Origin of the sequence: Streptosporangium sp. DT93 (assembly GCF_049844535.1) — a bacterium.
Lineage (GTDB): Bacteria > Actinomycetota > Actinomycetes > Streptosporangiales > Streptosporangiaceae > Streptosporangium.
On sequence record NZ_JBNCLF010000007.1, the window covers coordinates 118200 to 166846 of the forward strand.

The 48647-nt window shown below is 71.6% G+C and carries 91 protein-coding genes (1 of these 91 only partly in view); 4 read left to right on the top strand and 87 right to left on the bottom strand.

The window, feature by feature from the left end; genetic code table 11:
* The 24 genes from ACLQ2R_RS17275 to ACLQ2R_RS17390 form a co-directional block, all read right to left on the bottom strand.
* Positions 1–92: the start of a hypothetical protein gene (locus ACLQ2R_RS17275; RefSeq protein WP_425960704.1), read on the bottom strand. The gene continues 328 nt to the left of window position 1, outside the view; 92 of the gene's 420 nt are visible here — the first part of the coding sequence; it begins with the start codon at positions 90–92; its stop codon lies beyond the left edge, outside the window.
* 1 nt (position 93) lies between these two features.
* Complete coding sequence (locus tag ACLQ2R_RS17280; protein ID WP_425960706.1) at positions 94–549, bottom strand: hypothetical protein; 456 nt, start codon at positions 547–549, stop codon at positions 94–96.
* Positions 550–558: 9 nt separating this feature from the next.
* Complete coding sequence (locus tag ACLQ2R_RS17285; RefSeq protein ID WP_425960708.1) at positions 559–1014, bottom strand: hypothetical protein; 456 nt, start codon at positions 1012–1014, stop codon at positions 559–561.
* A gap of 77 nt (positions 1015–1091) precedes the next feature.
* Positions 1092–1460, bottom strand: coding sequence for a hypothetical protein (locus tag ACLQ2R_RS17290; RefSeq protein WP_425960710.1), 369 nt, complete (start codon positions 1458–1460; stop codon positions 1092–1094).
* 9 nt (positions 1461–1469) lie between these two features.
* Complete coding sequence (locus tag ACLQ2R_RS17295; RefSeq protein ID WP_425960711.1) at positions 1470–2405, bottom strand: hypothetical protein; 936 nt, start codon at positions 2403–2405, stop codon at positions 1470–1472.
* A 21-nt stretch (positions 2406–2426) separates the two neighbouring features.
* Positions 2427–2819: a hypothetical protein gene (locus ACLQ2R_RS17300; RefSeq protein ID WP_425960713.1), complete on the bottom strand. Its 393-nt coding sequence runs from the start codon at positions 2817–2819 to the stop codon at positions 2427–2429.
* A 6-nt stretch (positions 2820–2825) separates the two neighbouring features.
* Positions 2826–4367 (bottom strand): phage protease, encoded by a 1542-nt coding sequence (locus tag ACLQ2R_RS17305; RefSeq protein ID WP_425960715.1) that lies wholly within the window; start codon positions 4365–4367, stop codon positions 2826–2828.
* A gap of 22 nt (positions 4368–4389) precedes the next feature.
* Positions 4390–6414 (bottom strand): phage portal protein family protein, encoded by a 2025-nt coding sequence (locus ACLQ2R_RS17310; protein WP_425960716.1) that lies wholly within the window; start codon positions 6412–6414, stop codon positions 4390–4392.
* 14 nt (positions 6415–6428) lie between these two features.
* Complete coding sequence (terL, locus tag ACLQ2R_RS17315) at positions 6429–7973, bottom strand: phage terminase large subunit (protein ID WP_425960718.1); 1545 nt, start codon at positions 7971–7973, stop codon at positions 6429–6431.
* A 12-nt stretch (positions 7974–7985) separates the two neighbouring features.
* Positions 7986–8567 (bottom strand): hypothetical protein, encoded by a 582-nt coding sequence (locus ACLQ2R_RS17320; protein ID WP_425960719.1) that lies wholly within the window; start codon positions 8565–8567, stop codon positions 7986–7988.
* Positions 8567–9145 carry a hypothetical protein gene (locus ACLQ2R_RS17325; protein ID WP_425960720.1) on the bottom strand — a complete coding sequence of 193 codons (579 nt, stop codon included), beginning with the start codon at positions 9143–9145 and terminating at the stop codon, positions 8567–8569. The genes ACLQ2R_RS17320 and ACLQ2R_RS17325 overlap by 1 nt, the downstream gene beginning before the upstream one ends.
* Complete coding sequence (locus ACLQ2R_RS17330; RefSeq protein ID WP_425960722.1) at positions 9145–10140, bottom strand: hypothetical protein; 996 nt, start codon at positions 10138–10140, stop codon at positions 9145–9147. Before ACLQ2R_RS17330 ends, ACLQ2R_RS17325 begins: the two co-directional genes overlap by 1 nt.
* Positions 10141–10148: 8 nt before the next feature.
* Positions 10149–10526, bottom strand: coding sequence for a hypothetical protein (locus tag ACLQ2R_RS17335; RefSeq protein WP_425960723.1), 378 nt, complete (start codon positions 10524–10526; stop codon positions 10149–10151).
* On the bottom strand, positions 10523–10867 hold the full coding sequence (locus ACLQ2R_RS17340; RefSeq protein ID WP_425960724.1) for a hypothetical protein: 345 nt from the start codon (positions 10865–10867) through the stop codon (positions 10523–10525). Before ACLQ2R_RS17340 ends, ACLQ2R_RS17335 begins: the two co-directional genes overlap by 4 nt.
* 27 nt (positions 10868–10894) lie before the next feature.
* Positions 10895–11200, bottom strand: coding sequence for a hypothetical protein (locus tag ACLQ2R_RS17345; protein WP_425960725.1), 306 nt, complete (start codon positions 11198–11200; stop codon positions 10895–10897).
* A 17-nt stretch (positions 11201–11217) separates the two neighbouring features.
* The gene (locus ACLQ2R_RS17350) at positions 11218–11715 is read right to left on the bottom strand and encodes a hypothetical protein (protein ID WP_425960727.1); all 498 of its coding nucleotides are present in this window, start codon (positions 11713–11715) and stop codon (positions 11218–11220) included.
* Positions 11715–12056: a hypothetical protein gene (locus tag ACLQ2R_RS17355; RefSeq protein WP_425960728.1), complete on the bottom strand. Its 342-nt coding sequence runs from the start codon at positions 12054–12056 to the stop codon at positions 11715–11717. Before ACLQ2R_RS17355 ends, ACLQ2R_RS17350 begins: the two co-directional genes overlap by 1 nt.
* A 10-nt stretch (positions 12057–12066) precedes the next feature.
* Entirely contained in the window at positions 12067–12870 is an 804-nt protein-coding gene (locus ACLQ2R_RS17360; protein WP_425960730.1) for a hypothetical protein, read from the bottom strand.
* 6 nt (positions 12871–12876) lie between these two features.
* Positions 12877–13455, bottom strand: a complete 579-nt coding sequence (locus tag ACLQ2R_RS17365) for a hypothetical protein (protein WP_425960731.1) — start codon at positions 13453–13455, stop codon at positions 12877–12879.
* Positions 13456–13492: 37 nt separating this feature from the next.
* Complete coding sequence (locus ACLQ2R_RS17370) at positions 13493–13648, bottom strand: hypothetical protein (RefSeq protein WP_425960733.1); 156 nt, start codon at positions 13646–13648, stop codon at positions 13493–13495.
* A complete protein-coding gene (locus ACLQ2R_RS17375) occupies positions 13645–13893 on the bottom strand; it encodes a hypothetical protein (protein ID WP_425960735.1) in 249 nt (82 codons plus the stop codon). Before ACLQ2R_RS17375 ends, ACLQ2R_RS17370 begins: the two co-directional genes overlap by 4 nt.
* 101 nt (positions 13894–13994) lie before the next feature.
* Positions 13995–14162 carry a hypothetical protein gene (locus ACLQ2R_RS17380; RefSeq protein WP_425960737.1) on the bottom strand — a complete coding sequence of 56 codons (168 nt, stop codon included), beginning with the start codon at positions 14160–14162 and terminating at the stop codon, positions 13995–13997.
* A 182-nt stretch (positions 14163–14344) separates the two neighbouring features.
* Positions 14345–14800, bottom strand: a complete 456-nt coding sequence (locus ACLQ2R_RS17385) for a hypothetical protein (RefSeq protein ID WP_425960738.1) — start codon at positions 14798–14800, stop codon at positions 14345–14347.
* A gap of 80 nt (positions 14801–14880) precedes the next feature.
* Positions 14881–15453 carry a hypothetical protein gene (locus ACLQ2R_RS17390; protein ID WP_425960740.1) on the bottom strand — a complete coding sequence of 191 codons (573 nt, stop codon included), beginning with the start codon at positions 15451–15453 and terminating at the stop codon, positions 14881–14883.
* A 650-nt stretch (positions 15454–16103) separates the two neighbouring features.
* Here ACLQ2R_RS17390 and ACLQ2R_RS17395 point away from each other — a divergent pair.
* From ACLQ2R_RS17395 to ACLQ2R_RS17405, 3 genes are all read left to right on the top strand, one after another.
* On the top strand, positions 16104–16481 hold the full coding sequence (locus ACLQ2R_RS17395) for a helix-turn-helix domain-containing protein (RefSeq protein WP_425960742.1): 378 nt from the start codon (positions 16104–16106) through the stop codon (positions 16479–16481).
* A gap of 32 nt (positions 16482–16513) precedes the next feature.
* Positions 16514–16903, top strand: coding sequence for a hypothetical protein (locus tag ACLQ2R_RS17400; RefSeq protein WP_425960744.1), 390 nt, complete (start codon positions 16514–16516; stop codon positions 16901–16903).
* A gap of 86 nt (positions 16904–16989) precedes the next feature.
* A complete protein-coding gene (locus ACLQ2R_RS17405) occupies positions 16990–17199 on the top strand; it encodes a hypothetical protein (protein WP_425960745.1) in 210 nt (69 codons plus the stop codon).
* Between the two features lie 53 nt (positions 17200–17252).
* On the opposite strand, the gene ACLQ2R_RS17410 is transcribed toward ACLQ2R_RS17405, so the two are convergent.
* The 59 genes from ACLQ2R_RS17410 to ACLQ2R_RS17700 all read right to left on the bottom strand — a co-directional run bounded on the left by ACLQ2R_RS17410 (position 17253) and on the right by ACLQ2R_RS17700 (position 42598).
* The gene (locus ACLQ2R_RS17410) at positions 17253–17453 is read right to left on the bottom strand and encodes a hypothetical protein (protein WP_425960747.1); all 201 of its coding nucleotides are present in this window, start codon (positions 17451–17453) and stop codon (positions 17253–17255) included.
* Entirely contained in the window at positions 17450–17881 is a 432-nt protein-coding gene (locus ACLQ2R_RS17415; protein ID WP_425960749.1) for a DUF6221 family protein, read from the bottom strand. The genes ACLQ2R_RS17410 and ACLQ2R_RS17415 overlap by 4 nt, the downstream gene beginning before the upstream one ends.
* Positions 17857–18243: a hypothetical protein gene (locus tag ACLQ2R_RS17420; protein WP_425960751.1), complete on the bottom strand. Its 387-nt coding sequence runs from the start codon at positions 18241–18243 to the stop codon at positions 17857–17859. The genes ACLQ2R_RS17415 and ACLQ2R_RS17420 overlap by 25 nt, the downstream gene beginning before the upstream one ends.
* Complete coding sequence (locus tag ACLQ2R_RS17425) at positions 18240–18767, bottom strand: hypothetical protein (protein ID WP_425960752.1); 528 nt, start codon at positions 18765–18767, stop codon at positions 18240–18242. The genes ACLQ2R_RS17420 and ACLQ2R_RS17425 overlap by 4 nt, the downstream gene beginning before the upstream one ends.
* Positions 18757–19044, bottom strand: coding sequence for a hypothetical protein (locus ACLQ2R_RS17430; RefSeq protein ID WP_425960753.1), 288 nt, complete (start codon positions 19042–19044; stop codon positions 18757–18759). Before ACLQ2R_RS17430 ends, ACLQ2R_RS17425 begins: the two co-directional genes overlap by 11 nt.
* Positions 19034–19282 carry a hypothetical protein gene (locus tag ACLQ2R_RS17435; RefSeq protein WP_425960755.1) on the bottom strand — a complete coding sequence of 83 codons (249 nt, stop codon included), beginning with the start codon at positions 19280–19282 and terminating at the stop codon, positions 19034–19036. Before ACLQ2R_RS17435 ends, ACLQ2R_RS17430 begins: the two co-directional genes overlap by 11 nt.
* Positions 19279–19509 carry a hypothetical protein gene (locus ACLQ2R_RS17440; RefSeq protein ID WP_425960757.1) on the bottom strand — a complete coding sequence of 77 codons (231 nt, stop codon included), beginning with the start codon at positions 19507–19509 and terminating at the stop codon, positions 19279–19281. Before ACLQ2R_RS17440 ends, ACLQ2R_RS17435 begins: the two co-directional genes overlap by 4 nt.
* A complete protein-coding gene (locus ACLQ2R_RS17445; protein WP_344888456.1) occupies positions 19506–19679 on the bottom strand; it encodes a hypothetical protein in 174 nt (57 codons plus the stop codon). Before ACLQ2R_RS17445 ends, ACLQ2R_RS17440 begins: the two co-directional genes overlap by 4 nt.
* A complete protein-coding gene (locus tag ACLQ2R_RS17450; protein ID WP_425960759.1) occupies positions 19676–20431 on the bottom strand; it encodes a hypothetical protein in 756 nt (251 codons plus the stop codon). The genes ACLQ2R_RS17445 and ACLQ2R_RS17450 overlap by 4 nt, the downstream gene beginning before the upstream one ends.
* A gap of 73 nt (positions 20432–20504) precedes the next feature.
* Positions 20505–21134 (bottom strand): hypothetical protein, encoded by a 630-nt coding sequence (locus ACLQ2R_RS17455; protein ID WP_425960760.1) that lies wholly within the window; start codon positions 21132–21134, stop codon positions 20505–20507.
* Positions 21127–21693, bottom strand: a complete 567-nt coding sequence (locus tag ACLQ2R_RS17460) for a hypothetical protein (protein WP_425960762.1) — start codon at positions 21691–21693, stop codon at positions 21127–21129. Before ACLQ2R_RS17460 ends, ACLQ2R_RS17455 begins: the two co-directional genes overlap by 8 nt.
* On the bottom strand, positions 21690–22061 hold the full coding sequence (locus ACLQ2R_RS17465) for a hypothetical protein (protein WP_425960764.1): 372 nt from the start codon (positions 22059–22061) through the stop codon (positions 21690–21692). Before ACLQ2R_RS17465 ends, ACLQ2R_RS17460 begins: the two co-directional genes overlap by 4 nt.
* The gene (locus tag ACLQ2R_RS17470) at positions 22051–22245 is read right to left on the bottom strand and encodes a hypothetical protein (RefSeq protein WP_425960765.1); all 195 of its coding nucleotides are present in this window, start codon (positions 22243–22245) and stop codon (positions 22051–22053) included. Before ACLQ2R_RS17470 ends, ACLQ2R_RS17465 begins: the two co-directional genes overlap by 11 nt.
* Complete coding sequence (locus ACLQ2R_RS17475; protein ID WP_425960767.1) at positions 22245–22478, bottom strand: helix-turn-helix domain-containing protein; 234 nt, start codon at positions 22476–22478, stop codon at positions 22245–22247. Before ACLQ2R_RS17475 ends, ACLQ2R_RS17470 begins: the two co-directional genes overlap by 1 nt.
* Positions 22471–22836 (bottom strand): hypothetical protein, encoded by a 366-nt coding sequence (locus ACLQ2R_RS17480; protein ID WP_425960769.1) that lies wholly within the window; start codon positions 22834–22836, stop codon positions 22471–22473. The genes ACLQ2R_RS17475 and ACLQ2R_RS17480 overlap by 8 nt, the downstream gene beginning before the upstream one ends.
* Positions 22837–22859: 23 nt before the next feature.
* Entirely contained in the window at positions 22860–23291 is a 432-nt protein-coding gene (locus ACLQ2R_RS17485) for a hypothetical protein (protein WP_425960771.1), read from the bottom strand.
* A complete protein-coding gene (locus tag ACLQ2R_RS17490; protein ID WP_425960773.1) occupies positions 23284–23997 on the bottom strand; it encodes a hypothetical protein in 714 nt (237 codons plus the stop codon). Before ACLQ2R_RS17490 ends, ACLQ2R_RS17485 begins: the two co-directional genes overlap by 8 nt.
* Positions 23998–24023: 26 nt before the next feature.
* Positions 24024–24527, bottom strand: coding sequence for a hypothetical protein (locus ACLQ2R_RS17495; RefSeq protein WP_425960774.1), 504 nt, complete (start codon positions 24525–24527; stop codon positions 24024–24026).
* Complete coding sequence (locus tag ACLQ2R_RS17500) at positions 24524–25087, bottom strand: hypothetical protein (RefSeq protein WP_425960776.1); 564 nt, start codon at positions 25085–25087, stop codon at positions 24524–24526. Before ACLQ2R_RS17500 ends, ACLQ2R_RS17495 begins: the two co-directional genes overlap by 4 nt.
* Positions 25084–25311 (bottom strand): hypothetical protein, encoded by a 228-nt coding sequence (locus ACLQ2R_RS17505; protein ID WP_425960778.1) that lies wholly within the window; start codon positions 25309–25311, stop codon positions 25084–25086. The genes ACLQ2R_RS17500 and ACLQ2R_RS17505 overlap by 4 nt, the downstream gene beginning before the upstream one ends.
* A complete protein-coding gene (locus ACLQ2R_RS17510) occupies positions 25308–25517 on the bottom strand; it encodes a hypothetical protein (protein ID WP_425960780.1) in 210 nt (69 codons plus the stop codon). The genes ACLQ2R_RS17505 and ACLQ2R_RS17510 overlap by 4 nt, the downstream gene beginning before the upstream one ends.
* 14 nt (positions 25518–25531) lie before the next feature.
* The gene (locus ACLQ2R_RS17515; RefSeq protein ID WP_425960782.1) at positions 25532–25870 is read right to left on the bottom strand and encodes a hypothetical protein; all 339 of its coding nucleotides are present in this window, start codon (positions 25868–25870) and stop codon (positions 25532–25534) included.
* Entirely contained in the window at positions 25867–26091 is a 225-nt protein-coding gene (locus ACLQ2R_RS17520; RefSeq protein ID WP_425960783.1) for a hypothetical protein, read from the bottom strand. Before ACLQ2R_RS17520 ends, ACLQ2R_RS17515 begins: the two co-directional genes overlap by 4 nt.
* The gene (locus tag ACLQ2R_RS17525) at positions 26088–27032 is read right to left on the bottom strand and encodes a hypothetical protein (RefSeq protein ID WP_425960785.1); all 945 of its coding nucleotides are present in this window, start codon (positions 27030–27032) and stop codon (positions 26088–26090) included. The genes ACLQ2R_RS17520 and ACLQ2R_RS17525 overlap by 4 nt, the downstream gene beginning before the upstream one ends.
* A 361-nt stretch (positions 27033–27393) precedes the next feature.
* A complete protein-coding gene (locus tag ACLQ2R_RS17530; RefSeq protein ID WP_425960786.1) occupies positions 27394–27609 on the bottom strand; it encodes a hypothetical protein in 216 nt (71 codons plus the stop codon).
* Complete coding sequence (locus tag ACLQ2R_RS17535; protein WP_425960787.1) at positions 27602–27898, bottom strand: hypothetical protein; 297 nt, start codon at positions 27896–27898, stop codon at positions 27602–27604. The genes ACLQ2R_RS17530 and ACLQ2R_RS17535 overlap by 8 nt, the downstream gene beginning before the upstream one ends.
* Positions 27898–28302: a hypothetical protein gene (locus tag ACLQ2R_RS17540; RefSeq protein ID WP_425960789.1), complete on the bottom strand. Its 405-nt coding sequence runs from the start codon at positions 28300–28302 to the stop codon at positions 27898–27900. Before ACLQ2R_RS17540 ends, ACLQ2R_RS17535 begins: the two co-directional genes overlap by 1 nt.
* The gene (locus ACLQ2R_RS17545; protein WP_425960790.1) at positions 28299–28838 is read right to left on the bottom strand and encodes a hypothetical protein; all 540 of its coding nucleotides are present in this window, start codon (positions 28836–28838) and stop codon (positions 28299–28301) included. The genes ACLQ2R_RS17540 and ACLQ2R_RS17545 overlap by 4 nt, the downstream gene beginning before the upstream one ends.
* Entirely contained in the window at positions 28838–29644 is an 807-nt protein-coding gene (locus tag ACLQ2R_RS17550) for a hypothetical protein (protein ID WP_425960791.1), read from the bottom strand. The genes ACLQ2R_RS17545 and ACLQ2R_RS17550 overlap by 1 nt, the downstream gene beginning before the upstream one ends.
* Before the next feature lie 54 nt (positions 29645–29698).
* Positions 29699–30829: a DNA polymerase III subunit beta gene (gene dnaN, locus ACLQ2R_RS17555; protein WP_425960793.1), complete on the bottom strand. Its 1131-nt coding sequence runs from the start codon at positions 30827–30829 to the stop codon at positions 29699–29701.
* Positions 30826–31194 carry a hypothetical protein gene (locus tag ACLQ2R_RS17560; protein WP_425960795.1) on the bottom strand — a complete coding sequence of 123 codons (369 nt, stop codon included), beginning with the start codon at positions 31192–31194 and terminating at the stop codon, positions 30826–30828. Before ACLQ2R_RS17560 ends, dnaN begins: the two co-directional genes overlap by 4 nt.
* Complete coding sequence (locus ACLQ2R_RS17565; protein ID WP_425960797.1) at positions 31191–31442, bottom strand: WhiB family transcriptional regulator; 252 nt, start codon at positions 31440–31442, stop codon at positions 31191–31193. The genes ACLQ2R_RS17560 and ACLQ2R_RS17565 overlap by 4 nt, the downstream gene beginning before the upstream one ends.
* A complete protein-coding gene (locus ACLQ2R_RS17570; protein ID WP_425960799.1) occupies positions 31439–31948 on the bottom strand; it encodes an HNH endonuclease signature motif containing protein in 510 nt (169 codons plus the stop codon). The genes ACLQ2R_RS17565 and ACLQ2R_RS17570 overlap by 4 nt, the downstream gene beginning before the upstream one ends.
* Before the next feature lie 19 nt (positions 31949–31967).
* A complete protein-coding gene (locus ACLQ2R_RS17575) occupies positions 31968–32285 on the bottom strand; it encodes a hypothetical protein (RefSeq protein ID WP_425960801.1) in 318 nt (105 codons plus the stop codon).
* Positions 32285–32722: a DUF6248 family natural product biosynthesis protein gene (locus ACLQ2R_RS17580; RefSeq protein ID WP_425960802.1), complete on the bottom strand. Its 438-nt coding sequence runs from the start codon at positions 32720–32722 to the stop codon at positions 32285–32287. The genes ACLQ2R_RS17575 and ACLQ2R_RS17580 overlap by 1 nt, the downstream gene beginning before the upstream one ends.
* Complete coding sequence (locus tag ACLQ2R_RS17585) at positions 32719–33159, bottom strand: helix-turn-helix domain-containing protein (RefSeq protein ID WP_425960804.1); 441 nt, start codon at positions 33157–33159, stop codon at positions 32719–32721. Before ACLQ2R_RS17585 ends, ACLQ2R_RS17580 begins: the two co-directional genes overlap by 4 nt.
* Complete coding sequence (locus ACLQ2R_RS17590) at positions 33153–33677, bottom strand: hypothetical protein (RefSeq protein ID WP_425960806.1); 525 nt, start codon at positions 33675–33677, stop codon at positions 33153–33155. Before ACLQ2R_RS17590 ends, ACLQ2R_RS17585 begins: the two co-directional genes overlap by 7 nt.
* Before the next feature lies 1 nt (position 33678).
* The gene (locus tag ACLQ2R_RS17595; protein ID WP_425960807.1) at positions 33679–33879 is read right to left on the bottom strand and encodes a hypothetical protein; all 201 of its coding nucleotides are present in this window, start codon (positions 33877–33879) and stop codon (positions 33679–33681) included.
* The gene (locus ACLQ2R_RS17600; RefSeq protein ID WP_425960809.1) at positions 33870–34085 is read right to left on the bottom strand and encodes a hypothetical protein; all 216 of its coding nucleotides are present in this window, start codon (positions 34083–34085) and stop codon (positions 33870–33872) included. Before ACLQ2R_RS17600 ends, ACLQ2R_RS17595 begins: the two co-directional genes overlap by 10 nt.
* Positions 34082–34273: a hypothetical protein gene (locus tag ACLQ2R_RS17605; protein WP_425960810.1), complete on the bottom strand. Its 192-nt coding sequence runs from the start codon at positions 34271–34273 to the stop codon at positions 34082–34084. Before ACLQ2R_RS17605 ends, ACLQ2R_RS17600 begins: the two co-directional genes overlap by 4 nt.
* Positions 34266–34652, bottom strand: coding sequence for a hypothetical protein (locus ACLQ2R_RS17610; RefSeq protein ID WP_425960811.1), 387 nt, complete (start codon positions 34650–34652; stop codon positions 34266–34268). The genes ACLQ2R_RS17605 and ACLQ2R_RS17610 overlap by 8 nt, the downstream gene beginning before the upstream one ends.
* Before the next feature lie 63 nt (positions 34653–34715).
* Complete coding sequence (locus ACLQ2R_RS17615; protein ID WP_425960813.1) at positions 34716–34895, bottom strand: hypothetical protein; 180 nt, start codon at positions 34893–34895, stop codon at positions 34716–34718.
* The gene (locus ACLQ2R_RS17620) at positions 34895–35650 is read right to left on the bottom strand and encodes a hypothetical protein (protein ID WP_425960815.1); all 756 of its coding nucleotides are present in this window, start codon (positions 35648–35650) and stop codon (positions 34895–34897) included. Before ACLQ2R_RS17620 ends, ACLQ2R_RS17615 begins: the two co-directional genes overlap by 1 nt.
* A complete protein-coding gene (locus ACLQ2R_RS17625; protein ID WP_425960817.1) occupies positions 35647–35850 on the bottom strand; it encodes a hypothetical protein in 204 nt (67 codons plus the stop codon). Before ACLQ2R_RS17625 ends, ACLQ2R_RS17620 begins: the two co-directional genes overlap by 4 nt.
* Positions 35847–35996 carry a hypothetical protein gene (locus ACLQ2R_RS17630; RefSeq protein WP_425960819.1) on the bottom strand — a complete coding sequence of 50 codons (150 nt, stop codon included), beginning with the start codon at positions 35994–35996 and terminating at the stop codon, positions 35847–35849. The genes ACLQ2R_RS17625 and ACLQ2R_RS17630 overlap by 4 nt, the downstream gene beginning before the upstream one ends.
* Positions 35993–36520, bottom strand: a complete 528-nt coding sequence (locus ACLQ2R_RS17635) for a hypothetical protein (protein ID WP_425960821.1) — start codon at positions 36518–36520, stop codon at positions 35993–35995. Before ACLQ2R_RS17635 ends, ACLQ2R_RS17630 begins: the two co-directional genes overlap by 4 nt.
* Positions 36517–36846: a hypothetical protein gene (locus tag ACLQ2R_RS17640; RefSeq protein ID WP_425960823.1), complete on the bottom strand. Its 330-nt coding sequence runs from the start codon at positions 36844–36846 to the stop codon at positions 36517–36519. The genes ACLQ2R_RS17635 and ACLQ2R_RS17640 overlap by 4 nt, the downstream gene beginning before the upstream one ends.
* Positions 36847–36908: 62 nt before the next feature.
* On the bottom strand, positions 36909–37643 hold the full coding sequence (locus ACLQ2R_RS17645) for an exonuclease domain-containing protein (RefSeq protein ID WP_425960825.1): 735 nt from the start codon (positions 37641–37643) through the stop codon (positions 36909–36911).
* The gene (locus tag ACLQ2R_RS17650; RefSeq protein WP_425960827.1) at positions 37640–38575 is read right to left on the bottom strand and encodes a recombinase RecT; all 936 of its coding nucleotides are present in this window, start codon (positions 38573–38575) and stop codon (positions 37640–37642) included. Before ACLQ2R_RS17650 ends, ACLQ2R_RS17645 begins: the two co-directional genes overlap by 4 nt.
* Positions 38572–39504 (bottom strand): lambda-exonuclease family protein, encoded by a 933-nt coding sequence (locus tag ACLQ2R_RS17655; protein ID WP_425960829.1) that lies wholly within the window; start codon positions 39502–39504, stop codon positions 38572–38574. The genes ACLQ2R_RS17650 and ACLQ2R_RS17655 overlap by 4 nt, the downstream gene beginning before the upstream one ends.
* The gene (locus ACLQ2R_RS17660; protein ID WP_425960831.1) at positions 39501–39623 is read right to left on the bottom strand and encodes a hypothetical protein; all 123 of its coding nucleotides are present in this window, start codon (positions 39621–39623) and stop codon (positions 39501–39503) included. Before ACLQ2R_RS17660 ends, ACLQ2R_RS17655 begins: the two co-directional genes overlap by 4 nt.
* Positions 39620–39775, bottom strand: coding sequence for a hypothetical protein (locus ACLQ2R_RS17665; RefSeq protein WP_425960832.1), 156 nt, complete (start codon positions 39773–39775; stop codon positions 39620–39622). The genes ACLQ2R_RS17660 and ACLQ2R_RS17665 overlap by 4 nt, the downstream gene beginning before the upstream one ends.
* Complete coding sequence (locus ACLQ2R_RS17670) at positions 39772–40047, bottom strand: hypothetical protein (protein WP_425960834.1); 276 nt, start codon at positions 40045–40047, stop codon at positions 39772–39774. The genes ACLQ2R_RS17665 and ACLQ2R_RS17670 overlap by 4 nt, the downstream gene beginning before the upstream one ends.
* A gap of 112 nt (positions 40048–40159) precedes the next feature.
* A complete protein-coding gene (locus ACLQ2R_RS17675) occupies positions 40160–40384 on the bottom strand; it encodes a BldC family transcriptional regulator (RefSeq protein WP_425960836.1) in 225 nt (74 codons plus the stop codon).
* Positions 40381–41133: a hypothetical protein gene (locus ACLQ2R_RS17680; protein WP_425960837.1), complete on the bottom strand. Its 753-nt coding sequence runs from the start codon at positions 41131–41133 to the stop codon at positions 40381–40383. Before ACLQ2R_RS17680 ends, ACLQ2R_RS17675 begins: the two co-directional genes overlap by 4 nt.
* Positions 41130–41714, bottom strand: coding sequence for a hypothetical protein (locus tag ACLQ2R_RS17685; protein ID WP_425960839.1), 585 nt, complete (start codon positions 41712–41714; stop codon positions 41130–41132). The genes ACLQ2R_RS17680 and ACLQ2R_RS17685 overlap by 4 nt, the downstream gene beginning before the upstream one ends.
* The gene (locus ACLQ2R_RS17690; RefSeq protein ID WP_425960841.1) at positions 41707–42039 is read right to left on the bottom strand and encodes a hypothetical protein; all 333 of its coding nucleotides are present in this window, start codon (positions 42037–42039) and stop codon (positions 41707–41709) included. Before ACLQ2R_RS17690 ends, ACLQ2R_RS17685 begins: the two co-directional genes overlap by 8 nt.
* 113 nt (positions 42040–42152) lie before the next feature.
* The gene (locus ACLQ2R_RS17695) at positions 42153–42350 is read right to left on the bottom strand and encodes a hypothetical protein (protein ID WP_425960843.1); all 198 of its coding nucleotides are present in this window, start codon (positions 42348–42350) and stop codon (positions 42153–42155) included.
* Complete coding sequence (locus tag ACLQ2R_RS17700) at positions 42350–42598, bottom strand: hypothetical protein (RefSeq protein ID WP_425960845.1); 249 nt, start codon at positions 42596–42598, stop codon at positions 42350–42352. Before ACLQ2R_RS17700 ends, ACLQ2R_RS17695 begins: the two co-directional genes overlap by 1 nt.
* A 169-nt stretch (positions 42599–42767) precedes the next feature.
* On the opposite strand from ACLQ2R_RS17700, the gene ACLQ2R_RS17705 reads away from it, so the two are divergent.
* Positions 42768–43352 (top strand): helix-turn-helix domain-containing protein, encoded by a 585-nt coding sequence (locus ACLQ2R_RS17705; RefSeq protein ID WP_425960847.1) that lies wholly within the window; start codon positions 42768–42770, stop codon positions 43350–43352.
* 32 nt (positions 43353–43384) lie between these two features.
* On the opposite strand, the gene ACLQ2R_RS17710 is transcribed toward ACLQ2R_RS17705, so the two are convergent.
* The 4 genes from ACLQ2R_RS17710 to ACLQ2R_RS17725 form a co-directional block, all read right to left on the bottom strand.
* On the bottom strand, positions 43385–43780 hold the full coding sequence (locus ACLQ2R_RS17710) for a hypothetical protein (protein WP_425960848.1): 396 nt from the start codon (positions 43778–43780) through the stop codon (positions 43385–43387).
* A 284-nt stretch (positions 43781–44064) separates the two neighbouring features.
* On the bottom strand, positions 44065–46455 hold the full coding sequence (locus ACLQ2R_RS17715; RefSeq protein WP_425960850.1) for a recombinase family protein: 2391 nt from the start codon (positions 46453–46455) through the stop codon (positions 44065–44067).
* Entirely contained in the window at positions 46452–48131 is a 1680-nt protein-coding gene (locus ACLQ2R_RS17720; protein WP_425960851.1) for a YifB family Mg chelatase-like AAA ATPase, read from the bottom strand. The genes ACLQ2R_RS17715 and ACLQ2R_RS17720 overlap by 4 nt, the downstream gene beginning before the upstream one ends.
* Before the next feature lie 50 nt (positions 48132–48181).
* Complete coding sequence (locus ACLQ2R_RS17725; RefSeq protein ID WP_425960853.1) at positions 48182–48535, bottom strand: YraN family protein; 354 nt, start codon at positions 48533–48535, stop codon at positions 48182–48184.
* Positions 48536–48647: the final 112 nt, after the last annotated feature.

Sequence of the window (48647 nt, forward strand, 5' to 3'; positions counted from 1 at the left end):
CCGAGGGCCAGCGGGCGGCCCGGGCCGACGAGCGTGCCGGTGAGGCTGTTGACCCAGCCGCGGACGGCGGTGACGGCGACGACGTAGCCCATGTCAGGCCCCGCGGATGTCGTCGAGCGCTGGCCGTAGGTGCGGCTGGGCGCTGGTGCCGGGGTGGTTGACCTTGCGGGCGAACCGCACCTTGCCGTCGCTCCCCACCCAGCGCAGCCAGCCGCCGGGCTTCTTGGGCCGGATCACATGTGGCCGAGTGCCGACCTCGACGAAAAGCCCATAGCTCTCGCCCTGCGGGGTGCGGGCTGGGGAGGCGATGTCGACGTACAGGCCGAGTTCGTCCCGCCCCATCTGCCAGCCGATCTTGCTGCGGAGGTAGCCGGACGGGCGGCCGCCGGACCCGCGCGGTGAGACCGGTGCCCGGCGCTTGGCGCCCTGGGTGACGATCTCCCCGTACCGGGCCATCTTGCGGGCGACCGGCCCGTCCCGGCCGTGCAGGAGCTTGTCGAGCTCGGCCTCGTTGAATCGGATGTCGAACCCGCGCCCGCCAGCGGCCACGATCGCCTCCTACAGCAGGTAGTCGCCCGGCCAGACCGGGGCCGCAGGCATGGACCAGACGGGCAGCAGGGACCCCTCGGAGCCCGGGGAGGCGGCGTCGCTGGCCGCTTCCACCAGGCGCAGCAGCGCGTCTTTCGCGCGCTGGTCGAGGCGAACGAACACGTCGACGTCGGCGTCCCGGTCGGGGTAGGCGAGTTCGATGGCGGCGGCGGCGCGCAGCGCGGCGGCCGTCTGCGCCAGCGTCGACAGGTAGGTCGGGGTGGCGGGGATCCGGCCGGCGACTGCGCCGAGCACCTCCGACACCGCGCTGTCGATGAACCGCTGCGCCTGCTCCCCGGTGGGCGTGGTGGTCCCGTCGAACGTCATCGTCATGGTGTCGTCGCCGGGGGTTGCGGCGGAGGAGCGGGTTCGGGTGGGGATGTGGTCGGCCACCTGCTCCAGTGACGGCGCCCATGGTTCAGCCACGATCCCCTCCCTGTTCTGTTGTGGTGGGTGGCCCGGCCCCGAGGCCACGGAGGCGAACCCCGGGGCCGGGCCACGTCCTACTGCTGCTGGCCGCTGCTCTTGAGGTAGCGGGTCTGCAGCTCCTTGAGGGTCAGCGCGTCCAGCTCGTCTCGGCGGCCGCCCTGGGCGACGCCGTGGTCGACGAGCTCGGCCTTGGACGAGCGCGCGTTGACGGTCTTCGCCTCGCCCGTCTGCCCGGAGTCCGGGGCCGCGGGCTGCTCGGCCGTCTTCGCCGATCCGCCGACCTCCTTGATCAGGCCGACCGACAGCAGGTGCTTGATCCGGTCGTCGGGCACGCCCGGCGGCAGGATCGCGTGCTGGTGGAACATGCCCAGCGTGGCCCCGTTGGGGGTGTCGATCGGCACGTTCGTGACGAGCGCCCCGATGACCTGGTACTGCTTCGACATGCGGGTCTCCTAGTCGATCGTGTCGACGATGCGGATGGCAGCGCCCGGTTCCATGACGACGGGCACGGTGATGCGGCGTCCCCACACGTCCCACGCGTCCGCCTCGGCGATGCGCTTGGACTGCACCTGGACGGCCATCTCGTCGACGGTGTAGCCGGGGTCGACGTTCGCCTCGTCGGCCATGCCGCCGAGCTGCTTGCTGTCGAGGATCCACACGTCGTTGGTGGGCAGCCGCGCCGCGGGCGCCTCCACCACGACCAGGCCGGCGATGGTCTCGATCTGGCCGCCGTAGATGGGGTTGTCGTTGGTCTCCCGGCGGCGCAGCGACGCGACCTTGTCGTCGGATGCCACGATCGCGTAGGTGCTGCTGGACATCAGGATGGTGTCCGGCTCGTAGCCCATGTCGAGGTCGGAGATGGCGGCCTTGGCCACCTCGATCGCGCGCAGGATCTGCGGGGTGGTGCTGTTCCAGGCGCCGCCGTAGGTGTCGGCGTCGATGGTCGCGGTGACCGCGGAGGCGACCGCGGCGAGCGTCACGGCGTCGACCTTGGAGACGATCGTGTTGACGACCTTGCGCAGGACCCGGTCGAGCTCGTCGCCGGGCATGCGCTGCCGCTTGATCTTCTCGTCGGTCAGCCGGGTCGACTGGCCCCACTTGGTGACGGCCGCCAGGGCGGCGACGCCTTCGGCGGTGACCGCCCGCGGGTACTCGCTGCCGGGCGGGACGGCCTCGACCGGGCGGGAGTTGACGATCGGCTCGGAGACGTCGTACAGGACGGCGCCGCCGGCGGACCTCAGGCGCTGGGTGAGGATCCGGTCGGCGACGAACCGCATGTCGGCGATGGTGCGCAGGCGCCGGCGGATCAGGGTCGGGGATTCGAGCATCCGGTGAATGGTGAGCAGGTCACCGGACAGGGTCGGGGCCCCCGGGGGGTTGACGGGCATCTTGTTCGTTCCTCTCGGGGGTTACCAGGCCATCCAGCGGACGGGGGTGCCGTCCGTGGCGGTCGTCAGGGCGACGCCGATGACGGCGCGGGCGGCGGTGATGTCGGCGGAGGTGGCGGCGCCGGCGGCGGCGAGCGCCTTGACCTTGCCGGTGGCACCCGCCTGCAGCTGGTCGGCGGCGGTGATCGCGCCGTCGGCGGTGCCCTCGTGGAGGGTGCCGCGCGGGTAGACGGTGACGCGGCCGCCGGAGCCGGCGTCGCCGGCGGCGACGCCGATGAAGGAGGCGCTGCCCGCGGCGGCCGGGCCGACCGTGCCGTTGCCGGTGACCGCGAGGAGCTGGCCGCCGGTGATGGTGGCCGACGCGGTCAGGGCGATGGTGTTGCCGGGCAGGAAGATCGGGAGGTAGTCAGCCACGGCGGATCAGACCTTTCCGGGGGTGGAGAAGAACTGGTCGAACTCGTCGTCGCTGGGTCCGGTCGGCTCGCCGCCGGGCTCGCCGATGTCGGCCAGGGGGACCAGGCCGGGCGCCAGGGACGCGAGCAGCTGCTTGGTGCCCTCGGGGTCGGCCTTCCACGACGTCTGCCAGTGCTCGCGGCGCGCCGGCGGCGTCTTGCCCGCGCGGATGGCGTCCTCGATGGCGCGGTCGCGGTCCTCGGTGAGCTGCCGGGCGCGGGCGGCGACGCCCTGCTCGGCGCGCTCACGCAGCTCGGCCAGCATGGTCTCGTCGATGGCGACGGTGCCCGGCGGCAGCGCGGCGGGCGCCGCGGCAACCGGCTCGGTGGTGGGCTCGGCGCGCTCGTTGAGCGCCTCGTCCACAGCGGCGAGGATGGTGGCCTCGTCAGCGTCGGCGCTCAGGCCGAGCCGCGTACGCAGGCCCTCGTCCAGAGCAGGCATGGTGACCTCTCCTTCGGTTGGGGTGGGCCCCGCGGCCGGCTCGACCGGGGGAGTCTGGGGTGCCGGGCTGGGGTCCGGCTCCGGCGGCACCACGGTGGGCGGGGCGGCCGGGTCGGCAGGCGTTGCCGGGGTGGGCTGCGGCGGCTGGGTGGGCGGCGGCGGGTTGGAGGCTTCGGGCCGGGACTCGGCGCGCGACCCGTAGCGGATGACCCGCTCCTCGGCGGCGGAGGCCGCCACCGCGGGGGCGTCGTCGTAGCGGACGACTACCCGCACCGGGTCGCCGAACGAGACGGCTTCCTCGCCGTCGCCGTCGCCGATCGTCACCGGGACGCGGGAGCGGCTGCCGGTGGCGTCGTCGATCGCGATGATCTGCATCGGGTCGAGCTCGATCGCTTCGATCCAGATGTCCCAGCCGCGCCCGTAGTCGCTGCTGTAGAAGGCGCGGCGGACGTCTTCGGTGGTGACCCCGGCGGCGATCTGGGGTGCGCGGGGGTTGGGCACGGGGTCCTCCCGGGTGGCGTGGACGGTGACGGCGATCGACTCACCCGAGATGGGCGATGGCGGGGTGGAGGCGGCGACGCCGTAGAGGGCGGCGACGTCCTGCAGGCTCTGGAGGGTGCCGATGCCGGGGGCGGCCACGCCGAGCAACGCAACCGCGGTGACGACGAACGGGTGCAGGTGCCCCATCTGGCAGCGGAAATCGAACTGGCCCTCGATGCTGCGGTCGGGGTAGGCGCTGGCGATGATCTGGCCCAGCCAGCCGGGCATGCCCGCGTAGTCGCCGACGAGGGTGCGGCCGGCTTCGGCGACGGCCAGGTTGTTGATGTAGCCGACGGCCGGGAGCCCGTCCCAGCGCAGCCCGTGCTCGTCGGGGTCGGCCTCGAGGTGGCCCAGTTTCAGCACCGGGCGGCGGACGGCCGGGCAGTCGAGGGCGGCGACGGCGGAGGCGAGGTCGCCGGTGCTGAACGTGACGGGCCCGGTGGACAGGTGCCAGGTGCCGGTGTGCATCAGCTCGACGTTCGCGACGGTCGCGAGCGGGGGTGGTGCGGGCACGGCGAGGTCAGGCACAGCGCACCTCCACGGGGCGGGGTCAGTTCCAGAGGGCGATGACGATGCCGCGGCAGCGCAGCCGCCCGTCGCAGTCGATGAAGCCGCCCGGCGCGTACGCTGCTTTCGCTTCGGCGAGGCTGTCGAACACCGTGCCGTCGAGGTCGAGGCAGGGCTTGCAGGTGTTGACGTCGAGCACTTCTGAGCTGGCGTATTCGGCTTCCGGCGCTGTATCCAGTACGGCGAACCGACCGTCCGACTGGGCGGCGCTGAGCGCCCCGCCGAGTTGCTCGCGCAGCCACGCGTCCGACAGGCCAGCGAGGTGGTCGGTCACCGCGGCGGCGACGTCCTCCCCCGAGGCGTCTGCGGTCGCCCGCCGGATTGCCTCCCGGGCCCCGGCGGAGGCGAGGTTGGAGGCGAGCAGCCCGCCCAGGGCCTGGGCCAGGGCGAGCAGGTGGGGCTCGTTGACGGGCGGCTGGTCGAGGGTGACGCCCTGCGATGCGGCCTCGCCCACCATCTGGGCGGCCGACTGCTCGGCCACCGCGACCATGGCCGCCCCCAGCAACTGGATCGCGGCGCCCGGGTCGAGCACCAGGGAGGCCAGGGCGGCGAGATCTCCGCCAGTGACGATGTCGCGGATCTGCTCGGCCAGGTCCTCCCGCCAGGCGGCGGAGACGTCGGCCCAGTCGTTGAGTAGCCCGCTGAGGGCATCGGCCCAGACCGCCTGGATGGCGTCCGGGTCCATGCCGGAGTCGGCCTCGATGAGGGTGAGTTGCCGGTGTCCGTCCTCCGATCCGGCGGCCCGCACCGACCGGGCCCGGGCCGTCCGGCGGCGCGCCTGAACGGGGGCCGGAGGCGGTTGCGGCGGAGCCGGGGTGGCCCGCTGCGGCAGTCGCCAGGCGCCGCGCACGTACGCTTCCAGCTCCGCGTCCGGCGTGATCGCGCCGCTGCTGATGAGCAGGTCGAGGGCTTCGGCGTTGACCTCGTGGCGCTGGCCGACGTCGGTGGCGACCACCCGCGGCGCCGGTTCGGTGTCGCCCCAGTTCAGGTCCACCGAGGGGACGACGGCGCCGAGGGTGGCGGTCTCGGCGAGCTCGTCGGCGACTGCCTGCAGCGACAGGAAGAACAGCTCCAGCAGGCTGTCGCCCAGGGCGCGGGACCCGTTGCGGGTGTCGCCCAGGTCGAGGAGCCCGGCGAGCGCCATCTTCGACATCTGCTGGTCGAGGTAGCGGACGAACTCCATGGCGTCCGGCACCGATCCGGTCATGCCGGTGATGGCCAGCCGGAAGCCGGGCGGCAGGCCGACGCCTGCAGTGTCGCCGGCGCGCATGGCGGAGGCGAGGCGCTGGGATTCGGCGACCTGCGCCGGAGTCGCCCCGGGCGGGGCTTCAACCGAGGGGACGCCCATCCCGAAGCGGCGGATGCTGGTGGCGTGGACGCGCCAGATTTCGTGCTTGAGCAGCCACGCGCCATACGCCGGGCGGAGCACGCTGCGGCCCGTCCAGGTCGCGCCTTCCCGCTCGTGCGCGTACCACAGCAGCCGGTCCGCGGGGATCGGGGTGCTGACGGCGTGCTCCTGGCTGATGGACTTGAGGGTGCCGTCCCGGTGGAGGTCGATCGCGCGCACCGTGTGCGGCAGCCGCTCCCCCAGGTTGATCAGCCGGGCTCGGCCGTCGCGTGCGATTTCGTAGCGGCGCTCGAACGGTGAGAACCCGTAGGTCAGCGACAGCAGCGCGAGGCGGACGTGCTCGGACCAGCGCACGCCGCGGCGGCGCGCTCCGGACGGCCCGGTGTCGGCGCCGAGGATGGGCAGGCCCAGGTCGTCGGCGACGAGCTGCACGACCTCGTCCCGGCAGCCGGCCGGGTCGACGGCCCAGGTGGCTCGGCGGATGGGCAGGGTGTAGGCGGCGAGGATCGCGGCGAGCTGCGGGTCGTGGCGCATCCGCGCGTACGTCTGGATCGACGTCGGCCACATGAGGTCGGGGATGATCTCCAGCATGTCGGCGTAGAGGTAGCCGTACAGGCCGGCGTCGAGGCCGCCGATGTCCCGGGTGGGGGCGCTGACCATCGTGGACCCCCTGCTCAATAGTTGATCGACATGAAGTCGAGGTCTCCGGAGCCGCCGGTGGCCGCCGCGTACGCCTGGCCGATCACACCGTCGTCGGCGGGCGTCCGGCGGGCGTCGGCCAGGGCGGAGGATTCGGCGGGCAGCCAGTGGGCGCCGGCCACCCGGGCGGCGTAGGCGACCACGTCGACGCAGTCGTCGTGCGTGCCGTTGGGGAAGGCCAGCAGCTCGTCCCGCCAGTCGGCGATCTCGGGCATCCGGTCCAGCGGCGGGAACCACAGCTGCCCGGAGTCGGCGCGCGCGGTCGCCGGAAGGGCTCGGGTGATCTTGTCGGCGTCGGCGTGGAGCTCCTGCACCGGCACCCCGCCCTGGGCGGCCTCGTAAACGAGGGTCGTGCCGAACATCCTGCTTTCCACGAACACCACGTCGGCCGACCAGCGCTCGCGCAAGCTCCGCACCGCGGGCCAGTGGCCGGCCGGGTCGAGGCGCTCCCGCAGCCCGTCGAGCATGACCAGGTCACCGGCCGGGCCGATGGCCCACACGGCGGCCGCGGTGTAGTCCGCACTCGTCTTCGTGCTGGCGGCCAGGTCGACGGTCAAGAACTTCCAGCAGTCGCGCAGGTCCACGATGCGGTCGCCGAGGCGCAGCCGCTGCTCGCCACCGGACACCCAGTGGCGCAGGCCGGAGCGCTTGAACAGGCCGCCGTCGGCCGGGGCCGGGCGCTGCTGGTAGAGGGCGGCCCACACGTACTCGCCGACGCTGCGGCGGATGCGCGCCCAGTCGCGTTCCCCGCGTGCGGAGATCATCGGCTCGCCGACCTGGCGGCCGAGCGGGTCGTCCGGCGATTCAGCGATGGCCGGGATCTTCACCACGCGCCACGCGCCCGGGTCCTCGGCCAGCAGCCGTCCTGCGGGGTCGTCTTCGTGCCAGCGTGTGGACACCAGCACGACCTTGGAGCCGGGGCCGAGGCGGGGGACGGCGACGGCCTGCCAGAACCGCCACGCCCGCTCCCGGTACTTCGACGACTGGGCCTCGGCCATGTCCTTGAGCGGGTCGTCCCACAGCAGCACGTCGACCGGCTTGCCGGTCAGGGCTCCGGCGACGCCGACGCAGTAGACGCCGCCCTTGCGGCCGTCGATCTGCCAGCGGCCGGCGGCCCGGGAGTCGGCGCGCAGCCGCAGGCCAAGGTCGATGGTGTCGTCGTCGCCGTTGAAGGTCGCGGCGTCGAGCTTGATGTCGGAGCCCCAGCGGCGGGCCATCTCGTCGGCGTAGGAGACGATCGCGATGCGCAGGTCAGGGTTGTCGATGAGCAGCCACTCGGCGAACCGGTGGGAGACCCGCACCGACTTGCCCTCCTGGGGGGGCATGCACACCATCAGCCGGTCGTTGCTGTGGCCGTCGGCGAGGGCGACGAGCTCGCTGTCGATGAGGTCCAGCGCCGGGGTCTGCACGGTGGTGGGGTCCAGGGCTACGGCCATCTCGCCCGGGGTGGCCCAGCGGCGCTGCTTCGGCTGGAACATGCTGGCGGCGTGGGCGAACGCGGGGTCGGCGAGCACGGTCACAGCGGCCCCCTGTCACGCGATGCGCAGCAGCCAGCCCCACGCGCCGGCCTGGATGGTGATGGTTCCGGCGCCCGCGTTGCGGGCGAACTGCGGGACGACGGTGCCGCCGGTGGCGCCGACCTCGAACGAGCCGTACAGCCGCCACGGCGTCACCGCGTTGGCTGCCGCCACGTACGCGGGCGTGTTCGACGCGGCGAACGCGGTCGTGCACCCGTTGTGCCAGGTGTCGGCCCCCACCCCGACGTGCAGGTGCAGGTTGCAGATCACGCCGGACGTTCCGGCGGCCGGCCCGTTGAGGGCGGCCGCGATGTAGCAGCCCGTCGCCGACGAGCTGTAGGTGCCGCTGAACTCGTACAGGTAGGTGCCGCCCGCGACCACGGGCAGGCCCAGGCCCGTCATGTCGGCGAGCGTGGTCGTCGTGTTGGTCAGGGCGGAGGTGACACGGCCGGTGACGATGTCCAGGACGCGCAGCGCGGCGCCGCCTGCGGTTCGGGCGGCCGGGCCGGAGGCGAGCGCGCCAAGCGCGGTGGCTCCGGCGTCCGGCGTGCCCACACTGCCCTCCGCGAGGAGGGCTGCGGTCAGGAACTGCGTCATCAGCCGACCGCCCACGCATATCCGTAGGAGCCGATCTGGAGGGTGACGGCGGACGAGGCGACCTCGGACCGGATGCGTAGCTGCAGGGTGCCTGCGGCGGAGACGTGGATGAGGCCCCACACCTCCCAGGGCATGCGGGTCGCCGTGCTGGAGGCGGTGCCGAGGACGGCGGTGTTGTAGGCGGTGACGGCGCCGAGCATCGGGATGGCGTTGGTGTGCGCGATCATCACGTTGCATATCAGGCCGTCCGAGCCGAGGGTTGGCCCGTTGACGGCCAGGCCGAGGCCGGTCGTGGACGCGGCGCTGACGTACTGGCCGGCGAAGCGGAACAGGTACTTCCGCCCGGCCTGGACGGCGAGGCCGAGGCCGGTGGCGTCGCTGAGCGCGGTGGCGTTCGAGGCGACCGTGGACGTCAGCCGCACCGGGGCAGGCCCAGCGGCCAGGAGCCGCTCGACGCCGCCGGAGTCCTCGGTGTAGAGCAGGTCGCCGGAGCGGGCCGTCAGCGCGGTGTAGCCGGACGGCGGCGCGGATGGGCTGGACTGCTGGGCCAGCTGCAGCGCGGTCAGGTGCCTGGACATCAGCCCTGCACAACAACCCTGAACTGGCCGCTGGTGGGGGCAGTGGCGAAGTTCAGGCGGACGGTGTTGGTGTCGGTACGGGACACGTCGCAGATCACCGTCTCCCGGGAGCCGCTGTTGACGAACACCTCCACCGATACGTCGTAGGTGCCGAGGTTGTGGGTCACGTCGATCTGGGTGGCGGCGTTGTCGCCGACGTTGGCGGCGACGTGCCGGGACACCACGGCGGTGTCGACGGCCACCGCGTCGGCGGCCACGCTGATGCCCGTTCCGGCGCCGACGGCCAGCACGCCGCTGGTGTAGGTGAGGCCGGCCCCGGCGGTGGAGCTGGCCAGTGCGACGTCGTCGGCGTTAACCGTGATGCCGTTGCCCGCGCCGACCGCGAGCGCGGAGCCCGCACCGCCGGTGAGACCGGCCCCGGCGGCGGCCGCGGCGATCCGGACGGCGTCGGCGGAGACCTCCAGGCCCGTCCCGGTGGCCACGTTGAACGTGCCGGCCGGGCTCTCGGCCAGGCCGTCGCCGGCGGTGTAGGAGGAGCCGCCGCCGCCGAGCTGCGACCAGGACAGCGCGTCGGTGCCGACCGTCGCGGTGTCGGCGGTCTGGATGTAGACCCGGTCGGCGTTGACGCTGCCGGAGGTGACGGTGACGGCGACGCCCTTGCCGTCGCTGCCGGCGGGCATGTCGGTGGCCCGGGCGGGGGCGCCGGTGGCGGCGACGACGTAGATGCCGTTCTCGGTCGCGCTGCTCTGGTCCTTGAGCAGGATGCGGTCGCCGGTGGTGAGGGTGACGCCGTCGATGACGTCGCCGTTTTCGTACGCGCTGGCCAGGGTGCCGCTGGTGGTGGTGGCGGCGCGGACGCTCTGCTTCCAGTTCAGGCCGCGGGCGACCTGGTCGACATACGCCTTGGTGGCCGCGTCAGTGCTCGAACTGGGGTCGGCGAGCGAGACGATCCGCTGGTTGCCGAGGTCCAGGCCGTTGAGGACCTTGCGAGTCATGAGGCTCCCTATCCGATGACGGCCTTGCCGGAGGTCGGCGCAGCGAAGGTGATCACGGTGGTGTTGAGGTCGGGATGCTCGACGTCGGTGGTGACCTCGGAGCCGTCGTCGTCGAGGACGGTCACGTGCGTGTACCGGCCCCGGTTGTGGACGATGGTCCAGGTCGCGGCGGGTACCCCGAACCGGTCGTAGACGAAGATGTCGCCACCCGCGGGCCCGGGCGGGCCCGGCGGCCCTGCGGGACCTTCCGGCCCGGCCGGTCCGGGCGGTCCGGCGGGCGGGGCGACGCGGATGGTCTGCGGGCCGGGCGGTGGACTGATCTGCAGGACGCGGACACCGGCCTGCCCGGGCGGCGAGGTGACGGGGATGACCCGGATGCCGATCACCTGGTGACCTCCAGGTCGAGCTCCACCGGCCCGGCCAGGAGGCGGGAGACCTGGCCGAGGTCGGCCGGGTCGTACAGCTCCAGGTCCCAGACGCCGCCGCGGTCCAGGGTCGCGGTGGTCGTGGCCGGGATCCGCAGGGTGATGGTGCCGGCGTCGTAGTCGACGGTGAGCAGCTGGGTGAGGTCGAGGATGATCGTGGGGGCGAGCGGCTCGGCGCGGACTTGGGCGCGGGCCTTCCAGGTGGCGGGGATCACCCAGGGCTGTTCGTCGTCGCCGACGATCTCGTAGCGCTCCTCGAACGTGGCGCCCTGCTCGACGACCAGGCGGTGAAAGCCAGCCACGGTTCTCCCTACGGCGACGGATCGGATTCAGCTGGCGTAGACGGTGCCGGGCTTGAGCAGCGGAATTTCAGGCTCGGCGGTGATGCGCACCCACACCTGGTAGAGCAGGCCCTTGGTGAGCGGCAGCGCGGTGTCGGGGCCGATGAGGATCATCGCCTTGAGCTGGCCGCCTTCGACGATCCACTGGGCGGACAGCCAATCGCCAGAGATGGGGTCTTGGCCGACCGGCAGCAGCGCCATCTCGGGTGGCAGGGATCCCAGGTCTGCGGATCCTGCGATCGGCGCTTTCAGGTACTCCTTGGACTGCCACGGGATCGTCAGCGACGGGCCCACCGCGCACCTCCCATCGCTCAGGTGGTTGGGGGGAGGGACGACCAGGTGCGGCGCAGCGGTAGCGCGGTCGCGTCGCGGTCGCGCACCTCGGCGCCCCGCAGGCTGTCGGTGACGGTGATGGTGTCGCTGATGCTCTTGGGGATGATCTCGATGTACGTCAGGCCGTCGGTGACCGTCACGGTGTCGGCCAGGCTGGCGGCGACGGATGCGGTGAGCGTGTCGGCGGCGGTGACGGAGTCGGTGATCACCGGCGTGGGCAGGGCCGTCAGATCGTCGGTGACGGTGGCGGTGTCGGTGAGGTCGACCGGGACGCCGCCGCCGAGGCCGTCCAGGGCGGTGACCGTGTCGCCGAGCGGCACGGTGACGGCGACAGCGAGCATGTCGGTGACCGTGACGGTGTCAGCGAGCGAAACCGCCCGCTGCACGGTGAGCGTGTCGGTGACCGCGACGGTGTCGGAGATGGTCTTCTCGGCGTCGCCTGACCGGGGGATGGTCCGGTCGCGGTAGCGGGCCATCAGTCGGGGGTGGTGACCGACCAGGGGTAGCTTCTGCCCGTCCCGGCGGTCTGCTTGAGGGTGACGGTCGCCGTCTGCGTGACCGGCACCGGCAGCGAGATTTTGATGGGGACGTCCTGCGCGCCCGTGAACGTGGCCAGGTAGACGACGCGTTCGGTGCCGGCACTCAGCACGTTGGCCTTGATGCGCAGCTCCAGCTCGTCGGCGGTGCCGGAGCCGTGGCTCATGGCGTTGGTGTCGACGTGCAGTGTGAAGGTCTTCGCGCCGGTCAGCGTGGTGAGCGTGTGTTCGGTGTTGACCGTCGCGGCCTGGGTGCCGGACGCGGTGATCGTCAACGACATGGCGGCCCCCTCAGTAGGTGAATCCGTAGACGGCGACCTCGACCGGTGTCGCGACGCTGCCGGTGGTTACCGCGCAGCGGGCCGCGAGCCGGACCCCGGCGGGGATGCACAGCGACAGGGGGTAGAAGTCCGGGCTCATGGGCTGCAGGTATTCGTTGGTGTCGGCGGCGACCAGGTGGTCGGGGATGATCACTGTTTCGGATCCTGAGCCGCCGACGGCGATGTCGACTGCGTAGGTGGCGGCCAGGTGGGTGTTGGTGCTGCCTTGCGCCATGACCATCAGCGCGTGGATCGGTTTGGTCGTGGACGCGGTGAGCTGCGCGTAGGAGCCTTTGACGCCTGCGGTGCCGGATGGGGTGACCGCTGTGCCGCCGGAGGAGGCGGACACGGTGCCGTAGGAGGTGATGCGGCCCGGCGTGGAGATCCCCGACTCCGGTTCCGCCATGAACGCGGTGGCAGCTGTGGGGATGACCTGGCTGGTTTGCGCGGTGGCGATCCGGGCCCGCAGCGTGGCTCCTGCGGGAACGTGCAGCGGGAAGCACAGGGAGGTGTTCAGCCGGTTTCCGCACACGATGTCGGCGGCGACGATCGTTTCGGATCCTGAGCCGCCGACGGCCAGGTCCATGATCATGGCGCGGTCTCCGGCCCCCAGGTTGGAGGAGAACATGCCGATGTTGATCCAGCCGACGGGGGCTGACAGGCCGGACAGCAGGGTGAGGTACGACCCTTTGGTGTTGGCGGAGCCCGACGAGGCGAGGTTGACCTGCGTGCCGACGGCGACCCGGGTGGGGAATGGCGGGATCGGCCACTGCATGATGATCTACCCGAACGAGACGCTGGCGGTTGCTGCCCACGTCTGACCGTTGGCCTTGGTGCCCTGGGCGATGGCCGTCTTGTGGTTGAACAGGACGGCGTTCACCGTGGCGCCGCTGGTGACGGTGGGGGTGCCGATGTCGATGCCGAATTCGGCCCACGCGAAGTTGCCGTCGGAGGCGCCGAAGGTGGCTTTCAGGGTGAGGACGCCGCCGGACGTCTGCGGGTAGGTGGCATCCAGCACCTGGAACCACCGGTTGCTGCTGCCTGCGGAGGCGGACAGGTCGGTGTCGCCGATGGCGGCGGTGCCGGCGCCGTTGCCGACGCCGATGCGGGAGCTGGTGGCGACGATCGCCTGGCCTCCGCCTGCGGTGAGGAGGGAGGTGAGGCGGGTCAGGCCGGCGGTGGTGGCGAGGTTGCCGTGGACTTCGGTGGTCAGGTACGGCTGGACGCCGGCTCGGGCGAAGTCGGCGGGGGCCGGGGTGAGTAGTCCGCTGCGGCGCTGCACCCAGCCGGTCTGGTCGGCGTCCCAGCGGTCGACCTTCCAGTGGGTGGTGGCCCGCACGGTGTCGTTGGCGGTGGGCATGTGGGGTCACCCTCCAAGCAGGTCGGGGTGGGGATGGTCAGAGGGTGAGGGCGGGCAGCAGGTCGGCGAGCACCCAGCAGGCGAGGCCGGCGGCCAGGAGGCGGGGGGCGTGGATGCCGAACGCGGCCAGCAGGAACGCGATGAGGGCGGCGACGAGGAGGATCACGGCGAGCGCCGGGGTGGGGCTGCTCATGCGGCGTCGCGGTAGGCGGTGCGCCGCTGCTCGCGGAGCCGGTCCCGCTCTTCGGGGGTGGCGGGGACGGGTTCGCCGCGGTGGATGTAGCCGTCGATGGCGGCGAGGTCGACGTAATCCCAGTAGATGACGCCCAGGACTTTCGCTTTGCGGACCTTGTAGCGGGTGCCCCAGACGCGGATGGTGGCTTCGCGGACGCCGAGGCGTTCGGAGGCTACGGCGAGGGGGACGGGGTCGCGACGCACGGGTTCACCCCCGAACGTGCGAACGCCCTCGGAGCCGGGGGCTTCGAGGGCGCAGATGATCCAACTTAAGTCGGGATATTACGCCAGGTGGCGGCGTTGCGCTAGTCGGCGATCAGCTCGGGTTCCCGCGCCGCGTTGAGGGCGGGCAGCAGGTTGGCGAGCTGGTGTTGCTGCTCGGGGGTGAGGCGGGCGGTGAGCAGGCCGTGAAGGTTGAGGATGGCGTCGCCGTTGGGGCAGGGGACGACGTCGAGGGGAAGGGGAGGGTTCATGTCCATCCCATTCTCTCAGCGAGGCGACCGGGCCGAGCCGGGCCGCCCATGAAATGCGTCTGGGGCCGACCTTATGGTCAACCCCAGATCCCAAGCCCTGCCTGGCCCCGCCGAGCCTGGCCACGCCGAGCCGAGCCATACCGTGCCCCGTCGCGCCCAGCCATGCCTATGTCCTGCCGAGTCTATGGCGTGGTCTCCAGCCGTTCCAGTCGCGCGCGCAGCTCAGCGACTTCCGCCTCGGTGCGCTCCGTCCGCTCGGTCTGGGCTGCCATGGCCTGCTCCAACCGTCGCTGACGTACGTCGAAACGGCGGTTGAAGTCCATCTGGACGGCGAACGCAGCGGCCACCGTTTCCAGAGCGCGTCGCGTGTGCTCGTCCACGTCGGCGAGGTCGACGTTGGTGGCGACACTGTGGCCTCGCTCCAGCGAGTGAGATGAACGGGCCTGATGCCGTTTGGCCAGTACGAGGTGTTCGCTGGCGGCGATGACCCGGTACCCCTGGTTCGGTACGGCGTCGAGGGCGCGCTTGTCAACCGCCTCGTACTCTTTCGCCGCCCGCCTCACGGCCATCTGGATCGGGTGCCGTTGCTTGACAGGGTCGAGGCCGAGGGCTTCACCGAGCCGTTCGTAGGTGACCACGCCACCGACGCTAGCCTTCTTGAGCTCGCTGTAGACGGTGCGCCAGCGCGCCTGACTGCCGAGGGGTGTGAAAGGCGCCACTATGCCGCCTCGATCGTGGAGGTGAACCGACCGTAGCGGGGCCGCCAGTCGCCGAGACCAATGAGGCTTCCGGCCGTGTCGGCGACCTCATGAAGTTCGGCGAGATCGAGCAGTTCGGTGTCGAGCACCCCGTTGGCCTGGCATTTCCAGGCGCGGAACTGGGGGCGGCATCGCATGATGCGCCTCATGCCGACCTTGGCTGAGGCGATGTGGCGGAAGTTTTCGTCGTTCCAGAGTCCGCTGATGGTGCGGGGGCCGTCGTAGGCGAGGGGGTTGATGTCGGTGGTGATGAAGACGCCTTCTTTGATTTTCCGGCCGCGCCTGGTCTTCGTGGCTGCGTCGAAGAGTGCCCGCCAGATGTTGTCGGCGGGCACGTAGGGGCCGATGTCACTGTCGTAATAGAGGCTGCCTGCGTGCTCCAGTCGGGCGATCTCTTCGTGGTTTTCGTCGGTCTTGCCGCGTTTCCCGGTGACGGCTTTGAGGGCTTTGGTGGCGGGGTCGAGCGGGTTGGCAAGCCGCGAGTTGTGCATGAGTAGCGTCGCCGTGCCGGTGAGCGTGATGGTGAAATCCATGAGCATCTCCTCGTAGATATGGCTGGTGCGGGCCTCCCATGGAAGACCCGCACTCCCTGCCTCGCCAGGCCGAACCTAGCCTCGCCCCGCTGAGCCCCGCCCAGTCCCGCCGCGCCGTGCATATAGCACTATATACGCGCTACTTGCTGCACATATTGCACAGGCGAATCGAGATAATCCGAGCGTATCGCCCAACAAGAGGCGGTTGATGTGTCGGCGTCGGCGCCCGTTCGCGCTCGACGCAACTCCGTCGCCGGGTTACCTTGTCCGTATGGGTAGACAACGTGAGGTGATTCGTTATGTCGGGGTGGCCGGGGTGGCGGCGTGGCTGGGTATGTCGCCGGGGACGCTGACGAAGTACCTGGGGCGGTATGCGGAGTCGCATCCGACGCCGGAGCCGGATGCGGAGACGGGTGAGGGGAAGACGGCTGTGAAGGGGTGGTTGCCTGAGCGGGAGTCGGAGTGGCGCGCGTGGGAGGCGGGCCGGCCTGGGCGGGGTGCTGGTGGGGGGCGTCCGGCGAAGGGGTAGCGGGGGGTCGTGTGGGTCTCGCCTTCGGGTGGGGCCCCTTTTCTTTGTCCGCATCACTGGACAACGTTTATCGGATGCCGTAACTTTGTCCCTGTAGCCGGACAACGTTAAGGGGAGCCCGATGGCCAGCAGCATCCAGGTCACCACCCGCGAGGCCGCCGCCGCCCACGGCGTCTCCCTCCGCACCGCCCAGCGCTGGTGCGCCACCGGCAAGCTCGCCGCCGCCAAGGACACCGCCGGCCGCTGGGTCATCACCCTCACCGCCGACGTCGCCGACTTCAAGGCCGCACAGCTCGACCGGGCGCGCGAGCTCATCGAGCAGGGCGGCATCCTCCCCACCCGCCGCCCCGGCATCTACACCGCCGTGTCGTCGGACGGCTCCGCCCGCTACCTGGTGCACCGATGCGGCTGCTCCTGTCCGTCCGGCGCCCGCGGCAAGCACCTCTGTTACCACCGGGCCGCAGTGGCCCTGGTGCAGGCCGTCGGCCGCGCCGCCTAACCCCCACCCCGCCCCTCCCGGAAGGAACCCACATGTTCGCCGAGCTGCTCAACGAGACCCGTGGATGCACCAACATCATCACCCCGGAGCCCGCCGACCCGGGCGCCGACGCCCTCCGACTGCTCCTCACCGCCCATGACGCGCTGGGCGACCTGCTGGCCCTGATGCAGGACGGCGCCCCGGACCTGAACTACGCCGAGCTGCTGTCGCGACTGGGGAACGTGGTGGGGCGCGCGGCGGACGTGGCCAAGCAGACGGCGGACACGCTGAAGGACGTCGACGGCGAGGAGTTCGCCAGCGCCCGCGAGAAGACCGCCGCCACCGTGCCGGGCATGCGGAGCGACGCGGCCTACCTCCAGGCCGCCGCCGGTCACGCCGAGGACGGCCAGGACCAGCTCGCCGCCCCTTCCCTGCCGGTCTGACGCGCGGCGGAGGACGGAACGCCGCAACCCGGCCCCCGCTGACCGGCGGGGGCCGTCAGAATCAAGCATCGACCTTGGAGAAGATCATGGATTTCGCCACGTTGACCGGCGCCGAGTTGGACGCGTACATCGACGCCGAGGTGGCGTTCGTCGAGCGCACGTGGAGGCAGCAGCTCGCGGACGGGAAGAACCCGCTGCTGTCCGCGTCCTGCTACCGGGAGTGGCGGGCGGGGGTGGTCGGGGCGTGCCGGTGCGGCGCGACCACTGCCGGGTGCCCGGTGCACGCGCCGGCCTGACCGTCCCCTGCGCTTGTCGCCCCCGCCGGATCATCGGCGGGGGCTTTCGCATGTCACCGGGACGGCGCGGTGGACTGCTCGGCGTAGGGGGACCAGCCGCATTCCTCGCACACCGCGTAGCCGCCGATGACGTGCACGGCCTGGCTGGTGGCTGCGCTGATGGTGGCGGCCTGCAGCGTGTTCTTGAGGCAGTGCGGGCACCATTCGTGGCGGACGGCGCCGACGGCTACGGCAGCCTCCTCCGACTCGGTCACGGCCGCCACTCTTCCCGCCAGCCGGGCCGATGTCGGTAGCCGTACGCGAGCAGGCGGACGGTGCGACACGGCGAGCAAGCGGGTTCGACGGGCAGCCCGCCGTCGTTGCAGGTCTTGCACACGAATCCGGTTGGCGAGTAGGGGTCCGCGGCGGCGGCGTGCTCGTCGAGCAGCAGCAGTTCGACTTCGCAGCGGGCGATTACGTCGCAGGGCGGGTTCGCGGCGATGTGGTCGCCTTCGGCTCGCCCGAGGTGGCGGAGCGCCCATTCGGAGAGGTCAGGGCTGTACCAGTTGCCGTCGAGGACTTCTTCGGCGGCGCGGGCTTTGGTGAGCTGTTCTCCGATCTGAGCGCGGAGCCACGCGATCAGGTCGGTCATGCCCGCCGCCTTCTTCCACCACTCGTTCACGGCCGCCACCACTTCCACCACGGCGCACGCGGTACGCGCAGCACAAGGTACGGCGTCTGGTTGCTGAGCTCCCAGCCCTTGTTCGGTACGTGGTGCCAGCGGCGGCCGGTCGCGTCGGTGAACCCACCTTCCCAGTTGCCGATCTGCGGGCCGGGCCATGCGCCATGGGTGATCTCGGGCGGCGTCCTGGCCTCCCATAGCGGGCACAGCCACTCACACGGCGGCTTCTTGCATAGGGGGCAGCGGTCGCGGCTCTGGTGAGTTTTCACGTCGTCTGTCAACGCGTCGAGGCGGCGCCGCAACGAGTCCTTCTCGGGGAGCCAGGAGGCTACGACTTCCAGGAGTTCGACTGTCTGGTGGAGGGATCTCTCCGCCGTGTTCACCGTGCCTCCGCCATCTGCGCGTCCCGGCACGGCCCGCACACCGGAATCTGTCGGCGGCCGACGGTGGGCGACACCCTCACGATCTCGTCGACGGCGTCGTGCTCGCAGATGCCCATGCGGTCGCGGTGGGTGGCGGCGCACAGGCAGTGGCAGGACGGCGGATCCGGCTCGATCTCACCGCGCTCGGCGGCCTCGATGCACGCCCGACCCTCCGGGCTGTCGGCAAACTCGACGAGCTGCCGCCAACCAGGCGACTCAACGAACGCCTGCATGGTGCGGGTCACCTGCTCGGCGACCGGGCGGAGCGCTTCGGTGAACGCCTGCATGCCCGCGGTGATCCGCTCGGCGAACGCGCGAGCCGCTTCGGGGGTGGGCCGGGCGGCGTCGACGATCGACGCGAGCCCGGGCAGCAGGTCGGGCTGCTGCCGCTCGTCGGCGGTCCACACTGCGGCGTCGTCGCTGCCGCCGTCCCAGGTGATGACGTCGTCGATCTGATCAAGGATGTCTCTCTGGTCATCCATCACCGTTCACCGCCTCGTCCCGGGCGGCGAGCGCACCCTTGTACGCCGCCGCGAGGTCCTGAACACCCGGGGCGCCCAACGGATACTCGAACCCCGCCTCGCGCAAGACGCGGTTCACCGCGTCCAGTTCGGCGCGGAGCCGCCGGAGTTCGGCCTCTTGCGCGGCCGGTGTCTGCATCCGTGCGACCAGAAGCATGAAAGCGTCGCGGTCGGTGGGTCGGATACCGAGTTGCCCGGCAGCCTGTGCGGCGGTGAGACGTGGCTCGGGTTCAGTGGGCATGGCGGGTCATCTCCTCGTCGGCGAGCGCCGCCACCGCGGCGGCCGCGGTGGACAGCGCAGCGAGCTGGTCGGGGGGCAGCTTCGCGACCGCGCGCTGGGCGGCCTCGAGGTCGCCCCGGTACATCCAGGCCATGGCCTCCTGGGCGACGAGGATGTGGGTGGCGTGGATCGCGGCCGCGCTGAGGTTCTCGGCCGCGGCACGGAGGTCTTTCGCCCACTGCGGCTCGTCGACGGTCATCGGCCTGCCTCCAGCCGGTAGGTGTGTCCGCCGTCGGCGGCGATGATATTCAGCCGCGGGCGACCGGCGAGGACCTCGGCGCGGAGTTCGGCGGTGACGACGGCTTCGCCACCCAGCAGGTAGGCGAGGCAGGCCAGACCGGCGTTCGCTTCACGGAGCTCGTCCTGCAGGCGGGCGATGCGCGGGTCCGGGGCGGCGAAGCCCGGCGCCGGGCGGGCGCCGGTCATCGGGTCTCCAGCTTCTTGATGCCGCCGCGGATGTTCACCAGCGCCTTGACCGGCACGCCGTCGTCGGCGTCCTCCCGAAGCGCGGCCTGGACGAACGCGGCGAGCTCGGCGAGCGTCATGCCGGCCTTCGGGTCGGAGGCCTCAGCTCGGATGGTGTGGGTGACGGTCACGCGTGTGCCTCCTGCTCTTCCGCCTGCTCGGCGAACTCCCGGTCGTGCTCAGCCTGACTCATCAGCCTTTCGCAGGACCCGCATTCGTAGTAGCCGTCGTCCTTCCTGCGGATCTGCCGCTCCTTGCATCGCGGGCAGCGGACCGGCGACCGGCGGGCGGGCGGGTCGGACTTGGTGAGGGTGCGCAGGCGCCGCTGCCAGGCGAGGGTGGCGTGGCCGAACTCGACGGAGCCAGGGTGGGCGACGATCGCGTCGAGCTCGTCGAGGAGGAACGCGATCGTCAGCCGGCGGGCATGGCCCCCGCGGGTGCGCTGCGGCCGGTTCGGGTAGCGGCGGGCGGCCCGCCAGTGGTCTTCGACTTCGACGAGGGTGCCGTAGAGCTCGTCGAGGGTGTCAGTGACCGGGCTGGGTGAGGGCGCACTGGTCTTCAGGTGGAACCCGGTTCGACCGTAGCGGGCGCCCGCGTCGCGGTGGCCGTCGACCTCAGCCTGGGCCTGGGAGGCGAGGTCGTCCAGTTCGGTGAGCGCGGCCCGGATGCGCTTCACACAGCCGGGATGCCAGACGGGGTCGCCGAGGTACGGCCGGATGGTGACCGGCGCCGGCGGGACGGGCTCGGCGGGGTACGGCAGGGGGATGCGCCAGGTGGCGAGCACGGCTTGGTGGACGGCGAGGGCGTGCTCGTAGACGGCGGTCGCCTGGTCGTAGGCGTCGACGGCGTCCCTGTACGGCTTCGAGCACGGGCCGGGGCACATGTGCGGGTGGTACGGCAAGGTCAGGATCCCCCTGTGGTCGTGGCGGGCTGAGCGAGGCGGACGGGGACGCGGATCATGTCGGCTCCCCGTCGAGGGCCCGGGCGGTGGGACAGGGCCAGTCGACGGGCAGGCCGTACTGCTCGTCGGCGCAGTGCGAACAGCATTTCCGCCGGTATCGCACGTCCCCGGTCTCGCCCTGCTCGAGGCGGGCGCCCCGGGCGAACTCAACGTCGACGGGCTGGTGGAGGTCCCGGACGCGGGTGATGGCGGCTTCGGCTTCGAGGGCGTGGCCGTTGGCGAGGCGCGCGGCGGTGGTCATGCGTTCCAGCTCGGTTTCGGCTTTCTCCGCGTCTTCGTGGGCGGAGCGGTGGAGTCCGCCGTTGACGCGGGCGATGAGACGGAGCTGTTCCAGCTCTACGCCCATCTGGCGGCAGACTTCCATCCACCGGTCCCGCTGCTCTTCGCGCTGCATGCAGCCAGAGCAGACGTCTTTCTCGGCGTTGGTCCGGAGCCGGGTGATCTCTTCGCGGAGCTGCGTGTTGTCTTGGCGCAGGACGTCGGCGTTCTGCCCCTCGAAGCGAAGCCGCTCCAGTTCGGCGGTGGGGATGAACGTGTGGTCGGTGGCGGGCGGGGTGCCGGGGATGATGCGGGTGATGTGCTCGCCGTGCTCGTCGACGGCGTGCCACTCGATGTCATCAGCCACGGTCGGCCCCGACCTTCCGCGCGGTGTCGGCGGCTTCCCGGTACGGGCAGTGGTCGCCGAAGTGCTCGGTGCCGGGTTCGGGGCAGAGGCGCTCGATGGCGGCGGCGATCCGCTCGACGAGGTCGGGCTCCTCGGCGGTGCCGGGCGGGTGTGGCGGCCGGTGGGCCGGGACGTCCTCGCGCGGGTTGAGCCGCACGGCGAGCTGGGCGCCCGGCTTGAGCCGGACCAGGACGGCGTCCTCGATCCACGCGACGTCGACCGTCCCCGCCGCCGTGGTGTGGGCGATCACGAGGGTCGGCCCGGCCGGGCTCGTGCTCTTCACGCTGTCGGCGGTGTTCCCCTGGGCCGTGGCGGGCCCGCGGCGGAGTTCGTCCTTGTGCTCCCGGTGCCAGCGCTTGCGTGCGCTGTTGCTGTCGAGGGTGGACGAGGTCTCACCGCAGGAGCACAGGGCGACACCCCGCCGGCCGGTGGTGCGGACGTAGCGGCCGCCGTTGGTGGTCCATGCGAAGGCGGCGCCTTCGCTGCTGAGGGTGTGGCCGGGGAGCCGGTTCGGGGTCACGTCGTCTCCTCGCTGTGGTGGTTGCGCGCGCCTGTGGCGGCCGTGGCGGGGTTTGCCGGGGGCGGCGGGTGTTCGTGTCCGGGGGTGGGCGGAGAAGCGCTCACAGCGGCGCGCAACCGGTCGAGGCGCTCCCAGTTCGACGGGTTACCGATGCCCGCCCCGTACTCGGAGTCGTAGGCGTCCGCGTCGCGGATCGTCGCCACCAGGTCGTCGACGGGCACGACGGCGAGGCCGTGTTCGGCGAGCGCGGCCATCAGCCGATCGGCGATGACCTGACGGCTGGTCAGCTTCGCCCACAGGCCGACACTGCGGAGGGCGGGGTTGATGCTGTTGAACACGACGGCGCGGGCGCGCTGATCAGGCGTCACGGCTGGCCTCCTGCTGGGCGATCTGCTCGGACAGCTCCCTGTCGCGCCGCCCTGCGGTGTAGCCCGCTTCGAACCCTTCGCGCCGCACCTCGTCGAGGATCTGCCTCCACGCGTAAACGCGCTCGTACGGGTTGGCCTCTGACAGGGCGGCCAGCTTCCTCAGCACGGCTTCAAGGTCAGGCATCAGGTCTCCTTCGGGCAGGTGTCGCGGGTATCGAGCCAGCGCAGGATGGTGACGGCGTTGGACAGCACCAGGTCTTCACCGGCCTCCGCGCGGGCGACGGTGTTCGGGGAGACGCCCATCTGCTGGGCGGCGGCGCGCTGCGACAGGCCGCGCGCCCGCCGCGCCTCCCGGAGGAGGAGCGGCAGCGAGGCGAGCACGTCGGCGAGTTCGGGGTAGGGCGTGAGATCAGCCACGGCGCATCACCCGCCGCGCGAGCCGAATGCGTGCTATCGACAGCAGCAACCCCAGCCGGGTGCGGGCCCGCCCGGACGCCACCCGCTCACCGCCCCGGTACGCCGCCCACCCCCACGGGCCGGAGCCGAACACCTCGACGTCGAGCCGGTCGCCCTGGAAGCCGAGCGGGGTGGCCGGGCTCCAGGTGCCGTCGTCGTTCTGCCGCGATGTGCGCGGCGGGGCCGGAGGGAGCGGACTCGCGGCGGCGGTCTCCTCGAACTCGAAGTTCTCCGCCGAGTGGCAGTCGTGAGCGCACGCCAGATCGGTGCAGCTTTGGCAGTTCTCGAACCGGCAGCGCGTCGAGATGAACTCAGGCATGGTCGTCTCCTTCGGGGGGTGGGTCATCGGCCGTTGCTTCCGCCCTGGTCGAGGATCCGCAGCAGATCGTCCGCGTACCGGGCGGCGACACCGTTCGGTGAGCACCACTGCCGGAAGTCCTCGTCGAGGAAGGTCCGGAACCGGGCCAGCGTCTCCACAGCACCGCGCGCCGCTTCCAACTCCCGCTCAGCGCGGGCCAGCTCCCGTTGCCGCTGCTGGGCGACGTCCCACCAGTAGGTGGTGGTGCCCTTCTCCGACTCGGCGGCGCGGGCGGCTTGCTCCTCGCCCTCCCGCCGCAGTTCGGCCCGGTGCTCGGCGGCGGCCCGCTCGGCGGCGGCCTTGGTCTTCTCCTCCGCCACGTCGTGGCCTTCGTAGCCGCACCGGTCGTTGCAGCAGCCAGCAACCCACAGGCCAGTCGGCTCTTGGACGACGTACACGCTGAGGACGTCAGCCACGACCGCCCCCTCCGGCGACGAGCTCGATCTGGGCGGGCACGATCGTCTCCACCCACCCCTGCCAGGACCGGCGGATCACGTCGGCTTCGGCCGAGTTGCCGAGCACCTCCAGCACCCGGCCCAAGTGAGCGTCCAACGATCCGCGGATGACGGCGGCGAGCATCGCCCCCTGGTGCTCGGCCAGCCGGACCTGCTGCTCGGCGATGCCCATGTCGTGGCACACCTTGGCGAAGCGGACGCACCGGTCACGCTCCTGCGCCTCGAGGGTGGCGAGTCCGCGCACTGCTTCGCCGGTGGCGTAGAGGCCGAGTTCGGCGTTCGCCGACCGGCTGTAGCCGATGAGGCCGGCGCCGTGGCCCGCCTCCTCCCCGAGCACCCCGGATCCGGGGCCTGGCGCGTTCTGGGCTTCCTCGACCTGGCGGCGCAGCAGTCCGGCGTACAGGTGCACGCGGGCCCAGCTCATCTGGAGCATGCCGAGCACCGCCTCCGTCGCGCTCACCGACGGCTCGGCGTGGAGGGCGGACCAGGCGGCGGACAGGGCCTCGCCCTTCGCCTTGGCCACCTCGAGCGTCGTCCCCGAGTGCGTCGGGCACGCGGCCGTCCCCCGGACGGCGAACGCGTGGCAGCGCTCGTGGCTGCGCTTCGACTTCTTCGAGCACTCCCACCGTTTGTGCTGGTCACACCAGATGGCGCCAGCGCGACGCATGAGGTCCTCGTATCCCAAGAGGTCGCTCACAGGGCGGCCTCCGGCTCGGCGGCGAGCTGGTCGTGGACGGCTGTCTCGACGGCGTCGGGAAGGTTCCACAGGCCGAGGCGCCCCTTGCAGGGCACGGGCTGCGCGAGCGGGCGGACGTTCGTCAGGCGCCAGTGGTGCTGGCCGGGGATGGCCCATAGCGAGCAGTAGCCCTCGCAGACGCCCATGTTCTCGACCTCGGCCACGGCGACGATGGCGCTGCGGATGTAGCGCGGATCGGTGGGGCGAACCCGGCTGGCCCTTCCGCTCCCCACCTCGATCTCGACGTGCAGCGGCGGGTCGTAGCAGCTCTTCTCGTCCTTGCTCGCCTGGGCGGCGGCGATGACCTGACGGTCGTACGCTCCCTCCTTCGCCCAGGCGGCTCCCGCGTGGATGGCGAGGAGGCCGGTGTGCGACGTCCCCCAGGTGCGGTTCTCGACGTCTTTGCCGCCGTGGGCGATGGCCCATGCCCAGGGCTGCTTGATGGTGATTGCTTTGATCATGCTGAGCCTCCAGGGCTGCGAGGGGCTGTAGTGGCCTGTGAGGCCCGTGTGTCGCAGGGGGCGCCCTGATACTCCATCCGCCCCCGTTCACCTGTCTGCGTTGAGCTGAGCCCCGTACGCGGATCAATGCGGGGTCTGGGGAGGATGACGATGTACGGCTGGCGGCAGGGCGGCACCCGGTAGTGGGTGCCGTATAGGGGCGTGTGCCAGTGGAGGCGGTCGCAGTGCGGGCAGTCGACGACGGCCAGCTTGCGGCCGGGTTCGTGGCCGTGGATGCCGACGGCCAACCGGGCGAGGACCCGGGTGGTGACGACGCATACGTCGGCGACCTCGTTGGCGGGGAGCCGGGTGCAGACGACCATGCAGCGCGAGCAGAGGCCGCGGCCTTCGGGTTTGCCGCAGCCGAGGCACGCGGGTTCGCATTCGGCCTGGATTTCGTCGCGGGTGGGGTCGGGGCGGGGTGTGTGGCGGGGTTGGGGGCTGGGCGCGCCGTGTAGGTCGTCGATGGGGTCGAGGTCCCACAGGAGGTCCTGGCCGGCGGGGACGAGGGTGCGGGTCATGCCTTCTCCTCGATCTGCTGAGTGAGCTGGTCGGCGAGCGCTGCGCATTCGGCGCGCAGGTGTTCGGGCACGCCGTTGAGCACCTTGCGGACGTGCACGTCGGTCTTCGTCGTGGAGTAGGCGACCGCCACGCAGCCTGCGGTGCGGCGGGTGAGGCTTCCGCCGGGCGCCTGGTCCGCGAGTTCGCGGGCGCGGTCGGCGATGGCCGCGTTGTCGGGGGTCATGGCCGCGCCCCTGCGACCCGGGTGGTGTCCTGTTCGCGGAGGAACTCGGCGAGTTCGGCCGGGGCGCGGCGCGCGGATTCGAGCCAGGCGGCTTCGGTGGTGAGGCCGTCGGCGTCGACGCAGTCGCAGGCGCAGGTGCCGGGGATGGTTTGGTCGGGGCGGGCCCAGCAGCGGAAGTGGGTGCGGCGCCGGCATGGCATGCACACGCCGGGGGTGGCGGTCATGCGGCGGCCTGCTCGGCGTGCTGGCTGGTGGCGGCCAGGTGGATGACGTAGTGGGCGAGCACTCGCAGGTCGCGTTCGTAGCGGTGCAGGGTGCGGTTGGTGATGCCGAGCCGGTCGGGGATGTGCTGGCGGGGCACGCCGAAGCGCAGGAGGTCGAAGTAGTCCTCGATGCGGCCGGCTCGGGGCGCGTACCAGCGGGAGCGGTTGGCGCGGGGGAACTGGTGGAGGGTTCCGGCGCGGAGGTGGCGCTGGTAGCAGGCTTTGAGGAGGCGTCGGCGCCAGTTTTCGCCGGTGTTGCCGCATCCGCAGATGCAGGTGATGGGCGGGTGGTTCACGTCTCCTCCAGGGCTCGGCGCGTGTTGGTGGCGCGGATGGTTTTCCAGTCGTCGGGGGCGGGTCGTAGGGGTGGCCGCCAGCCGGGGGCGGCGAGGTGGTCGGCGACGTAGCGGTGGGCGAGGTCGTTGACGAGGTGGGCTTGGACGTAGGGGCGGATGAGGGTGGCGAGGTCGTGGGCGGCTTGACGGAATGCGGCGGTGATGTCGGGGTCGGCGCTCACGCGGTCCTCCGTTCGGGTGTGGGGGCGAGCTGGTGGGCTCGGATGACGAGGTGGGCTCGGGGTGCGTCGTCGCCGAGTTCGGCGCGCGCGGCGGCGAGGAGGGTGTGGCCGAAGTCGGGGAGCCGGTTGAGGGCGGCGAACGCGGCGGCGTAGGCGGCGTCGAGGTCGGCTGGCGCGAGGTTGGCGAGGGGGGTGCCGGGAGGCTGCGAATCGTGTTCGGCCGAAGGCTCGCGGCGCGTCGGCGTCTCCCCTTCCACCTCAGCCCCGTACGGAGAGCTCAATGTGTGTGGGAGGTCTATGGGAGGTCTATGTATAGGTGGGCGGGTGCTGCACCCGGTGTTCTTGGGTGCAGCACCCGGTGTTCCGGGGGGCAGCACCCGGTGATTACTCGTCGGTAACCTGTTATCAGCGGGTGCAGCACCCGGTGTTTCTGAGTTATCCACAGGGTTATCCACAGGCATAACAGCGGGTGCAGCACCCGGTGATCCGAGGTTCGGCGCCTCCCGCCGACCCCCGTCCGGCCGCTTCCGGGATCCGCGGGCGGGGGGCGGGGCGACACCATCCGGAACGAACAGGTTCGCCTCGTGCACGTCGAGCATCGCGACCCGCTCCAGAAGGTCGTCGGGGATCGCCAGCCGGTACTCATCCGCCTTGCCGCCGCGGCCCGCCAAGGAGCCTTCGAAGACGCGCACCATCAGGCCGACGTCGCGCAGCCGCCCCAGACAGTTGCGGACGGTTTTCTCGTCCTTGCGGGTCACCCGGGCCAGCCGGTCGACGGAGGGCCGCACGCGGGTGCCGTCGGGGTTGCCGTAGGTAGCGGCGATCAGGGCGATGTGCTGCACGGTGTCGGATCCGACGCGCTTCTTGCCTTCGCCGAAGCCGAGTTCGGCGCGACGCACTACTTGAACCCAGGTCCAGTAGATGCGTTCAGGCGCTGTCATGCCGTCTTCTTTCGGGAGGTGGTTCGTTGGTCATCTGGTGCGGGGCGGGCCCGGTTTTCGGCGGGTCACGGCGTCGCTTGTGCCGGGTTGTGGGGTCAGAAGAGGCCGTCTTGCGCGGTGTGGCCGTGCGGCTCTTCCGTGACGGGTCCGGCTTCGCGCGCCTTGGCCCGGTGTCGTGGCGCGCAGTGATGGCATGTCAACGCGCTGTACAAAGTCAGGCGTGGTCGGCGCCCGGTTACCACGAGGGTGGCGGGGCGCCGGCAGGTGGAACATCTGCTGACCCAGGGCATGGACGCCTCCGCGGCGGAAACGGGCCGGGGCCCGGCCGCCGCGCGCGGCTGGACTGGTGGTGGTTGCGCGGTCAGACATCGGGGTCCTGGACGGCGAGGCGGGCCCGGATGTAGCGGCGGATGAGGCCGTCGGCGCGGGCGGTTTTGTTGTGGGAGTCGAGCCAGATGTCGGTGCCGTGGTGGAGGAGGGTGGTCCAGGCTTCGATGTCGGCGGGTTCGCCGATGAGGCGGAGTTCAATCCAGCCTTGGCCGCGGGGGGCGGGGTCGTGTTTCACACGGTCAGCCACGGCTGGCCCCCGCTTCGTCGCGGCGGCGCATCATGTCTCGCGCGGTGTCATCGAGCATGACCAGGGTGCTGGGCGTGATGGGCCCGCGGTGAGTGATGCGGGCGGTGGCGCCGCTGGGCAAGTCGACGGTGGTGGTGGTGATCTCCTCCTGCGCCTCCTGCCCGCCGGGCTGGCGGAGGTAGGCGGGGACGGGCGGCAGCGCACGGCAGAGGGCGGGGTCTTGGTGGGCGTCGTGGTAGGCGGCGGCCTGCCGCTCGAGCCACTCGACGGGGGTCTCGGTCTCGCCCATCAGCGAGTCCCCTCCTGCTCGTCGCCGCGGGTGAGCGTGCTGACGTCGACGCCGAGCTCGGCGAGGGCTTCGACGGCCGCGGTGGTGGCGATGCTGGCGGCGCGGGCGACGTCGACTTCGGTGTCGTGCTGGACGTGCGCGCGCAGGTGTTGGCCGATGCGCTCGTGCAGCAGTTCCTCGGGGGTGAGGTTGCCGCCGGTGCGGCGTAGCCACTCGGGCGACATGCGGGGGGCGGGTTGCTGCTGGGGTGGCTCTGGGGGTTCGCCGGGCTTGCCTCGGGTGATGAGGATCAGCGCCCAGTTCTTGCTGTCGGCGAGGAGCCACCAGTAGGAGCGGCGTTCCATGTCGGGGTTGGCGAGGAGGCTGGCCCATCTGGCGAGGAGCCCGATCGGTTCGCGGCTCATCCGGCCACCGCCGCAGGGCTCTGCGCGCTCTCAGAGGCCTCCTGGGCTTCGAGGACGGCGTAGTACTCGCTGAGCTTCACCCGTTCCCAGAGGTTCAGGTCGACCTCGCGCTCGTGGATGTCCGCGCCCCAGGTGACGTACAGGGCGCCGCCCATCTCGTTGATTCCGCACGTCATCAGCGCCGGTTCGGCGGCGGCGAACGTCCTGCTGGGCATGCCCTTGAGGGCGCGCGGGTCGGGGCGCCGCATGGCGTCCAGACGGGCGCCGATCGCCTTGCCCGGCTTGGTGGAGCGGCGAGGGACGAGGCAGTGCTTGCGCTGGTCGTAGCGCCAGTGTTCGGGGATGTCGCCGTCGTCGTGGGAGACGCCGAAGACCTGGCCGCTGACGGCGTCGTACCAGATCTTCCGGCCGCCGACGCCGAGGTCTTCCATGAGGGCTTCGACCTTGGGCTGCCATTCGTCGATCGCGGTGAGCGTCGCGTGGAGTCTGGCGAGGATGCTCGGGTTGGTGGTGCGGTAGACGGTGAGCTTGCTCATCAGGCGTTCACCGCCGCGTACACGTCGTCGAGGGTCTGGCCGGCCTGCTCTTCGTCGGCCGGAACGTCGCGCGGCTCCGGAGCCGGCGGGCTGCGGAACAGCGGCTCTTCCGGTTCGGCGCCGCCGTCGTCGTCGATGAGCTCGTCCGGCCACGGGCTCCCGGCCACGATTTCGCCTGCGTCGAGGTGGCCGACGGGCATGAATACGCCGATGACGCGGTGCTCCACCTGGATGAGGATCGGGTCGACCGGGTCGGGTCCGACGTGGACGGTGAGCACCTCCCCGGGGGCGGCGGCCTTGGCCCACCGGGTGAGGTAGGTGGGGGTGAGGGCGAACAGCGGCGCGGCCGGGGTGAGGTTCCGTTCCACGACGGGCCGCAGAAGGCGCCGCCACCCCCGGAGAGGCCCGTGGCCGCGTCCGTGGAGGACGAGGCGGGTACCGTCCTCGGAGGTGATGGTGAGGCCCAGGGATTGGACGGTGTCGCCGCGACGGGTGACGGGGACGGGCACCTTGTCGATGAGCAGTTGGAGCTGCGGATCCTCCTTCTTGGTGTGCTTGAACAGCTTGAGCATGGCGGTGGCGTCGGCGCGGTCGATGGCCACCGCGGCGTCGTCGTCGACGTCGTCGAGTTCGTGGCGAGCGGCCGCCATGGTGTACCGGTCGGTGGCGACGGCGTAGAGGACGCTGTGCCGCACCTGGATGAGGACGATGTTCAGCTCTGGGAGTTCGGGGTCGGTGCCGGTGTGGGGTAGCACCGGGTTGAGCAGGTTGTGCAGGTCTTTGGTGGTGAGGTCGATGCGGGTCACGCTCGGCTCCAAGGGGGTGAGGGGCCCGGCCGGACGGCCGGGCCCGCGGGATGGTCAGGACAGGCGGATCGCCATCACCAGGTACCGGTAGGCGGGGGCGTCGCCGCTGTCGGCGGGGACGATGAGCGCGGGTTTCGCGGGCCCGGTCATGCCGATGCGCGCCCGCCCGCCGTCGACCCCGGCGAGGCCGTCGAGGAGGAACTGGGGTTGGAAGGCGATCTCCAGCGGCGCCCCGTCCAGGTCGGCGGGCACGGTTTCGGCGCCGCGCCCCATGTCTCCGCCACCCGCCTGCACGAGTACCTCACCGTCGGCCCAGGCGAGGCGGACGGGGGTGTGACGTTCGGCCACCAGCGACACCCGCTTCACCGCGGCGATGAGCGGCCCGGTCTCCACCTCGGCCCAGATGGTGTAGCCGTCGGCTTGCAGGCGGGCGTTGTAGTCGACGAACTGCTCGTCGAGGAGCCGCACCGTGGTGGTGCGGCCGCCGCCTGCGAAGGAGGCGAGGCCGTCGCTGACGCCCACGCTGACCGGGCCGGCGGGGAGCTGCTTGGCGATGTCGGTGAGGAGCCGCCCGGGGATCATCGCGGCGACGGTGTCGGTTCCGGCGGGCTCCCAGTCGAGGGTGCGGGCGGCGATGCGGTAGCGGTCGGTGGCGGCGAGGGTGAGCTGGTCGCTGGTGGCGTCGACGCGGATGCCGGTGAGCATGGGCAGGGTGTCGTCCTTGCCGGCGGCGGGCGCCACCTGGGCGACGGCGGCGGCGAGCGTGTGGGCGTTGACGGTGCCGACGGCGGCGGGCGGTTCGGGCAGGGTGGGGTAGTCGTCGACGGGCATGGTGAGCAGGTCGAACTTCGCTGTCCCGCAGGTGATGGTGACCTCGTTGAGGGAACTGACGCCGTTGTGGCCGTCGATCCCGGACAGGGTGAGGGTGACCGGCTGGCGGGGCAGCGCCTTGACCACCTCGGCGAGCACCCGCCCGGGCAGAAGGACCCGGCCGGGTTCGGCGACGTCGGCGCCGACGGTGATCCGCCTGGAGGTGTCGTAGTCGAAGGCGGCGACGGTGAGCTCGTCGCCCTCGGCGGTGAGGATGAGTCCGGCGAGGACGGGGACGGACGGCCGGGGTGAGAGGGCGTGGGCGGTCCAGGCGACGGCGTCGGCCAGGACGGCGGGGTCGATGGCGAGTTTCATGCGGCGTCCTTGAGGTCGAAGAGGGCGGTCTGACCGTCGGCGGGCGTGTCCACGGCGGCGGGCCGCGGGGTGGCGGTGAAGTCGACGACCGGCAGGCAGAAGTGCTCTGCGGCCCACTTCTGGGCGCGCTCCTTGTCGTGCGGCCCGATGCTTTCCTCGCGGGCGAGGGAGGCGCCGCAGCGGCAGGTGGCGTTCCAGGCGAAGCAGTCGTCGCACAGGCGGGTGGCGGTGGCCGGGTTGAGCCAGCCGGAGCCTTCCCGCGGGCTGTCGGTTTCCGCGGTGAGGGTGGGGCAGTCGGCGCGGGCGTGGTCGCCGTTGGCGCCGGGGTACCAGGGGCGGATCCAGCCGAGCATGGTGGTGGTCATCGGGTTGCCTCCTGGCGCGTCTTGTCGCGGATGTCGCGGCGTTCCCGCGGGGTCAGGCCGCCCCAGATGCCTTCCGGCTCGCCGCGGCGGAGGGCGTAGGCCAGGCAGGCGGATCGGATTGGGCAGGAGCGGCAGACGGCTTTCGCGGCTTGTACCTGCGGGTTGCCGGCGGCGTAGCTGAGAGGGAAGAAACTTTCGCTGTCGATGTCAGCGGCCCGGCAGGCGGCCTGAGTCCATTGGGTGCTCATGAGACGTGCTTCCAGCTCTGGCCCTTGCGCACGGACGCGATCGTGTGGGTGGAAACGCCGTACTGGTCGGCCAGGTACTTGACGACTCCGAGGTAGGTGGGGACCGCCCGAATGGCGCGGACGCTTTCCTCTGTGAGCCGGGCGTTCGCCCGCGCGGTGCCGGGGTGTCGTTTGCCCTGCCGCCCCTTGGCGATCATGTCCTTGGCGTTGTCTGACTGGGTGCCGAGGAACAGGTGCATCGGCCGAACGCAGGGCGGGTTGTCGCAGCGGTGGCAGATGACCTTGCCTGGCGGGATCGACCCGTTGGCCAGCGCGTAGCTGACAGTGTGGGCGTTGACGAAGTAGCCCTTGCGGACCGTGAACTGGCCGTATCCGTCGGGTCTGCGGTAGGCGCGCCATTCCCAGCAGTCGCCGCTGGTGTCGACTTTCGCCCAGAAGCGGTCGATGAACGGAGTGTTGATCAGACCCGTGAGGTCGAGGCCTTTCCACTGGCCGCCCATCAGCATTCGTCCTTCCGTGTTGTGGTCATGCCGCTTTCCTGTTCTGGGTCTGGGCGGCGAGGAGGGCCCGGCGGGCGGCGTAGCGCTGGACGGTGCGGGGGGAGACGGAGAGCTCCCAGGCGATGGAGGCGGTGGAGCGGCCCAAGTCGGCCAGGACCGCGTACTCGGCGCGCCGCAGGGTCGGAGAGGTGGAGGGTTCATCGCGGGGCCTGCGCCGCGGCGGCGGGCCGGTGTCGGGGCGTCCGGCGCGGCGCCAGCGGTCGGCGCAGGCCTTCACCCAGTTGTTGGCGCCGTAGGGGCCGGGGCGTCCGCAGCATGCGCAGGTGATCTGTCGGCGGCCCATCAGCGTGCTCCGGTCGGGGTGAGGTCGAACAGCGGCACCGTCTCGTAGACGACCGGCCGGGCCGGGTTCCGCTCGGGCCGATGGGCGATGTCGGGTCGTGGGTGCCCGCAGTCGCCGCACGAGCACGACCAGGCACACACCCGGTCGGCCAGCCACACCTGCGCGGTCCTGGTGCGGTGCCAGCCGGTCGCCGAGACGGACGGGTGCCGGTACGGCTCGGCGAAGCCAAGGACCTGATCGGTCCGGGTGACGACGTAGGTCTCGCACACCGGCAGCGGGACACCGACGTGGCAGATGTCATGCCGTCCGGATGCGCAGGCCCCGCCGCCCCATTGGCAGGCGCAGTGCGTGGTCCCGAGGGGCTGCTCCCTGTGGGCCTTGCGCATGGCGGCCGGCCACACGTTCTCGCGCACCCACGCGGCCTGGTCGGGGGTCATGCCGCCACCTGCTTGGCGGGGGCGGCGGGGATGAGGGCGAGGGTGTAGCCGAGCGCCTCCAGGTACGGCTGCAGCGTCGTCAGCCTCACCCCGTGGCGCCGCATGTGGCTCTCCAGGCCCTCCAGAGTTTTGGGCGTGTAGTGGAGCCGCTCGCGCAGCACAGCCCAGGGCACGCCGGCGCGGCGGCGAAGCTCACCCATGCACGGCAGGGCGTCGAGCGCGTCGCAGATGACGTCCTGTCCTCGTCGTACGACGAGGCGGTGGTTGACGAGGTGGGCGTAGGCGGCGATGTGGTGGACGCGTGGAGTGTTGGCGCCGGTTTCCCAGTGGGAGAGGGTGTCGACGCAGACGCCGAGTTCGGCGGCGACGTGTTCTTGGAGGAGGTCGCGGTCTTTGCGGAGGTTGCGGAGCCGCTGGGGGATGGTGAGGGTCAGCACGACGCCACCGCCGCGGGGGGCTGAGCCACCTCGGTGAGCGCGGCGGGGACGGCCTCGGCCGGGGCGTCGAGCGGCTGCCCGTACCCGGCGCGGCGGAGTAGAACGCACGCGTCGGCCAGCAGCACGCGGGCGGGGCAGTCGACCTCGGTGGGGGTGGAGTGGCGGCCGTAGCTGCCGAGCCGGACGACGTCGGACAGGCGGAGGATCGCCCACCACCGGTGCGCGTTGCTGGCGCCGATGCCGCGGCGCTGCAGGACGAGCACGCCGACGTCGGCGCGCGCGTTGGCCCGCTCGGCTTCGGTTTCCGCCATCCAGTCGGTGATGAGGCCGTCGGAGGCGTTCTTCGCCGCCTCGCCGCCCTTCACTTCGAAGACCAGGCCGGGGCACCCCGTGATGTCTCCGAGGTCGTAGGCGCCGGCGAGGGCGCGGCGTTCGGCGTGGGGAAATCCGAGGGTGCGGAGGGCGCGCACAACGGCACTCTCAGCCGCGGTGCCCACCGCTTTGGGCTTGTTCACCATGTCAGGCCTCCGTGACGGCGATGGGAGCCCTCGCGGGCTCGGCGAGGTGGTTGAGGGTGAGGAGCGCACCGGCCAGGACGGCGGCGATGGCGATGCCGATGGCGAGGCAGGGCACCCACACCGGCCGGCCTTGGATGCCGGTGACGAGCGCGGTGATGCCGGCGAGGGCGGCGAGGACGACGCAGGTGGTGATCAGTGCCACGGCGTCCACCGCCTCGAGGTGGTGCGGGCCTGGATCTGCTTGAGGCCGTCGCGCACCGGCAGCCGGTCGACGAGCTGCCGGTGGACGAGGAGCTCCGCCTCGACGTCCGGGTCGGGGGCGAGCTCGCCCACCGCGATGAGGAGCTGCCGGGTGAGGTCGAGGCCGATGCCGGCGAGGGCGAGGGTGGCGAGGAGGAGGTTGGTCATCGCTTCGGCCACTCCCCCACGTAGATGCGCTGGTTGGTGGCGTCCGGCTGGCGGCCGGGTGCGGGGCGCTGCAGGCCGCGGCGGCGGTGCTGGATGTCGATGACGATCCAGGCGACGCCGACGGCGGCGATGATGGCGAGGAAGATGACCCCGAACACGCGGATGATCATGTCGATGACGTCAGCCACGGCCGGCCTCCCGGGTGAGCTCGGCGCGGATCCGGTCGGCCTGCTCCGGCCCGGTCGTCTCCAGTGCGACGGCGGCGACCAGGCCGGTGGCGGGGCGGCCGAGGAACCGGGAGCCCTCCGCCAGCCGGTCAGCGTCCAGCAGATGGGCGACGTCGGCGTGCAGGGTCTCGCCTTCGTTAAAGAGGGCGTCGGCCAGGTGCTGGATGGTGGGTAGTTCGCACGGGGTGCCGCCGATCCAGAACACCTCGACCGGCTCGTCGGTGGGGTGGGGGGCGGGCTGGGTGCGGCGGGCGTAGAAGGTGGCGAGGGGGGCGTCCCAGCCAATGGTGAGGGTGTCGTTGGGGTGGGTGCTGTTGGGGAAGAGGGTGTGGCGGCTCACGGTTCTCCGTAGGGTTCGGGGGTGGGGCCCCGCCCGCTTTCCTCGGGCGGGGCACCACGGCGTTCAGGGGGCGGGTGGGGCGTCGGTGACGATGTGGCGGGCGAGGAACGGTTTGTCCGCCTCCGGCACCGGGTCGGGGACGTCGCCCTTCCGGTGGGCGTCCCACCGCTCCAGGAGGCGCATCAGCACGTCTTCCGGCACGTCGAGGTCCTTGACGGCGGACCACACGTCGATCACGGGCATCAGGCGCCGCCGTTCGGGCCGTCGACGGCGCGCTCGTCCCCACCGGCGGCCGGGGTGCCGGGTTCGGGCGCCTGGAGGTGGGCGACGATCTCGGCCGCCACCTGCTGCAGCTTCTCCGGCGGCAGGTCGGCCGGGCGGGTGGCCGCTGCCCCGCCGTCCACGGCCGCGTACAGCGCCTGGTAGGCGGCGATCTCCGCCCGCAGCTCCGCCGCCCGCTCCCGGTCATAACTGCTGCCGAGGCCCTCGTACATCTTCAGGTACTTGGTGCTCTGCGCGATGCACCCCTCGGCGGCGGCCTTCACCGCCTCGCGGGTCGCCCACACGTCGTCGAGCACCGGCTCCACACCCTCGTCCAGGCAGTCGTTGATGTAGGCGGAGACGCTGACGATGCTGGCGTGCGCGGACCGGTCGTAGTACGCCGCCTTGTAGAAGATCGCCAGCCGCTTGCGGCCCAGCTCGTCGACGATGTGCGACCACATGGCGTGGCCGCTGCCCTCCCGCTTCCACCCGGGCGGGAGTTCGGCGTGGCGGAACAGCTTGTCGCCGGACACCGGCGCGCCGAGGGTGAAGCCGAGCGCGGTCAGCTCTTCCTCGGAGCCGTAGCCGAGGTCGGCCGGGATGACGTCGGAGTTGACCAGCTCTCGCTGCCCCTGCTTCTCCTGCCGTTCGATCGCGGCGCCGACCCCGCCGGGGCCCATGGCGTCGGCCAGGAGCAGGAGGGGGTCGGTCTTGCTGGTGTTGTACGGCGTGCTCATGCGTGGCGCTCCTTGGCGTGCTCAGGCTGGCGGGGGTGGAGGGTGGCGGCGCGCCACAGGGCGGCGAGGGTGCGGCGCGCCGACCGCCACCGGCGGTGGGCGCGGGCGGCGAGGCGGGTGCGCAGGGCGGGCCGGTCGTACACGGCCAGCGCGAGCAGCAGGGCGAACCAGGCGCCGCCGTGCAGCAGGTGGCCGATCATCGGGTCTCCCGGCGGGTGAGCATCCGGGCCTTGATCTGCTCCTGGGTGGGGGCGGCCCAGACGTGCCAGCCCGCTTCGTCGGTCCACCGCTGGGCGTGGTCGTGCTGCTCGATGCCGCAGTGGGTGCAGCCGTTCGGGGCGGTCACCGGGCCTGCTCCTCGGCGAGCGTCGGGTAGAAGCCGGTCTGGTTCGGGTCGTCCGGCGGGCAGGCGCGGGCGGTGCCCCCCTGCACGAGGTGCACCAGCCCGTTCGGGCCCGGGAATACCTCGCGCCCGCACTCGCCCGGGCACGGCTCCCCGAACGGGGCCACACCCGCGGGGACGCCCGGGATCATCGGCGCCAACTCCGGAGCCGCCGACGGGGCCGGCCACACCAGCGCGGCCTCCTGCACGATCGGGAACGTCGTCGTCTCCCCCGGCGCGGCCGGACGCTCCACCGGCTGGCCCGCGCCCTGGCCGTCCACGATGCGCCGGTCCCGCTCGGCCTCCAGCACGCCGGCGACGGTCGCCCAGGCGGCGGCGCAGGCGCGCGCCCAGGCCGGGTCCGTGGCCCAGTCGCGGGCACCGCCGCCGTACTCCACGGCGATCTGCGGCTGCCCGTCCCGGACGGTGAGCTCGCCCGGGCGGGGCCAGCCGAGCGGCTTCGTGGTGGTCGTCTCCCGCTCGCTCATGCGTTCTCCTTGGTCAAGGCGGTGGTGATCGTGACCTGCACGCCGTCCATGCGCACCGTCGCCGTCAGGCGGCCCGGCATGGTGCGCTGCGGGGTGAGGCCGAGCGCCTGCACCCACGCCCGGTGCGTGCCGCGCGGGTCCGCGGCCCCAGCCGGGGTGATGTCGGCCCGGAGCCCGCATCCGACCGCTGTCACGGTCCACGGGATGGCCGGCAGGGCGCGCTCGGCGGCGGTCGACAGGATGTTCGCCAGCCGCTGGCAGGCCCGCGCCTGGTAGGTGATCTGGTCGGCTGCGCTGATCCGCGGCCGGGTAGCCTGTGCTTGCACTTCGTTCTCCTTCAGGGAGGGCCGCCCCGGGCCGGACACCACCAGCCCGGGGCAGCGTCGTTTCAGGGGGTCGAGGCGGCCGCCGGCCGGTACGGGAGCATCGGCCACTCGCCCGGCACCCCGTCGTGCTCCTTGCCGACCCGGTCGAAGTAGGCGCGCATCTCGTCGCACTGCCGGGCCCGCTCCCGCACCTGCAGCGCGTGCAGCTCCGGCAGCGTCATGGAGCCGATGTCCGCCCGGGTGCGGGCGATCTTCCACGCCACGCGGGCCGCGGCCAGGGCGTCGAAGTTCGCGTCGTGCGCGCCTTCGATCTTGACCTGCCAGATCTCGCACAGCTGCGTCAGCTTCCGCCCGGAGAAGCGGCCCGACCGCACGTACCGGTCGAGCACCAGGGCGTCGACCACCGGGTGAACGGGTTCGCCGAGCCGGTCCTGCAGGGTGCGCAGCCCGTGGCGGCGCAGCTCCCGGTCCAGCAGGGTGAAGTCGTACACACAGTTCATGCCGACCAGCGGCCAGCCGAGCCGGACGGCGTCGACGAGGTCGGTAGCGACTTCCTCCAGGACGGGCTCCGGCTGACGCCCCTCGGCCTGGGCGCGGGCCGTGGTGATGCCGTGAACCTCGGTGGCGCGCGCCGGGATGTCCACGCCGGGGTCGATGAGGTGGTGCTTGGACACGACCGGCTTGCCCGGCTCGATCCACACCAGGGCGGCGGTGACGATCCGCGCCGTCTCCACGTCGATGCCGGTGCTTTCGGTGTCCCAGGCGAGCATGGGCTGCTGAAACCAGGGGCCGGTCACTGCTGCGCCTCGTCGTGCTCGTCGCCGTCCGCCTCGTCGCCGGCGGGCTCCGACGAGGTGCTGGCCCCGGGCCGCGGCTCCTTCTCCAGCCGGTCGATGACCCGGCGGGCCTCCGCCATCGTCAGGTCGTTTCGCGACTCGACGTCCCGCCCGATGACCTCGGAGACGAACGCCAGCGCCGTCGGCTTGTCGGTGATCCGGTGCTCGCGCATGAGCGCGAACATCTTCTTCTGCTGGTCCTGCGAGATCATCCGCTCGGAAGGCTCGGACACCAGGCCCGGCCCGGGCGGCTCGTCCGCGACCGGGGCGGACGGCGGCGCGACGGGCGGGGTGACCGCGTCGCGGATCGTCTGCCCCGGCTGGTTCGCCCGTGCCGGGGCGGTCGTCACGACCACCGACCCGTCGCCGTTCACCTCCGCGCCGAGCTCCTCCGGCGTGTAGCCGACCCCGGACAGCTCCTCCTCGCACGCCTCCCGCGCCACCTCGGAGATCGCCCGCGCCTTCAGCATGGCCTCGGGGTAGCTCTTCCACACCGCCTTGTTGGTGAGCCCGGCGGCCTGCGCGCGGCCCATCGTCCAGGTGGAGCGGAAGGTGAAGTCCGGGTCGTCGCGGCGGATGATCGTGGCGACCGCGGCGATCAGGGTGCCGTTGGAGTCGCGCTCGACCCACACGCGCAGCCGGTGGCCGGCCCGGCGCACCAGCGCCGAGATCAGCCCGGACGAGGCGCTCGGCTTCCCCTCAATTATGTGGACGCCGGTGATCGCCGCGATCGGCTCGATCCCCAGGGACCGGCCGAACTCGATGGCGTACAGGACGTTCTCCGGCTTGCCCCGGTACTGGGCGGGCAGCAGGTTGGAGACGGCGAGCGCCTGGGAGTACTGGATCCGCTCGGGCAGGGAGTCCTGGCGGGCGGCGGGCAGGTCGATGGTCATGCTGCGACTCCGTTGAGTGCGATGTCGGAAAAGGTCATGTCGGCGGCCGGGGCCGCGGGGAGGTTGCGGCCGGCCACCAGGTACGGGGTGCCGCCGCCCTTGGCCTGCCGGGTGGCGAGCGTGTAGCCGTTCCAGCGGGCCCGCCGGGCGGAGCCCATGGCCCCGAGCAGGCGGGTGCGGGCGGCCTGCATGCGCTCGGAGGCGGCGTCCGCTTCGGCCAGTGCGGTGAGGAACTCGGCGGCCAGGTCGTCGTCGACGGCCACGTCGGCGAGCGGATCCTTCTTGTCGGCGATGTCGGGGTGCAGGAACCGGACGGCCTCGTAGGTGGCCGGGTGGGCGTCCAGGTCGGGCATCTCCTGCCAGAGCAGGCTGTCGAGGAAGTCCTCGGCCCGCTCGCGCATAATGCGGACGTCGTCGGCGTCGTAGTCGACGACGTACTCGCGGAACTCCAGCCGGCCGGTCAGCACGCCGAAGCGGACCTGCGATACGCCGAGGGTGTCCATCTGCCACAGCGCCTGAGCCCGGTAGTAAAGCGGGACTTCGTCGGTGCCGGGTTCGCCCCAGCCGGAGCCGTCGGCGTCGGTCTTGTACTCGGCGAGGTCGACCAGGCGGCCGTCGGCGAGGAACCGGCCGTCCGGGGAGGCGAGCTGCCAGGGCCGGTCCTCGTTGATCCAGCAGCCGCCGGGCGCCAGCTCGTACTCGGGGTGCTGGTCGCGCATCCAGTTGGCGATGGACGTCTCCAGGTAGTGGCCGCGCGCCTGCGCCTTGGTCTGCTCGTCGCGCTGGACGAGGCCGGCCATCTGGCACCACAGGCTGTAGGGCGATTCCCACGGGGAGAGGCCGAGGACGGCGCTGATCTTGGAGGCGGACATGTAGCGCAGCCACTCCGCCGACCCGGGGGCGATGGCGGGGATCTGGCGGGCGGTCACGCTTCCTCCTCGTCGTGGTCGTCGGGGTCGTTGTCGTGCAGGTGGCTGTCATAGTCGGCCTGGGAATCGCGGAACTCGCGCTCCTCGTCAGGGGTGAGCTCCGGCTCGGGCCCGGTCATGCCGTCCTCCCGGGGGTGGTGTACGGCTGCGGTCCGGCGTGCTCGACCGGGCGGATCGCGGCGGTCCACGTGTCCGCGTCGTCGTCGGGGATGCGGGTGTCCTCCCACGCGGCCAGCTCGGCGCGCTCCCGGCGGCGGAACAGGGCCATCACGCCGCCCTCCGCTCCGCGCGGCGGCGCTGCGTCTCGGACGCCTTCAAGTCCGGCAGCCCCAGCTCGTCCAGGGCCGCCTTGAACTGCGGCCACCAGAACAGGGGGCCGTGCACGGTCGTGACCGTGAGCTGGCCGAGCTTCGGGTAGCGGATCAGCCAGTTGCCGACCGCCGCCCGGCTGACACCGGCGCGCTCAGCGATCCGCGCCGGGGAGACGAGGTGCTCGCGGATGAGCTCGTCGACGCCGTCCGGCACGGTGAACGGGGCGGTCATCGGCAGCCTCCGCAGGTGGTGGTCTTCCGGGAGTTGATGTGGCCTCGCGGGCACATCCAGGTCGAGGCGGTGCCGGGCGTCAGCCACGGCAGGGCCGGGATGCGGCGGCCGGTCACTGGGCACCGCCCGGCGTTTCGCCGCGCAGCAGCGCCTTGACGTCCGCCTCCCGGAACCGGCGGTGCCCGCCCGGGGTACGAATCGACGCGATCCGGCCAGCGGACGCCCACCGGGTCACCGTCTTCGGGTCGACCCGAAACAGCCGGGCGACCTCGCCAGGCGTCAGCAGGTCGGAGGCAGCGGCGAACCGGTCGGCCTGGCGGTCAGCGGCGGCGCTCATCGGTCACCGCCCTGCACAGCGGCAGACTTCGCCGCGTCGTACTGGGCGATGCCCCACACGATCCCGTGCAGGGCCCACAGGAACCACCAGTGGTAGTCCTTGAGCTGCCACTCCGAGGTGTCCTCGAAGGTGAAGCCCGCCACCCGCTCGGTACGCCTAACGTTGTGCGCCCCATCGGCAGACGGGTGGCGGATCTTCCACAGCGCGGCGTCGTAGGCGTCCGGGAACTCCTCGGAAGCTCCGCATACGCACGACGCCTTGAACGTCTCGCCGTACTCGAAGTCCGCCAGCTCCTGGCGGGCGCCGCCTTCCCAGGTGATGTCGCCGTTCTCCAGCAACTCCCTGATCGCGCGGCTGATCCCTCGGGGCGCAGTCCTGTCGCGGATCGCGTCGGCGACGTGCTCCTTGACGACCTTTTCGAACAGGTTCTGGTCGTACTTCATGACGCTGTCGCGGTCGCTGGTGAGCTTCTCGGCCCAGTAGTGCGCGTTGATGTGGATCGACCCGTCCGACCAGAGGCCGGAGCGGAAGAACTCGAACATGTCGTCGATGCGGCTGAACACGAAGCTCTCGCCGTCGCCCCGGAAGATCAGAGCGCGCGGGACGGTGATCAGGTCGAACCAGTAGGAGCCGTGCTCCGGGTGCTTGAACCGCAGGTGCCGGTACAGGCCGTCGTCGCGCTTGATCTCCATGACGTGGTTGGCGGTCTCGCGGGCGAACCGCTCGGCGATGTCGCGGTAGTCGCTCATCGGTCACCGCCCTGCTCGGCCGCAGCAGCAGCCAGCTCCAGCGCCTCCGCCACCTGCAGGCAGGTGCGGCGATCCCGCCACCGCTCCAGGTCGTCGACGCGGATGCCGGGCTCGATGTGGTAGGCGGCGACCAGCAGCGCCGCCTCCGCGCGCGCCCGGCCCGCGGCGTCGCCGCCGGCGGCCAGGCGGATCGTCTGCGCAACACCCAGCACGGTCGGCGCCTGCGAGCGGGCCACCCGGGCGGCCTCGCGCAGGATCTCGGCGGTGGTCGTCGGGGCCGCAGCGGCCGGACCCGCCAGCCCGCCCGCCTCACACCGCCCGCTGACCGTGTAACCAGCCGCCGGATGCGTGGACACCTGCCTGCGGAGCTGCTCGGCCCGCCACGCCAACGTCAGCGACGACCCGACGCCGTCTTCGAGCACCCGCTCCAAGACGACGTCGAGGACCCCCATACGCCGGTCCAGAATCCGGCGGCGTCGCGCCTCGTCCTCATACGTCTCACCGCCCGGCAGGGCGATGGCCTCGCGGATCGCGGACAGCAGGGCCCGGACGTCGGCGGCGGGGAAGGTCGGCTCAGCCATGCGACACCGCCAGGGCCTCGCGCGGCTGCGCGTCCACCGGCTCGCCGGCGTCGAGCACCCAGCAGGAGCCCAGCGACCACACCTCACGACGGCCCTCGGCGAGGGTCTCCTCGCGGGTGGGCGGGTTGAGGCGGGTGACCTGCACGTCCGTCTGCCCGCCCGGCCGGTGCAGCCAGTCACCGACCTGCAGGTCGGCGGCGACGCGGATGATCCGCAGCGGGGCGGCGGCGGGCGGCTTCGGGTTCCAGAACCGGGCGACGAAGGCGCGCAGCTCCTCATCGGAGCGCACCACCAAAGGCGCCGGGGTGGGTGAGATGATGGTCACGTGACCTCAGTCCTTTCACAGGGAGGATGGGGTGGCGGCGGGCTCATACCGGGTGCATCCGGGTGGGCCCGCAGGCATGTCAGGGCAGGGAAAGCGGCGGCCTGGTGGCCGGTTCAGGAGGCTTTCCGCGCCGCGGGGGTGGGGGTGCCGTCGGCCCGCAGGTAGCCCTTTTCGATCAGGTAGGGGCGGACCAGGTCGGCGATGGTGGCGAGCGCGGTGGGGTCCTCAATGACGGGCGGGAGACCCTGCTCGGCGCGGGTGCGCCTCACCCAGGCGGTGACCCATTCGCGGTCGACCTGGTAGGCGGCCATTACGAGGCCGCTCGCGTGACCTCGAAGAGGTCCTCGAACTTGATGTCGGGGAGGGCGCAGAGGGCGGCGGCGATGAATTCGCGGCCGGGCTGGATGCCTCCGTTCTGGATGCGCAGGACGGTGGTGCGGCTGACGCCGATGTGGGCCGCGCGGGCGTCGTCGGTGGTCAGTTCCTTGGAGGTCATGTGCCGTTCCCACTCGCCGTGCCGGAGCCGGATGACGGGGCGGCCACCGCATGTTTCGTGCATGCACGCACTATGGCACGTGAGAGTGCACGCACGCAACATATGTTGTCGCTGCATGCCCCTCTTTTTGGACCACCGTCCAAAGAGGGTGCGTATGCGCACACCCGTTCTAACCAGGAATGCGGCTCTCACCAGCGTGGAAGTGAGTCAAGTCGCGTGTTATGGTGCGTGCGTGCACACGACTGAATGGGATCGAACCGCGCTGCGCGACACCCTCGACGCGATCATGGAGCGGGCAGACCTCAGCCAAGCCGCCGTCGGCAGACTCGCCGGCCGCGACCGCACCATGGCCAACCGGTGGCTGACCGGCAAACACCAGCCCGCCTACGAGGCGGCGGCACGATTCGCGGCCGCCATCACCGAACAGCGGCCGGACCTTGCCGACCTCGCCCAGCAGTTCATGGCCGCGTCCGGGTACGGCGACCGCATCGCAGGCGACACGACGTCTCTGTTGCCGTCGCTGGAAGCCTCCGCCGTGGGCGCATCCGACGTGCTCCGCCGGGCGGTGGCGGATCTACGGGACCGGGCGCAGGCGGAGGGTCGGCCGTTCACCGAGCTGCTCGTCGAAGAAGGCATCGTCTCGCCGGATGAACTGGTCGTGCCGGACAGCCTCCGGCCGGACCCCATGATCGAAGAGATCAACGCATCAAGTGATCTTTCTGACGGAACGAAAATCGCCCTAATCCGGGCACATCTGGAAAATCGGGCTCGACGCTTCGAAGAAGTCCGGACAAAAGGGAAAGAGCTGGACGATTAGGAATCGTCCAGCTCTTCACATACATCCTGCGGCTACCTCACAGGGCGGAAGGCCTTGAACGGCCCCGACTCGTCCCGCACACGCACATCCGCGGCGTCACGCCGCGCCGCGTCATCGCTGCGCGTTCCCATCTTGAAGAACCGCTCGATGGTAAGCACCTGCTTGGCGATGATCTCAGCGTGCGCGTTGGTGATCTCCTCCATGCGGCCCGCATGCTCACCCAGAGCCTTCTTGATCTCTTGCGCGTGATGCTTCAAACCGGCGTACACCGATGTCACGATGGCCGATCCCACCAGTGCGGCGAACGCCTTGTAGCCGAGTATGTCCACCAGCAGTGCTTCGACGCCGACGGCGCCCCACCCGAGCCAGGACAGGCGCAGCGCCCAGGCCAGCGAGACGGGGGCGGCGCCGATCATGCGGACGTTCAAGAAAAACCTGCTTTCTGCCGAGCTCCCCAGCTTCCCGGCTTTACCGCGAGATTCGTTTCCGAGGCGAGACGCGATAACGACTCACCCTAAATGAGGTGAGCGGTGTATGGAACGCTCCTTATTGCGGCAATCGACCAGGTCGGCGAGGTTACTCCTGAGTATCTACTCGCCGTCACCAGTTGTGATTGAAATGCGAACTATGTGCACCAAAATACTCGGAACGTAACGAAGGGTAGCCTACACAAAGTAAGCAAACCCTACCCGTTCGGTTAGGGCGCAGGTGGTCAGAACCGCCACAACGGCACCAGCCGCTCCGGGTTGAACTTCTTACTCCCCCGGACAATCGTCGGACGCACCCACACCCGCTCCAACACCACCCCGAGCACCGATCGCCGCCGCGACGCCTCCACCTCAACATCGAGCAGGAACGCCTCCAACCCCTCCCGATCCCCCGGCAGGCCCTCCAGCACCCGGCTCACATCAACGCGCCCCAACGAGGACCGCCCCGCCTCGATACGCGCCAGCAGAGGCTTACGCGCCGCCATCCACTCCGCCCGGGAAATCACCCCCGCCCCATGGTCGGCAGCCAGATCCTGCAACTCCTGCTCGCAGGCGGCGATCTCCGCGACCACAACCCCCTCGTCGGGTCCGGCGTTGACGACCAGGGCGTCCGCGAACCCCGGCGTGGTGAGCAGCTCCACCGCCCCCGCCACCATGACCTCGTCCACGTAGTCGGTGCGCGCCGACACCTTGCCGCAGCCCGGCCGGCCTGGCTGCCCATCGCACATGTAGTGGCGCCGCCCGCCCGTCTTGGTGCGGCCCGTCATGCGGTTCTTGCACACGTCGCAGTAGATCAGCCCCGTCAGCAGGTAGCGGCCCGTCGGCCCCGGCGACGTGCGGCGCGCCGGATCCGACAGCATCAGCCGCAGCCGGGCCGACTCGGCCGGGGTGATGATGGCCGGCCACTCCCCGACCCCCACGATCTCCCCGGTGCGCACCCGCTTCGTCTGATGGCGGGAGCGCGGCCGATGCTCGCGCAGCCCGGCGATCCGCGCGGAGGTGAGCATCCGCGCCAGCGTCGGCGTCGACCAGCCGCCCGCCGCGACTACCGGCACGCCGCGCTCCATGAGGTCGCGGGCGATCGCTGACGCCGGTTCCGAGGCGGCCAGCCGGTCGCGCACCTCCACCGCGAGATCGTCCTGCCCGACCTCGGCCACAGAGTTGACCTGGCGGGCCGTCCAGATGCCCGTAGACGTCGTTGGAACGCCCCGCCGGTTCAGATCCCTGCACACGGCCGACAAGCCCTCTCCGGCCAGTACACGGCGCACACACTCGCGGATGATGTCGGCCTCCTCCGGGATCAGCTCCTCGCGCACGAGGCGGTGCGGCGGATCGGGGCGGTCGTAGATCCGCCGGTACCCGTACGGGCGGAAGCCGCCGCCGCCCGCCTTGCCGCTCTTGGCCAGCTGCACATGCTTGGCCTTGATGCGCTCCGCCTTCTGCTCGGACTCGTGGCGGGCGACGTTGCCGAGCAGCCGGGCCAGCATCCGCCCCGAGGCGGTGTCCAAATCCATCACGCCCGCCATGACCGTGGAGACCCGGGTGCGGCGGGCCTCGAGCAGGTCGATGAAGTCCTCCAGCTCGCGCGGATTGCGGTGAAGCCGGTCGGTGTGCCAGGCGATGATGGCGTCGGCTCCGCCCGCCCGGATACGCTCCAGCATCCGCTGGTAGCCGGGGCGTGGTTTGCCGCTGTAGGCGGAGATGTCGTTGTCGGCGAACACTTCCAGGACGTCCCAGCCGAGCCGGTCGGCGAGCTGGCGGCACTCGTCTTCCTGGCGTTGGACGCCGAGGCCGGCGCCTTCCTTGTCGCGGCTGATGCGGACGTAGATGACGCATCGGGGGCGGGCGGTTTTCATACCCCATATTGAAACACCACCAGAGATGACGCCCCAGCCCTTCTCGCCCAGCCCGGCCGCGAACTCCGCCGCGACGTGTGTGCCGTACGGGGTGGCCGCCCGGGAACCCACCACCGCGACGGACCGCAGGCAGGAGAACCGCAGGTCGGCATCCCCGTACACCCACAGGGCGTAGGGCCGGGAGGCTCCCAGGTCGTCCAGCTGGGTGGGCCACTCGGGGTCGCCGGGGATCAGCAGCCTCGCCCCTATTCGCTCCCCCTCGGCCAGGTCCCGCTCGGGATCGGCCGTCCTCAACCGGGCCCCCCAGGAGGCCATCGTCCGATCGAGCCGTGCCTTCCTGGCCGCGAGCCGCCCGTCCCGCCCCGGCCCGTCGCCTCCGGTCCCCGGGGCGGCGGTGAACTCCGCGCGCTCCATGCCCGGCAGGAAGGGCTCGGCGCCCGTCATGGAGGGTGCAGCGGCCGGCAGGAAGGACTCGGGACCCGGCCAGGAGGACCCGGAGCCCGGTTGGGAGGGCTCGGAGCCCGGCTGGGAGAGCTCGGTGCCCGGCCGGAAGGGAGTGGTGCCGCGGGAACCGGTTTCCATGTCGCGGGGATCGGGCCCACCGCCGATCAGCCGATGGACGAGGTCCGCGTCCATCACACCTTCCCTGACCAGGGCGACGGCCCGCTGAGGACCGCGCAACGCGACCAGGGCGCCCATGGCGGCGTCCCCGGGCTCGGCCAGGCGCATCAGGACGAGCCGTGCGAGTCTTTCGTTCACCGTTCCTCCCCCAGCCAGAGCCCGAGGGCGGTGTTGGTCTCGCGTAACTCCGGCCGGTCCTTGCCGGCGAGATCGGCCAGTGTCCAGGACACCTTGAGGATCCGGTCGAGCCCTCGGGCGCTCAACCGGCCGCTGTCGAGATGTCCGAGCAGCGGTGACATGGCCGGGGACGACGGCCGGTACTCGGTGTGCAGGAGACGGGCCGGAACCTCGGCGTTGCACCGCCACGGGGTGTGCGCGAACCGCTTGGCGGCGCGCTCACGGGCCAGCCGCACCCGCTCGGCCACCACCCTGCTCGGCTCGATGAACCTGCGGTCGGCCAGGAGCTCGCGCCTGGTCGACCGCAACAGGCCGACCTTGACGTCGATACGGTCGAGCAGGGGGCCGGAGAGCCTGGCGAGGTAGCGGCGGCGGGCGGCGGGAGCGCAGGAGCACGGGTCGTCCGGGGTGGAGGGCCGCGCGCAGGGACACCTGTTGGCCGCCAGCACCAGCGCGAACCGGGCGGGGAAGGTCACAGAACCCAGTGCCCTCGCGACCGTCACCCGGCCGGATTCGAGCGGTTGCCTGAGCGCGTCGAGAGCGGTGGCGGGGAACTCCGGGGCCTCGTCCAGAAAGAGCACGCCCCGGTGGGCCAGCGAGACCGCGCCGGGGCGGATCGTCCCGCTCCCACCGCCGATCATGGAGGCGACGGTCGCGGTGTGGTGGGGCGCCACGAAGGGCGGGCGGATCAGCAGGGGACGGTCGGCGGGCAGCGTGCCGGCGACCGAGTGGATGGCGGTCACCTCCAGCGCCTGCTCCCACTCCAGAGCGGGCAACAGGGTCGGCAGCCGCTCGGCGAGCATGGTCTTCCCGGTGCCCGGCGGCCCCAGCATCCACAGGTTGTGCCCCCCGGCGGCGCAGACCTCCAGGGCCCGGCGGGCGGAAGGCTGGCCTGCGACGTCTCCGAGGTCCGGACCGTTCTCGGGACCGTCTCCGGGATCCGGCGCCTTCTGCCGCTCGTGAGGGCCGGCACAGCCCGGCGCCCACCCCGAGCCCGAGCCCGAACCCGAGACTGGGACCGAGGCCCCCTCCCCCGGGCGCGGCAGGCCCTCCAGGCCGGTCACACCCCCCGGGCCGGGGAAGGCACCAGGACCACGAAGATCTTCCGGGCCGGGGAAGGGCTCGTCGCTCCGCAGGCGGCTCGTCAGGGCGGCCAGAGTGGTCGCGGGGACCACGGTCACGTCGGGCACCAGGGCGGCCTCGGCGGCGTTTCCCGCCGGGACGACCACGACGCGGGCACCGGCGGCGACGGCGGCCAGCACGGCCGGGAGAACGCCCCGGACCGGCCTGACGGAGCCGTCGAGGCCCAGCTCACCCAGGAAGAACGGCTCGGCGACCTTCTCCGGGCGCACGAATCCGGCCGCGGCGAGCAGTGCCATGGCGATGGCGACATCGAACAGGCTGCCTCGTTTGGGCAGGCTGGCCGGGAACAGGCTGACGGTGATCCGGGCGTCGGGCCACGCGTACCGGCTGTTGACCAGGGCGGAGCGGACCCGGTCGCGGGCCTCGCTCAGCGCGGTGTCGAGCATGCCGATGAGATGCAGGCCGGCGACACCGCTGCCGACGTCGGCCTCGACCTCGACCAGGCGGCCGGTCACCCCGACCAGGGAGACGCAGCGCGTACGTGCGACGGCCACTCAGCCCACCCCCAGGGGTGAGCGCATGATCCACGACAGGCCGGGAGGCATCAGCACACCCCCCGCTCGTGACGGATGGCGAAATCCCCGGCGAACCGCTCCAGAGCGACGACGTCCACCCTGATCGCGTCGAATCCCTCGTGCCTGCCGGCGAGCCATCTGCCCGCGAGCCTGCGCAGGCGAGCGATCTTGGCATCGGTGACCGCCTCGAAGGCGGTGCCGTGGCTACGGCCGGAGCGGGTCTTCACCTCGACCGCGACGAGCGTGCGCCCCTCGCGGGCCACGACGTCTATCTCCCCCTCCCGGCACCGCCAGTTACGGTCCAGGATCTGCAGGTCGTGGGCGAGCAGATAGTTCACGGCGATCTGTTCGCCGTGTCTGCCGAGCGTGTCTTTCGCGGCCATGGAACCACCTCCGGTTCCAGACCTTCGCTCAGCTCGCGGTCCCCCCGAGGGGCCGAATCGTATTCTGTGGATAACCGGCCGGACCCGAGGCGCCCTGTGGACGAAGGCGCCT

What these genes read in the sequence shown, in the direction of transcription:
- ACLQ2R_RS17290 (WP_425960710.1), bottom strand. Translation starts at nt 1,460, where the DNA reads ATGTCGAAGCAGTACCAGGTCATCGGGGCGCTCGTCACGAACGTGCCG.
- ACLQ2R_RS17295 (WP_425960711.1), bottom strand. Translation starts at nt 2,405, where the DNA reads ATGCCCGTCAACCCCCCGGGGGCCCCGACCCTGTCCGGTGACCTGCTC.
- ACLQ2R_RS17310 (WP_425960716.1), bottom strand. Translation starts at nt 6,414, where the DNA reads ATGGTCAGCGCCCCCACCCGGGACATCGGCGGCCTCGACGCCGGCCTG.
- ACLQ2R_RS17320 (WP_425960719.1), bottom strand. Translation starts at nt 8,567, where the DNA reads ATGACGCAGTTCCTGACCGCAGCCCTCCTCGCGGAGGGCAGTGTGGGC.
- ACLQ2R_RS17325 (WP_425960720.1), bottom strand. Translation starts at nt 9,145, where the DNA reads ATGTCCAGGCACCTGACCGCGCTGCAGCTGGCCCAGCAGTCCAGCCCA.
- ACLQ2R_RS17330 (WP_425960722.1), bottom strand. Translation starts at nt 10,140, where the DNA reads ATGACTCGCAAGGTCCTCAACGGCCTGGACCTCGGCAACCAGCGGATC.
- ACLQ2R_RS17350 (WP_425960727.1), bottom strand. Translation starts at nt 11,715, where the DNA reads ATGGCCCGCTACCGCGACCGGACCATCCCCCGGTCAGGCGACGCCGAG.
- ACLQ2R_RS17355 (WP_425960728.1), bottom strand. Translation starts at nt 12,056, where the DNA reads ATGTCGTTGACGATCACCGCGTCCGGCACCCAGGCCGCGACGGTCAAC.
- ACLQ2R_RS17360 (WP_425960730.1), bottom strand. Translation starts at nt 12,870, where the DNA reads ATGCAGTGGCCGATCCCGCCATTCCCCACCCGGGTCGCCGTCGGCACG.
- ACLQ2R_RS17365 (WP_425960731.1), bottom strand. Translation starts at nt 13,455, where the DNA reads ATGCCCACCGCCAACGACACCGTGCGGGCCACCACCCACTGGAAGGTC.
- ACLQ2R_RS17370 (WP_425960733.1), bottom strand. Translation starts at nt 13,648, where the DNA reads ATGAGCAGCCCCACCCCGGCGCTCGCCGTGATCCTCCTCGTCGCCGCC.
- ACLQ2R_RS17380 (WP_425960737.1), bottom strand. Translation starts at nt 14,162, where the DNA reads ATGAACCCTCCCCTTCCCCTCGACGTCGTCCCCTGCCCCAACGGCGAC.
- ACLQ2R_RS17390 (WP_425960740.1), bottom strand. Translation starts at nt 15,453, where the DNA reads ATGGATTTCACCATCACGCTCACCGGCACGGCGACGCTACTCATGCAC.
- ACLQ2R_RS17395 (WP_425960742.1), top strand. Translation starts at nt 16,104, where the DNA reads ATGGCCAGCAGCATCCAGGTCACCACCCGCGAGGCCGCCGCCGCCCAC.
- ACLQ2R_RS17400 (WP_425960744.1), top strand. Translation starts at nt 16,514, where the DNA reads ATGTTCGCCGAGCTGCTCAACGAGACCCGTGGATGCACCAACATCATC.
- ACLQ2R_RS17405 (WP_425960745.1), top strand. Translation starts at nt 16,990, where the DNA reads ATGGATTTCGCCACGTTGACCGGCGCCGAGTTGGACGCGTACATCGAC.
- ACLQ2R_RS17430 (WP_425960753.1), bottom strand. Translation starts at nt 19,044, where the DNA reads ATGCCCACTGAACCCGAGCCACGTCTCACCGCCGCACAGGCTGCCGGG.
- ACLQ2R_RS17435 (WP_425960755.1), bottom strand. Translation starts at nt 19,282, where the DNA reads ATGACCGTCGACGAGCCGCAGTGGGCGAAAGACCTCCGTGCCGCGGCC.
- ACLQ2R_RS17440 (WP_425960757.1), bottom strand. Translation starts at nt 19,509, where the DNA reads ATGACCGGCGCCCGCCCGGCGCCGGGCTTCGCCGCCCCGGACCCGCGC.
- ACLQ2R_RS17450 (WP_425960759.1), bottom strand. Translation starts at nt 20,431, where the DNA reads ATGTGCCCCGGCCCGTGCTCGAAGCCGTACAGGGACGCCGTCGACGCC.
- ACLQ2R_RS17470 (WP_425960765.1), bottom strand. Translation starts at nt 22,245, where the DNA reads ATGCCTGACCTTGAAGCCGTGCTGAGGAAGCTGGCCGCCCTGTCAGAG.
- ACLQ2R_RS17480 (WP_425960769.1), bottom strand. Translation starts at nt 22,836, where the DNA reads ATGCCTGAGTTCATCTCGACGCGCTGCCGGTTCGAGAACTGCCAAAGC.
- ACLQ2R_RS17490 (WP_425960773.1), bottom strand. Translation starts at nt 23,997, where the DNA reads ATGCGTCGCGCTGGCGCCATCTGGTGTGACCAGCACAAACGGTGGGAG.
- ACLQ2R_RS17495 (WP_425960774.1), bottom strand. Translation starts at nt 24,527, where the DNA reads ATGATCAAAGCAATCACCATCAAGCAGCCCTGGGCATGGGCCATCGCC.
- ACLQ2R_RS17500 (WP_425960776.1), bottom strand. Translation starts at nt 25,087, where the DNA reads ATGACCCGCACCCTCGTCCCCGCCGGCCAGGACCTCCTGTGGGACCTC.
- ACLQ2R_RS17505 (WP_425960778.1), bottom strand. Translation starts at nt 25,311, where the DNA reads ATGACCCCCGACAACGCGGCCATCGCCGACCGCGCCCGCGAACTCGCG.
- ACLQ2R_RS17525 (WP_425960785.1), bottom strand. Translation starts at nt 27,032, where the DNA reads ATGACAGCGCCTGAACGCATCTACTGGACCTGGGTTCAAGTAGTGCGT.
- ACLQ2R_RS17535 (WP_425960787.1), bottom strand. Translation starts at nt 27,898, where the DNA reads ATGGGCGAGACCGAGACCCCCGTCGAGTGGCTCGAGCGGCAGGCCGCC.
- ACLQ2R_RS17540 (WP_425960789.1), bottom strand. Translation starts at nt 28,302, where the DNA reads ATGAGCCGCGAACCGATCGGGCTCCTCGCCAGATGGGCCAGCCTCCTC.
- ACLQ2R_RS17545 (WP_425960790.1), bottom strand. Translation starts at nt 28,838, where the DNA reads ATGAGCAAGCTCACCGTCTACCGCACCACCAACCCGAGCATCCTCGCC.
- dnaN (WP_425960793.1), bottom strand. Translation starts at nt 30,829, where the DNA reads ATGAAACTCGCCATCGACCCCGCCGTCCTGGCCGACGCCGTCGCCTGG.
- ACLQ2R_RS17560 (WP_425960795.1), bottom strand. Translation starts at nt 31,194, where the DNA reads ATGACCACCACCATGCTCGGCTGGATCCGCCCCTGGTACCCCGGCGCC.
- ACLQ2R_RS17565 (WP_425960797.1), bottom strand. Translation starts at nt 31,442, where the DNA reads ATGAGCACCCAATGGACTCAGGCCGCCTGCCGGGCCGCTGACATCGAC.
- ACLQ2R_RS17570 (WP_425960799.1), bottom strand. Translation starts at nt 31,948, where the DNA reads ATGCTGATGGGCGGCCAGTGGAAAGGCCTCGACCTCACGGGTCTGATC.
- ACLQ2R_RS17575 (WP_425960801.1), bottom strand. Translation starts at nt 32,285, where the DNA reads ATGGGCCGCCGACAGATCACCTGCGCATGCTGCGGACGCCCCGGCCCC.
- ACLQ2R_RS17580 (WP_425960802.1), bottom strand. Translation starts at nt 32,722, where the DNA reads ATGACCCCCGACCAGGCCGCGTGGGTGCGCGAGAACGTGTGGCCGGCC.
- ACLQ2R_RS17590 (WP_425960806.1), bottom strand. Translation starts at nt 33,677, where the DNA reads ATGGTGAACAAGCCCAAAGCGGTGGGCACCGCGGCTGAGAGTGCCGTT.
- ACLQ2R_RS17600 (WP_425960809.1), bottom strand. Translation starts at nt 34,085, where the DNA reads ATGACCAACCTCCTCCTCGCCACCCTCGCCCTCGCCGGCATCGGCCTC.
- ACLQ2R_RS17615 (WP_425960813.1), bottom strand. Translation starts at nt 34,895, where the DNA reads ATGCCCGTGATCGACGTGTGGTCCGCCGTCAAGGACCTCGACGTGCCG.
- ACLQ2R_RS17620 (WP_425960815.1), bottom strand. Translation starts at nt 35,650, where the DNA reads ATGAGCACGCCGTACAACACCAGCAAGACCGACCCCCTCCTGCTCCTG.
- ACLQ2R_RS17625 (WP_425960817.1), bottom strand. Translation starts at nt 35,850, where the DNA reads ATGATCGGCCACCTGCTGCACGGCGGCGCCTGGTTCGCCCTGCTGCTC.
- ACLQ2R_RS17635 (WP_425960821.1), bottom strand. Translation starts at nt 36,520, where the DNA reads ATGAGCGAGCGGGAGACGACCACCACGAAGCCGCTCGGCTGGCCCCGC.
- ACLQ2R_RS17650 (WP_425960827.1), bottom strand. Translation starts at nt 38,575, where the DNA reads ATGACCATCGACCTGCCCGCCGCCCGCCAGGACTCCCTGCCCGAGCGG.
- ACLQ2R_RS17660 (WP_425960831.1), bottom strand. Translation starts at nt 39,623, where the DNA reads ATGACCGGGCCCGAGCCGGAGCTCACCCCTGACGAGGAGCGCGAGTTC.
- ACLQ2R_RS17670 (WP_425960834.1), bottom strand. Translation starts at nt 40,047, where the DNA reads ATGACCGCCCCGTTCACCGTGCCGGACGGCGTCGACGAGCTCATCCGC.
- ACLQ2R_RS17675 (WP_425960836.1), bottom strand. Translation starts at nt 40,384, where the DNA reads ATGAGCGCCGCCGCTGACCGCCAGGCCGACCGGTTCGCCGCTGCCTCC.
- ACLQ2R_RS17680 (WP_425960837.1), bottom strand. Translation starts at nt 41,133, where the DNA reads ATGAGCGACTACCGCGACATCGCCGAGCGGTTCGCCCGCGAGACCGCC.
- ACLQ2R_RS17685 (WP_425960839.1), bottom strand. Translation starts at nt 41,714, where the DNA reads ATGGCTGAGCCGACCTTCCCCGCCGCCGACGTCCGGGCCCTGCTGTCC.
- ACLQ2R_RS17695 (WP_425960843.1), bottom strand. Translation starts at nt 42,350, where the DNA reads ATGGCCGCCTACCAGGTCGACCGCGAATGGGTCACCGCCTGGGTGAGG.
- ACLQ2R_RS17700 (WP_425960845.1), bottom strand. Translation starts at nt 42,598, where the DNA reads ATGCACGAAACATGCGGTGGCCGCCCCGTCATCCGGCTCCGGCACGGC.
- ACLQ2R_RS17725 (WP_425960853.1), bottom strand. Translation starts at nt 48,535, where the DNA reads ATGGCCGCGAAAGACACGCTCGGCAGACACGGCGAACAGATCGCCGTG.